This window comes from Arenibacter sp. S6351L (assembly GCF_023016025.1).
In the GTDB taxonomy this organism is placed as follows: domain Bacteria; phylum Bacteroidota; class Bacteroidia; order Flavobacteriales; family Flavobacteriaceae; genus Arenibacter; species Arenibacter algicola_B.
In genome coordinates this window covers 1-57,671 of the sequence record NZ_JALKBB010000021.1, presented here as the reverse complement: position 1 = coordinate 57,671, position 57,671 = coordinate 1, and the positions used below count along the sequence as shown (strand labels likewise).

Below are 57,671 nucleotides of genomic sequence, written 5' to 3'. Positions count from 1 at the left end.
TAAGACAGAAGATCGTTACTATTTTCCAATTTTTCAACACCTAATGCTTTCAAACCTATATCGGGTTTGGCAATCATTGGAAAATTGATTCCGGCCGCCAATGCTTCTTGCAGTATATTTTTTAAGAGCGAATTTTTTTTGACCAATAATGTTTTTGGAATGTATTGGGAAGGGATAATATCGTAGATTTCTTTTTTTGATTCCATGGCCATTCCTCCATTTTTAATGTTTGGATTTACGGCATTAAAGAAAAAAAAGGATCTCGCCTTGATCGCGAAAAAGGCCCATATTGGGAAAATAGGGTAGTATATTGCCCACATGGGCCAATATTCCCAATGTTTTAAACGAAATATTTTTAATTGTAGATAACTCATATCAACTGTTTTGTCATTAAACCGAGGCGCATTAAAATTGAATGTTTCCCTTTGTTCAGTAGGTCCAAATGATTTAAGGAAATTCCATTTTCTTCAAAAACCGCCTGAGTAACGCTAAATGTTCTTAGGGCATTATTTCTATTGATGACGAAGCCATTTTCGTAATCGTCATTACTCTCCATATGAAAATCGATAATCTTGTCTTCATCCAGTTTTTCCGTACCGTTTATAAATTTTGTAAAAAGGGCTTCACGGCCACGAATTACAGGAGGGTCGTACAGTGTGGATGAGGACCAAATGTGATTTTCTTCCATATCCATTTCCTTATAGTGCTTATGGGTACCATCCCAACGAAATTCAATCAATATTTCAGCGTCGAATAGAATAAGGGTAAAGGGTTCTATGTTTTTCAAGGCTATTTCAGATATGCATAAGAAAGGATTTGCATTGCTGATGATGTCCAATAACAATAAACCCCTGCTCCTTGAATAATTGTCTTTAGGGATGTGCTTTTGAAAAGCGCCATTGAGCAAAACAGCGATCATGCCATTTTCTTTAATGGCAAACCAGGTTCCCCCTGCCTTGGGGTCCTTGGGGTATATTATCTTACTGCCATTAATTATTTCTTCCTTGGGCTCAATAGCCGTGGGACGTGAGGTATGTTCATCCCGATTGGAGGTGATTATAAATTTATTGTTTGTCGAAATAAAACTTACTGTGCACATTGTTTTCTGTATTTTAATGTAGAAGGGGCTACCCCAAAAGAATCAGGGAGCTTAATGTCCGTTAAGAGATTGATGCCCACCTTTATTAGGGCCTCATGATGTATGGTATGTTCCAGATTATACATTACTTCCCGAAAATAGTTGGATTCCAATTCTTGTTCGTGTCCATTCAAATCAAAGGATATATTCAATTTTTTATTTGGTTTCTCAAGGCTGATCTGAATTTGCACTAGTTGAAAAGTGGCAAAATGCACATCGGTCTCTATCCTTTTGTCCCTTTGGCGCCTATCATAGGAAACCGATCCGGTCCCATATCCCTGTACAAGGCACTGATATAGTTCAATAATATGTCTTGTGTGCTGTCCAATGGTGGCATTGGATAAGATTGGACACGGTTTGGTGTAAATAGCCTCCGGAAGTTGCGTAAGCACTTCCTTGAACGACTCTAGGGTTTGAAATGAGGAATTGAACATAATTATTAAGTTATAATTGGTTTTAGGTGTTTTTTATAGTACAAAAACAGTAGATATGTTGAAAAGACTAGGTATAGAGCACCAGTGCCATACGATATTATATATTGGAAATGCTGGTAGTTTTGAAAAACATATTTACCGGTAAGAATAAAAATGAGCAATCCCAATGTAGAGCCTAAACCTATTCCGAGAATGTAAAAGGAATACATGCCCCTGTTGTTGTTTAATTTATTTTTGGATACCAATATGCTATTCCAACCCATCCAAAACGGAATGTGCATAGGATTAAGGGCACTCAACAACAATCCCAAAATAAAAGAGGATTTTACCATAGGGATTACATTGATATTGGCCTTTAAATCCAAGGGATGCCCAATAGTACTAAAACTTGAATAGGACATATACATTAAAAGAAGTACGGCCAGTGGCATCAGATATAAAAAAATTCTATTTCCCAGATCCAGGGTTTTTGCTCCCATTAGGGTAAGCCTAACCACAACCAATTCTACAAGAACAACACCAAGGGAGAAGGTAATGGCATTCCAAACATTTTGAAAAGCGGCAATTTGAAAAGCAGTAATATTTAAGGTTCCCAAAGGGAGCGAACCTAAAAAACTGATCAACAGTCCAATCAATGCTATTCTTAAATATTGTTCCATGGTGTTGTTATTGAAAATTATTTTAAGGCTACTGTTTGGCGTATATGGACTTGACGGTAACTTCCACCTCTTTTGCTATGTTGGTAGATGGTTTACCTCCGGAAAAAGTTATACCGTAATCCGCCAAAACTATAGTCATTTTGGAGTCGAGGGTTACCTTTTCGCCTTCTACGGAAATGGTTGCTTTTTCATTTAAGACCTTTGTTTCTCCTTTGATGTCAAGGTTACCGGTTACAGTTGCTGTGTAGGTGCCATCTTTTGAAAAATCAATATCCCCCAGATTCCCTATTTTTCCCGTAAACTTAGCTTTTGGATGTTTTTTCGTATCCAGGAATTTATTGCTGTTAAAATGTTTTTGCATAAGCGCTTTTTCAAATTCGAAGCTCTGCATTGGCACCGAAAAGACGACGTCTCCAGTTGTTTTGTCAAGAGTACTTACTACCTTGTAGTTATTGGCCGTTATGTCCTCTAAAGCGGTATGTGAAAAGAAACTGATATGGCCATCCTTACTCACTAATTTGTCTGCCAACGGCTTAAATGCATACAATGATACAATTGCAAATACTACTGCTATTACTGATACTTTTTTCATTTTTTACTGTTTTTAAATTGTTATTAATCTATTTTGATACTAAATCACATTTTTCCAAAATAACATCTTCATATAGGTCCAGGTCTTCATCAAACCCGGCTCCTGACCTTATTACGCCTTTAACCGTTACAGTTTGGCCAATTTGTAGGTGTTCTGTGTTCTGGTTCGTTTCTGCTGTGAAGGTGCAACTCACTCCTGCCTTGTCCCCACTGTTTTTTAGCAGAATTACTTTTTGATTGTTCAGGTCTTCACTAATGGATACTACTTTTCCGGTAATGGCCAATATTTTGGAGTCCCCTTCTTCCTGCAAGTATTTCGCATTGGCCAAAGCGGCATCGGCCAGGTATTCATTTACAATATCGGTAGACGAAACACTGAAATCTGTTTTAGCTGATTGTACATCGCGTTTGGGCATATTGAACATATAATATGCAACCGCAATGGCTATAACTAGTCCAACCCCTAATGTCAAGGATATAATTTTTATTGTTTTCTTCATGTTGTATTTAATTATTGTGAATGAACAGACGGTCATTAAATTAATCCTGACAAGCATTCCAAATAATTTTAATTTAATCACTGATTCAATACCTAAGATATTGTCCTCAAGTACCTTGGTTAATAAGGAATTTTACAGACTCTGTAAGGGAAAGTATTATTTGGAGTCCAATTGTTTGAGGTATTGGCCGAATAGTTAACCAATATTTTACTTTATACTGCTATGGATAGTTTCATCAATTAATATTTTTAAGATGTCAGATGTTAGCGAAACAAATAAAACAATGGAGAACTGGTTCAATCTCTATTCCGATGCCTTGTTCGGCTGGGCTTATCATAAAACATCTTCAAAAGAAGTAGCAGAAGACTTGGTGCAGGAAACGTTTTTGTCGGCGGTTAAAGGTTTGGAAAACTTCAAGCATAATAGTCAGCCCAAGACATGGCTTTTTGCAATACTGAATAATAAATTAATAGACCATTATCGAAAAAAGGCCAAATCAGCTACCATAACAAATAAGGGTGCAGAATTGAAGTTCATAAACCAAACCAACTCTTTTTTTGATTCCCATGACAATTGGTTACCTTCAGCTAGTGAGGTGGCATGGGAAGAAGAAGTTCATCTTCTGGACGACGAGGAATTTAAAGGAATAATGGAAAATTGTGTAGGCAATTTACCCGATAAGTGGCAGTTGGCCATAGTTTCCAAGTATCTTTCGGATAAAAGTGCGGATCAAATATGTCAGGAAATGAAGGTAACACAGTCCAATTATTGGCAGATCGTGCACCGCGCGAAATTAATGCTTAAAAAATGTATAGACTCCAATTGGATTCGTTAAAACTTTTGGATTAAATAGAATTGCAATGTATATAATCAGAAGAATTTTGGGTAGCGTAACTTTTTCCTGTAAGAGGATTACAGAGTTGGTAGAAACAAAAGAGAGTATGAAATTGCCCTTTTGGGATGGAATTCGATATAAAACCCATTTGGCTGTTTGCAAGGCATGCAGCTCTTATGAAAAGCAATCCAGTATCATAAATAAGGCTCTTGTAAGATTGATATCCACTCCACCAGAAAATTTAAAAGGCCTTGACGATTCAGCTAAACAAAAAATTTGGGATAAGATCAAGCAGCATGGGGAATAGGCTAAATCAAATTTCTCTTGCCAACAATTGATAATTGTCAATATTTTATAGAATTGAATTTTTTTATCAACATTGGTTATAAGCTTTATACTTAAATTTTGTACAATGTAAGCTGGACTAAAAGTCACCCGTGTATTACTTGGTATTTATAATTAAACCAATAATAATCTGTGAAATATGTCCAATGTTCATGATATAAAACCAACCTTATTTTTTATACCGGACATATCGGGCTTTACCAGCTTTATTAATCAGGTAGAAATTGATCACAGTACACATATTATCAAGGAACTGCTTGAAATAATTATTTCAGCAAATGTGTTGGACTTAAAGATATCGGAAATTGAAGGCGATGCCGTTTTTTTTTATCGCGCAGGTAAAGGGCCTACACTTGAAGAACTTATTGGGCAGGCCGAAGAAATGTTCACTAAATTTCATCAGCATTTAAAATTTTACGACCGGGATAGAATCTGCCAGTGTGGTGCATGCTCAACAGCCAATGGGCTTAGCTTGAAATTCGTAAGCCATTTTGGGGAAAGTACCTCTAGAAAGATTGGAACTTATAATAAATTATTTGGTCCGGATGTTACCCTAGTGCATAAATTGCTCAAAAACGATATTCCCTTTAACGATTATTTACTTTTTTCATCAACTATAGATATTCCCAAAGGATTGGGAAAATTGGATTGGTCCACGGTGAAAAAGGGGATTTACACCTACCCCAATATTGGAGAAGTCACCTACAATTACATCCCGCTCTCCCCATTGAAATCCAAACTGAAGGAATTGCCTATCAGGACCGACTTTCTCCGATACGGAAAGCCGGTTTCAGGTTCGAAAATAGTTAATGCTTCGTTGATAAAACTTCATGGGATAGTAACCAACTTTTCTCTTAGGCCAAGATGGATCTTTGGATTACAGCTTATACGCAACAAAAGCGATCATCTTAGTACCGTTGGTTCCAAACACTTATGTGTTTTGCCAATCAATAGTATGGAATTTGTAATTACGGCCCAACATATTAGGGAGGGACTAATAGAATATACCGAACAAAGTAATACTGTTACATGGTTGGCTCCCTTAAATGTACTTTTTGTTATGAAAAGAAAGTCGGCCACTACCTCTACCATTACAATCCATATTCATTATAGAAAGAATTGGCTATCCCGCTATGGTCTGGACTTTCCCCTTAGATGGATGATGAAATTTGTGGTAATGGTATCGCTCTTAAAATTACATAGATATATCAAGGGTATATCTCATGTGAATTCTTGATATGCTAATATGAAGGTTTCAATTTTTAACTGAGTTAGACATTCCAATGTAAATTTAACATAATTTATAAGTGATTGTTTGTCAGGGTTTAAGATTCGTCCGTCTGTTACAGTAAATCCTAAACCGTGCGCACCGTACTTGTACTACTGTTTACCTGTCTTTTTTGCCAACAGTTGGCTTCCCAAACATGTTGTTCGGGCGGGGTTCCGCTGTCCAATAATCTCGGCCTGCCAAATGAAGGTAAGGGAGTATTTTCCATAGGTTTTAATTATGATTATAATAATTTAAACACTCTGAACGCTGGTAGCACAAAACTGGATGATAGTTCCAGACAAAGAATTACCAACTCCATACTTTTTAATTTAGGCTACGCTTTTACCGATAAATTGGCTGTAGAAACACTTTTTACCTGGGTAAACCAATCCAGGACCATATCACAGTTTGGGAACGAGAATTTTACCGAGACTTCTGGAATTGGGGATGCGGTCCTGCTTCTTAAGTATTCCATGCCCGATCTTTTTGGTAATGGAACGCTTGTGAATATTGGAGCGGGAACCAAGGCACCCTTGGGCAGGTCAGACCTTGTTTCCGATCAGGGTATTCAACTTACTGCAGACCTTCAGCCCGGTAGTGGTGCCTGGGACGGAGTAGGGTGGTCCTCTGTATCCAAAAGACTGAACTTTAGACCGTCCGCCTCTTTGTCGGGGAGTTTTACCTATAGATTTACAGGAGTGAACAGTTCGTATCTAAACAATTCATCCACATATGAATTTGGTGATGAGCTTCAGACCAATTTTGGATATACCGACCAATTTTTATTATTCAATACCATTTTTAATCCGGGTTTGATCTTTAAATACAGAAAGGCCTATGCGGATAAGACAGATGATCAAGATATTCCCAACACTGGGGGGGAGTGGGTATTTTTTCGTCCCGAATTGGCGGTTCAGCTAAGTCCCAATCTGGGTATTAATTCCCGGCTGGAGCTGCCCTTGTACAGCTATGTTGAAGGGACACAGTTAACTCCTACTTCCCGTTTCTCAATAGGTGTTTATTTTAACCTGAACCTTAGAAAAAATACGATTAATCCTAAATATAAGCTATGAAAAAATTATTGGTTTGCGCATGTATCGCGCTATTGTATTCCTGCAGCTCTTCCAGTTCAGATGAAGTATTGGGCCCCGGTCAAGAAGGTGTTAACCCACCCGTAGTAAATTTGGAGTGGAGCATTCCTAAAACTGAAGTTTTTGATGGAGGCCCTGGAAAAGATGGTATTCCGGCTTTAGACCATCCAAAATTTACCAATGTTCAAAACATCGATTATCTTAATGATACAGATTTGGTCATCGGCATTAAAAATGGAGAGGAAATTAAGGCCTACCCCCATGCCATCTTGGATTGGCACGAGATTGTCAATGATAATATAAGCAACGTTCTGGTAGCCGTTACCTATTGTCCCTTAACAGGAACAGGTATAGGTTGGAATAGAAGAGTAAAGGGAACGGTAACCACTTTTGGGGTCTCGGGTCTTTTGTACAATACAAATTTAATTCCTTATGATAGGGCTACGGGCAGTAACTGGTCACAAATTTTGAACGAGTCTGTAAATGGCAGTTTAATCGGGGAGAAAATAGATTTGATAAGTCTTTTCGAAACAGATTGGAAAACGTGGAAAAGTCTTTTTCCCAACTCCCAGATATTAAGCTCGGATACGGGATTTTCTCGCACCTATGGCGTATCACCCTATGGTGATTATAACACCAATAATTCCAGATTTTTGTTTCCAGTCGCCAAGGATCCGCGATTACCCGCCAAGGAAAGAGTTCATGCCATTATTGATGATGAGGATGCCAAAACCTACCGCTTTGCTTCTTTTACAGCCAATAACATAATAAGGGATAGTTTTAAGGGCAAAGAATATATAATAGTGGGCAATGTAAATTTTATAGTCTCCTTTCAATTGAATGCAGAAGAGTCTTCATTGAATTTCGAGTATGTATATAATGGTTCGGAATCCTTGATAAAAGATAGTGAAGGTAACGAATGGAACATTTTTGGGGAAGCGATTTCTGGTCCCAAAGCGGGTGGGTTTTTAGAAAGCTCCAGTTCATTTATGGGTTTTTGGTTTTCTATACCGGCCTTCTATAACACGGAAATTTACGGAAATTAAAGTGGAGTTGGATGGGAATATGGACTGATATACTTAGGATTTTTTGTTTAGGCTCCAATCGTATTCCTTATATTTAATTCCTGCATCCGGTGCGATTATCACTGTGGTATATGGCTTTATGTATTGAAGAAGGTCCCCATCTAAAAAATCATTTTTGTACCATTTGAAGATACGGGATAAGTGCAACTCTTTTTTGCCAATGTTGTTATTGTCCGAATTGATAAAACCATGGGCGGCTTCTTCCAACTGGTCGTCCAGTTTTTCTGGCAAATAAGCCTTGTTAAGCAATTTTGGACAGGAGCCCGAGGCACAGTTAATGGCAAAATGAATCCTGGGTTCGTTCATTTTTCGGAGGATACTGTGCTCCAATGCGCCTAGGGAGAGTTCTTTGTTGCCTATTTTTATAAACTCAGTTGTCCAGGCTCCATCAATTTCTTTTATACTCTTTACTGGATAATTCTGGATAATTAGATTTACTGTATGTGCATTATATAGATTAATGTAGTACGCCAATTGTTCTTGTACAGACCATTCATTGTTAGGGAGCTGTTTTGAAAGATATTCCAAGTAATTATTCAATTCGTCTTTTTCATTTATGAAGCCGTCGTAGTCCACTTTACCATCCTCATCCACATATTTATTGAGTAATGAATGCCATTTGGAATGATCAATTTTGATAAAAGAAATTCCGGAAGCATTTGCCAGGTTGCCCTTTACGACTTTAGCGGGCAGTCCCTTTCCATTGAGTCCTGCCATGGATAGCAGCCCGAAGCGATTGTTTAAGTAGATTATTGCTACAAAAAAAAGTATGGCACTGCTAACTAACAATATTTTTTTCATGTTTTATTTTTTCAGAATAAGGTCGCACATGCGTTTGTATTCCCACTACTAGACGAAGAAATAAGTAATCCTGACAATTGCCATAATATTTAAAGGTTTGTTTTTTATTTATGAATTTGTCAGGAAGTTGTTGGGCCACGTCTGTTTAGTAAGCAAAGCCAAGAAGAGTATTACGAATGTCTTAAACTGTATTCCAATCGTTTTTTTTGTTGGTTAGAAAGACCTAGAAGTTTGGGATATCGATATAAACTTCACAAATTATTTCGATATTCCTCTTTTAGGCACAACAAGGTGATTGGTAGTTTTAGTGAATTTTATTCTCTCCAGAAATATGGTCAATAACCTCCTGGGCCAAAATATTTAAAATATTATCCAAGAATATTGTCAGGAAGATTCTTAGGCCCGTCTATTTCTAAAAACACGCTTTTCCGATCGTTGTAATTCTTAAGGCTTCAATATTTGCAGTTTAGGTGCGGTTGTGATTTTTAAGGAACCTGAGATGTATTTCAATTTAAGTATCTTTAAGAAAAGCATAAATATGGATCAAAACCAAGTTATATGAATACTTATATAAAGGGCAGCTACACCAATTTCTTAAAGATCAACACACCTCAAATGATTGAGGTAGACCGATTGATGACCGAAGAATATCATATTGAATTGATCCAGATGATGGAAAATGCTGGCCGTTGTCTTGCCATTCTTGTCAAGGAACGATTTTTGGACGGGGACGTATCGGGAAAGAGTATTGTGGTTCTGGCCGGAACCGGTGGAAATGGGGGAGGAGCCTTGGTAGCGGCAAGACGCTTACACAATTGGGGAGCAAAGGTCAGGGTATTTACCACTGCCCCCTACGAAAGATTTACTCCAATTCCCGCCCATCAATACACTATTTTAAAACGGATGGGTGTATCCATAGAATCGGAAACTGTGATGAACAAGCTTATCAAGCCCGATGCCATTCTTGACGGGATAATTGGATATAGTTTAAAGGGAAATCCTCTTAGTTCGGCTGCTACTATGATACATTGGGCCAATAACCAAAATACTCCTATTGTGGCCTTGGATACACCATCAGGACTGGATCTAAACAGTGGCACACTTTACGAACCTGCCATTCGGGCCTTGGCAACTTTGACTCTGGCTATGCCGAAAATGGGATTGTTTGCAAGTGATGCAAAAAGTGTGGTAGGTGAGTTATATGTTGGAGATATTAGTGTCCCACCTGAACTTTACCAAGAAGAAAGTCTTGGTTTGGAACCAACAAATATCTTTAGATATTCGGACATTATACGGATTAATTGATTTAGCTAATTTTTGTAACAAGCAACAGTTTTAGGAGTCGGTATTACCATTTAAACTTAATTGAAAATTTCAACTACTATAAGGGAATAGGTAAACAAATAATCACATATGAAAAAACCAATAGAAATTGCTCTCCTAGACGATTTAGAAAATAAAAAACCGGTCCACGCATTGGTCAACGATCTTGATCTTGTCATTGTCAAATTTGATGATACTCTTTCAGTACTGTATGGCAGATGCCTCCACCGAGGAGCATTGATGGCCGACGGCCATATAGACGGTGATAACCTCATTTGTGGTGTTCATGGATGGGATTATCGTTATGATACCGGGGTTTCCGAGTACAATAACAAAGAGGTTTTACATAAATTCACCACCAAAACCGATGGTGGAAAGCTGTATGTAGATGAAGCGGAAATTAATGCTTATTTGAGCAAAAATGCGCAGCCCTTCAAGCGGGACGAATATTTGGGGGCTTATGCCGATACGCATCCCGAAGATACAGAACCTTACACAGGTTATATAAAGGAGCTTGCCAAAAACGGCCTAAAAAATTTGGGTCACCATGGGCCTTCCGCATCAATGGGAGTAGATAGAAATACCCTTCCTAAATGGAACGATATCCAATTCTTGCCGGCCCAATTGGCAAGCAGACCCCTGTTGGACGAAGAGAAGGTCGTCACCCGAACGGTCATCGGGCCCAACGCCAAGAAACCCTTGAGTCTCGCTATTCCACTATTCGTAAGCGATATGAGCTTTGGGGCACTTTCCCGTGAAGCAAAAATAGCACTATCGAAGGGGGCTGAACTGGCAGGCACCGGTATTTGTTCTGGGGAAGGCGGTATGCTGCCCGAGGAACAAGCCAATAACAACAACTATTTTTACGAGTTGGCATCGGCACAGTTTGGATTTTCTTGGGATAAATTGGATAATGTACAAGCTTTCCATTTTAAAGGCGGTCAAGGTGCCAAAACGGGCACAGGAGGCCATTTGCCAGGCACTAAAGTAAGTGCGGAAATCGCTGAAGTTAGAGGGTTGAAAGCAGGGGAAACGGCAATTTCTCCAGCTGCCTTTCCCAATTTCCATGGCGTGGAAGATTTTAAAGCTTTTGCTAAAAAGGTGCGGGAGCGAACGGGAGGCATTCCCATAGGATTCAAAATAGCGGCCAGCCATATCGAAAAGGATATCCAGTTCGCCCTTGATGTTGGCGTTGATTATATAATTCTTGATGGTCGTGGTGGCGGAACGGGTTCTGCCCCGACAATTTTACGTGATAATATCAATGTGCCTACGATTCCGGCATTAGCGCGAGCCAGAAAATATTTGGATAAGGTCGGTGCCGACCATGTGACTTTGATTATTACCGGTGGACTTAGGGTCGCCGAGGATTTTGCCAAGGCCCTAATGTTAGGTGCCGACGCTATAGCCGTCTCTAACGCTGCCCTTCAGGCCATTGGCTGTCTGGGGATGCGCGCTTGTGGCAGTAACAATTGTCCGGTCGGCATCGCTACTCAAAAAGAGTCACTTCGCAGTAGGTTAATAATAGATTCTTCTGCGAAGCAATTGCATAATTTCTTTGATGCGACAAATGATCTCATTAAGGTAATCGCTCGGGCATGTGGTCATGACGATATTACAAAGTTCAATTTTGATGACCTATCGACATTCGATTATGATATGCATCGCTTAACCGGAATTAACTATGCGGGTATAACCCCTTAAAAGAAATTATAATGGAAAACATGATGCACTTGGCTGCACAGTACTTGGCCACGGCCGGAATTAGTTTTTTGGAAAAAAAGAAAGATGATAGCCATACCAACTTAGGGTTCGATGCCAATACCGGGTATTTGGAAACCTGGCCCTTAAATGATGACGGATTCAAAATTGCACTGGATTATATACAATTTTCATTGCATTGGATAATCAATGATACCACGCGAATGACCCTTCATCTCGATGGAAAATCGCATCGTGAAATTGTAGAGTGGATGGGTGAGGTCACAAAGACATTGGGCGCGTCTAAAAGCTATAGTTACAAACTTCATTATGAACTGCCCTACGGTTTAATGACAGATAATTTTGTCTTTACAAAACCTCCGCAAGATGACTTGGACAAGATGCTCGGTTACCGAAAAATTGCCCAACTCGCCCTGGAAAGCGTTGCAGATAAAATGGCGCTCAGTACAACTATTCGCGTATGGCCCCATCATTTTGACACAGGAGGCTACGAAATTATTGGCACTAGTGATCCGATAGGAGTTGGTTTTGGAATGGCCATCCCTGACACTATCATAGATGACTATTATCTGTACACCTCCGGTTATAGAGGGCATGACAGTATTGATACCAGTGAGTTTGATGCGATTACTTACGGAGACTGGATGAATGAGGATTTTAAAGGAGCAGTGCTGCCCATGAAAAATGTCGACGAAGCAATGGCTATTACTTTTTTTAATGAAAGTATCAGAAAAATAGTTCAGTAAGAAGATAAAGGCAATAAATTTTTTATGGTAAATGGGTGTATTTACATAGCATTGCCAGAACAGGACCAGTTAAAAATTGATTGGAACAAAAAGGATAACGTTATGGACGAATCACAAAAAGAGACCAAGAAAATAAACAAAGTAATCGACAATCAGCTAATGGAAGAACTTGGTATTGATAAAAATAAGCTCAAGGAACTTAAAAAGAAACTGGCAAAAATAGAACCAAGATCTGAGCGTGGGGCCGAGACACTCTTCCGGTTGGTATCCAAAAATCATTATACTTTGAATACCATGATCGACAGGAAATCACATATTCTAATAACCATAAATGCCTTGATTCTCTCCATAATTATAGGAACCGTAATGCAGCAATTGGACAAGGATCCACATTTAATTTTTCCTACGGTTATGATGCTTCTTACTAATTTAATCTCTATAACTTTTGCGGTTTTGGCCACACGGCCAGAACTCACGCATGGCAATACAAAAATTGCCAATTTATTGTATTTCGGTAATTTTCACGGTATGGAGGAAAAGGAGTATTCCGACCAACTGACCAATTTAATTTATAAAGGGGACGAACTCTATAAATCAATAGCCTTGGATACTTTTTATCTTGGAAAATCCATTGACAGAAAACACAGGCTTTTGCGAAAATCTTTTGATGTTTTTTTAATAGGTATAATCCTTTCGGTTATCGGGTTTATTATTTGCCACTTGTTTTTTGGCGGTATGTTTCAACCATCGTGAATTATTACGAGGATGACTAATTTTTAAAATGCCTTTTAACTTGTCAGTAAGTGGTTTGGATGATATGGAGCTATTGTTGGTAATGCACCGTCAATTTTAAACTGAATTCCCTTTTGTACCTTATAATGAAAAACGAACCTATGTCCTTTAAATATTTTAATCATGGGTAGTTCTTTGTTACGAATTAATAAGTCCAACTGAAACCCGACAATAATACAATTGAAGCGAAGGGGGGGATAAAGGCAATTAATAGAATTCAAGGTAGTGTTTCTGTTGTAAGTGTAGTTTGGCTTATTTACAGTAATATCAATCTAATTACATATCCTAAATTATTCAGCAGCAATATCAACCTTCGCCCAGCAGAACCTCTTTTGTCGATTGTCTTTTAACCAACTCCGTTTTTAATACAATGCTCTCATAAACTATTGGTTCTTTATTTTTCACTTGTTGCATTTCCTTGTAAAGTTGCTTAAAAGCTGCTTTACCCATTTGGTATCCCGGCTGGTCGATGGTTGTTAGGGTAGGGGAAATGACGGATGACATGAACCAATTACTAAAGCCGACTATGGAAATATCTTCTGGAATTTTTACACCTTGTTCGTTGAATTCCGTAATGGCCCCAATAGCAACTAAATCCGTATTAATAAAAATGCCATCAACATCATTATGATCTTTTAACAATTGGCGCGCATTCATTTTTCCTTCTTCAAAGCTATTATCTCCACATTCGCATATATAGACTAGAGATGGGTCGTACGGCATATTATTATCCAATAGGGCTTTTTTGTAACCAAGAAATCTATCAATGGAATTTTGTGGTAAAAGGGCGCCTCTAAAATGTGCAATTCGTTTGCAACCTGTATCTATTAAATGTTGTGTTGCTGCATAAGCTGCTTTTCTATCATCGATGATGACCTTGGAGCATTTAACGATTTTGGCAATCTTATCGAACATTACCAAGGGTTTATCCTGGGCCAGAACATCGGTAAGGTGATTATAATCTGCAGTGCCATTGGCCAAGGATATTAAAATACCATCAACGCGTTGCCTCAATAAGAGTTGAATCTGTTTTTTTTCCAATTCATAGGATTCATTGGACTGAAGAATTATGACCAGATATCCTTTTTTTTCTGCCTGGGCAACAATGCCCTTGATAACGCTGGAAAAAAAATGGTGTACAATTTCTGGAATTATCAGGCCAATGGTCTTGGATTCCTTGGTCCTTAGGTTTACGGCAAAGGCATTGGGCTTATAGTTCAGGGTCTGGGCCAACTCTTTCACCAAGGCCTTGGTTTTTTTACTAATGTCCGGATAGTCCTTTAGGGCTTTTGAAACAGTAGTCACAGAAATATTAAGTTGATCTGCTATTTCTTTTAAGGTAACAGGTTTCATCTTGGGTGTGGATTTATATTAAATATACTAAAAAATAGAAAATCTAAAACGTTTTCGTTCATTTCGAAATCGTTTTCGTTAATCAATTTAATATTTAAAGCCAATTTTAGATATAACTTACACCAAGATTGTTCCAAAACTTACTAAATATTGATGCTCCAAAATCGTTCAAAATCCCTTTGTTAAATAGTCAATTGAGAAACGATTTTTGGTTGGTGGGACAGATGGTGAAAAGATGTAAATAACTAGGTTGGAATACCATCATCTTGATGGACAGGAAGGCCTGGGACGAAATATAGATTTTTTAGGTTGGTTGATTGTTTTTTCGATTGAAATGTAAATAGAGTTGATGTTTAGGTGACTAAGGTCAGCTCTTTTACTTTTTATTCCTTATTTCGTTATGACCTCCATGAAACTAGAGGACTGCTACCCATCTTTATAGGGACGACTTTTAAAAAAAACAAACAAGATTATCAAATGAAATGCATAGCTTTAGTAGGTTCTTTTGATACGATATTTTGGAGATAGGGCATGTATCTTTTGGTCTTTACCTGCCTATTGAAATGGAAGGATAACCTTGAAGAAGGTTCCAATAAACTTTTGACATATTAAGAAAATAATATTCTAACCTCCATCAATATACCTATGTTAAACAAACCTAAGTTAAGTTTCTGGCAAATTTGGAATATGAATTTCGGATTTCTGGGTATTCAGTTCGGATTCGGTCTGCAACAGGCCAACATGAGTCCTATTTATAGATATTTAGGGGCAGATGAGGCGCAAATTCCGTGGTTGTGGCTGGCAGGACCACTTACAGGATTGTTAGTTCAGCCCATCATAGGGGCCATGAGCGATAAAACTTGGACAAAATTGGGACGTCGACGCCCGTATTTCTTAGTGGGTGCTGTTATAGCGAGTATTGCCCTGATTTTTATGCCCTATTCCTCCACGCTTTGGATGGCGGCAGGACTGTTATGGATTCTGGATGCCTCTATGAACATTGCCATGGAACCCTTTAGAGCTTTTATTGCGGACAAATTACCACAGGAACAGCGAACCTTAGGGTTTTCGGTACAGAGTTTTTTTGTTGGCCTAGGACAATTTTCAGCAAATATTATGCCTTGGATACTAGGTTTATTGGGAATCATAACCCTTGGGGCATATGGCGAAATCGTTGAGCTCGAGAATGCCAATGGGATTCCGAATTTTATAAAATATTCCTTCGTATTAGGGGCAATGGTCATGCTGGGTACGGTGTTGTGGACCATTTTTACCACGGACGAATATCCTCCAGAGGATATTGAAAAACTAAAGAGGGAAAAAGGAAGTATTGCCAAAGTTTTTACTGAAATCAAGGAGGCATTTCAGGATATGCCCAAAATAATGAAACAGCTGTGGTGGGTCATGTTCTTTGTTTGGTACGGCCTGCCGTTAATGTGGCAATATCTTTCCCTGGCCATTTCACGCCACGTATTTGGTGCCGCATCACCGGAACATCCGGATTTTGAAAAGGGAGCCTTTTATGGGGGTATAAGTCTGGCCATATTTAGTGTGGCCTGCTTTACAATTTCCTTTGCCATTCCATGGATAGGAAAAAAATTGGGACATAGATTAACGCATGCCGTTTTCTTAATGATAGGGGCCATTGGTTTTATTGCTATGCAAATTGCGACCACGACCACCATGTTTTATATATGTATGTTTATGGTGGGGGTTGCTTGGGCATCCATTATGGCGGTGCCTTATGTTATTCTATCGTATTCGGTTCCCAAGGAGCGTATGGGGGTATACATGGGCATTTTTAACATGTTTATAGTGGTTCCCCAATTTATAAGTATGGCTACCGTACCATTTTTTTATGATTCATTGTTTTTGGGCGATCCAAGAAATGCATTGGCTTTTGTAGGGGTCTGTTTTATCCTGGGTGCCATTTCGTGTTTCTTTATTTCCAAGGATTATGCCAAGGTACAAGTTGATTAAATAGGAGGACGGACAGACGTATTGAATAGTATTGATTGATTTTACCAAGCATTGGGGTTTAAGGCCTAATGTATTACAAGAATAATAAATTGAAAGATAATATGGGAAGCATAGACATTCTATGTATTGGAGAAGTACTTGTAGATTTTATTGGGCACCAAACAGGGGTGAATATCAACGAAACAAGGGATTATCATAGATATTTGGGCGGATCTCCTACCAATGTGGCCATGAATTCTGCTAGATTGGGACTGAAATCGGTTTTGGTAGCCACGGTGGGGAACGATGCTTTTGGGGATTATGTTTTTAAGCGACTTAAAGAAGTAGGGGTCGATACAAAATATATCAAGACTGTAGAGGGCAAGCCTACCAGTGTTATTTTTGTTTCAAGGACCGAGAGTACTCCAGATTTTATTCCTTTTCGGGAAGCCGATTATCGTATTACCGAAAACCAGATCAGCAAGGGTGTCCTTGAAAGCACCACCATATTTCATACTACCTGTTTTGCCCTAAGTAAAGATCCGGCCCAAACCACCATTTTAAAAAAGGCAGAGGAAGCATACAATTTAGGCTGTAAATTGAGCATAGATGTAAATTATGCCAAAAAATTGTGGGACAGTCAGGCAAGGGCGCTAGAAGTGATAAAGGCGTATTGTAAGTTCGATCCTTTGGTAAAGATAAGCGAGGACGATATGTTAAGGCTTTTTGAGAAGAAATTGTCGCATGATGAAATATTTAATTTCTTTCATGAGGCAGGTGTGGGAACCGTATGTCTTACCCTGGGCAGCCTTGGGGTTAAATTATCGCAAAAAGGAAAAGAAATTATTCAATTGCCTGCTATAAAGGTAGATAATGTGATGGATGCCACTGGTGCCGGAGACGCATTCTGGTCAGGGTTTTTGTTCGCCTATATCAAAGAAAAACCTATTGAAAAATGCTTGGAGGTGGCCTTGCAACTCGCAGCCCTAAAACTGCAGAACGTGGGTAGGTTGCCGGACAACATCAATATATTATCCGAACTACTATAAATTTTAATCCATTAACTGAACGGTTAGTATTGAATTCGCAAAAGTAAATGTCCGCAGAAATCAAATCAAATAGCAAAACCATTGATAAAGGTGTCATGATCAATGCCTATCCAGATAGCATTGGAACTAATCTGAACGACCTGATTACGATGTTAAAAATGCCAGAGTTCAAAGATGTGTTCTCTTTGTTCTATGTATTGCCTACTTTTTTTAACAGTGATTTGGATAGAGGGTTTTCCATTATAGATTATGATTTAAATCAGGAATTGGTTTCCGAAGATGATCTAAAGGCATTGGATAAGCTAAATATAAAGCTGAAGTTTGATATTGTTCTAAACCATTTATCGGTAGCCTCTCCTCAGTTCAAAGATTTATTGAAACATGGGGATGACTCAAAATTCAAGGACTTTTTTATAAACTGGAACGAGTTTTGGAAAGGCAATGGCCACATGGATGGGAATGGGGTGATAATCCCAAAGGAAGAGTTTCTCAATAAACTTTTTATGAGGAAATCCGGATTGCCCATTTTAAAAGTGCTTTTCCCCGATGGAACGGAAAGGCCCTATTGGAATACCTTTTATCAGCATGTTGATTATGGGGTAATTACTCCAGACCATTTGGTAAGTTTAAAAGGGTTATCAAGAGGTCAGGGTTCATCAATCTGTGACAAGGTAAATAGGGCTATCGAAATAGGTGAAGATTTTAGCAACCTGGATTTTGGCGACTGCAACCAATTCAAAAGTGAAATCCTGCAAATCGTAAATCGAAATCGCTCCTATTTGGGGCAAATGGATGTCAACGCCAAATCTCCCTTGGTTTGGGATTTTTATGAGGAAACCTTGGAAAAAGTAAAGGGTTTTGGCTGTAAAATTCTAAGGTTGGATGCTTTCGCCTATCTGCATAAGGAGGTGGGGCAATCCAACTTTTTCAATAAGCCGGGTACTTGGGAGTATCTGGATCGCATAAAGCAAATAGCGCAAAAGAACGATTTAATGTTGCTGCCGGAGATTCATGCAGAATACGGACTTCATCTACATGATGAGGTGGCCGCAGAAGGCTATTATATCTACGATTTTTTCCTGCCGGGACTCACCATTCACACCCTGGAGAATGGTACCAACAAGGCACTGTTGGTTTGGGCCAAAGAAATAATAGGGAAAGGCTACAAAACCGTAAACATGTTGGGATGCCATGACGGGATACCTGTTTTGGATCTAAGGGGCAAGGAGGTAAATGGTGTTTATAGCAAAGGTTTGTTGTTGGATAAGGAGATTGAGGATATCATGAACAAGATTATGGAAAGGGGAGGAAGAGTTAAAAATTTGTATGATCCATCAGGGAAAAAGATTTCCTATTATCAGGTAAACGCTACCTTTTTTAGTGCCTTGGGGGAAAATGAACAGAAGCTGTTATTGGCAAGAGCTATACAGCTGTTTATGCCAGGGATTCCACAGGTGTGGTATTTGGATATTTTTGCCGGAAAAAACGATTATGAGGCCGCTGATAAAGGAGGTAGTGGGGGGCATAAGGAAATTAACAGAACAACTTTGTCTTTGCAGGACGTTGAAAATGGACTAAAAAAAGATGTTGTGATCGGTCAATTGGCAATGATGAAGTTGAGAAATACCTTAGAGGCATTTAAGGGTAAGGTAACAATTAATGATTCCCCGGACAGTGAATTGGACATACTGTGGACCAATGGGAAGGAGTACGCGCAGTTAATGGCCAATCTTAAAACCCTTACCTTTACTGTAAAATATACGCTAGATGGTATTACCAAAAAAATGGTATTCTAAACCTGGCAAGTCTTAAAAATTATAAAGCCCTGAAAGCACCTAAAATCCCTGAAAACGAAGAGGAAAGAATAAAGGATTTGAAATCCTATTCTATCCTGGACACCCTTCCGGAGTCCGATTATGACAATATAACCAAGATTGCTGCAGAAATATGCGGAACTCCAATTTCGCTTATTAGTCTTATTGATGATAAGCGGCAGTGGTTTAAATCCCATTACGGTTTGGATGCCTCCGAAACCCCTAAGGAGTATGCCTTTTGTGGCCATGCCATTAATACTCCAAACGATGTGTTTATAGTACAGGACGCCAGAAAGGATGAGCGTTTTCATGATAATCCATTGGTTACAGGTGACCCACATGTTATTTTCTATGCGGGCGTGCCATTGGTAAGTGCGGCCGGACTTCCGTTGGGAACCCTGTGCGTCATAGACAATAAGCCCAATTTATTAAGTCAAAGTCAAATAGGTTCTTTGTCCGCCCTTTCCAACCAGGTGATAAATTTACTGGAACTCCGAAAAAACAAGCAGCAATTGGAAAGGACCATTATGGAACTGGAGGAAAAAAATGAGGACCTGGAACGCTTTGCCCAAGTTGCCGCCCATGACCTTAAAACGCCCTTGATAAATATCTCCAGTTTGGCACAACTTTTCCGGGAACAATATAAGGGCATTCTGGATGCTGATGGTTTGGAAATGTTGGAAATGATCATTGGCTCCTCCGGTAATCTTATAGGGTTAATTGATGGTCTGCTACAATACAGTAAGTCCGAAAGTCTATTACGCGAGGGAAAATCCAATATAGACCTACAAAGGTTGAAAACCGATTTAGAGGGACTTTTTAATTATGATCACCAATTAAAACTAGTTTTAAAATCGGACTTGACACATATAAAAGTGCATAAAACGGCCTTACATCAAATACTTATTAATTTGATTACCAATGCCATTAAATACCATGATAAGGAAATAGTTGAAATTGAATTGGGGATATCGGAATCTGATACCCATTTCCTCTTTTACGTAAAGGACAACGGACCTGGTATTGCAAAAATTCATCAGGATAAAATATTTAATATTTTCGAAAAATTGGCCGCAAAGGATAAATTTGGGGTTCGTGGAAATGGAATAGGCCTGGCAACGGTCAAAAAAATTGTGGAAAAATTAGGGGGAGCTATAAGTGTGGAATCAGCGTTGGGAGAGGGGGCGAAATTTATTTTTTCCCTTGAAAAATAAGTAAAACGATTACCCTTAAAAATTTTAGATTTTACAGATTGATATTCTACTTTGTGAGTTGGGATAATTATAGTTTTGATGCTATCACATTTGATACTTCAATGGCTTTTTTCATGTTGCCCTGGTCGTCGTTGGATACTTTTACGTGAACATGGAACATATACCCTTGGGAAAGGAAGGACAATTGTGACATTCTTGAATCCCAAACGGCCATATCGCCTAAATTGGGAATTTCTTGAGGTTGTTTATACACCTTGGTAGACCTTTTGTACATGTCTTCTGTACACCCTTTTACCATGACAATTAAGACTTCACTTGGCATTGTCAATTTAAGTTCTTGATCGGCAATTTTCCTAACACTAAACACCTGCCCATCTTCCCACTTATAAATACAGGTAGGATACGTCAGAACCTTATCCTCCGTTTCAATGGGGAAGTCTGCTGTAACGAACATGGTTTTTATATCCTCCAAGGAAATAAGTTCGCATGGGGAATCAATGGAGGAGGGTGTTTCTGCTTTTTTATCCTTATCGGCTACGGCGACTTGATTGGTATTGGATTTGTTTTCTTTATTGTTACAGGCCAAAACAAACAATAATGTAATGGCCATTAGGATATTGATTTTAGTATTTTTCATGCTATAGTGATTAGAAAATTTAATATTGTACGGCAGATCTAAAGAAATAAGTGGCATCATTTGGTACGGAAGCAATAGTGGTGTGCTTATGCTTTTTATATCTGGATCTGTCCTCTTCCGGTGCATTTGGAAATTCGTAGGTACCTATGACTTCAGTTTTTACCATATTCCAACCAGGATTAAAATCCAGGTTATAAACAACATTGGTTTCCACCATTATTGGAGTTCCGGTATTGCTTAAATCCCCGCTCCAATTTTCATTGGCCTTTATGGCGCAGGCTTCATCTACATATACCCAAGACAGGATATATCCCTCATCCCCAAAATAGAGATCGCCTGGGGTTAATAGGTTTAGGGTTACTTTTGCAGAATTACCAATCGTTAAGATCCCGATCTGTTGCCCGTCTTGGTACACCAATAAATAAGGGTTGAGCTTAAAGCCAGCTTTTTCATTACTGTATTGATAGGAATCCGGATTATGGATATCAAAAAAATTATTGCTGTTTTTAAAGTGGTTCAAGGGTTGTAACACAGGAATTTTGTCTGTAGGATTCAATTCAATACTCCCATCTACCTTAATAGCCCCAACTTTCACATAATTTATTTTATCATTTCTGGAGTCATATGCATAGTTGAAGACAAGATCTGCAGCTCCCTTGTTCCAATTTTTCAATTTCTTATCCTTATCACTGGCCAAGGTATTTTTCCAATATTTATCTTCACTTTTTGCGGCAGTAGGGATGGGGCTTGTTTTGGTATTGGCTTTCTTGTCCAGTTCCACTTGTTTCTGCTGCTGATCTGCCTGCTTTTGTACGTCTTCAAGGTTAAGGCTCTCCATGATGCTATCGCGCATTTTCAATGCCTTATCTATCATTTTCTGTTGCTCAGGTGTTTGGGCGAAAGACTGGAACCCTATAAACAAAAGGAATATTGGCAAAATATGATATAGTGTTTTCATAGGTTCCCTTTCTTAAAAATATTTTCCGATCCACTTGGTTGTTGGCGGAACTGTTTGTGTTGAAGTAACTTTTATTTTACTAGGCTTCATTATGTTGTCAAAAGCACCTTCTTCGTACATACTGGGAACAGCATGCTCAAGTACACTTTCAATGTTATATTCAATAAAATTAAATCCGGCTTTTAACTGCAGATCGTAGGTGTAAGAGGTTTCAATAGTGTCCTTTTCTGTATTGGATACTGTGGAAGTGCATTCTCCTTGATAATTAAAATCCGATTCTATATAAACCAGTTCAAAATAGGATCCGGTTACGGCGTTATTGGAATAGGTATCTTCCAGCCAAGGGATCAACGCTTCATCTGCAACCAAAAAGATCAGACCCGCATACGGATTATCCTTTGAGCTTAATGAAATGTACCCAGCATTGACGGCTTTACCATTTTTATCTTCTGATAGAATGTCATAACTATTATCACATTTGGAAAATAGGGTAAAGGCCGTGTCCGACATAAAATTCGCTTTTGTTTCATCAGAAATAGAATTTAGATCTTTTGGAAATTTAAAATTCAATTCACCAGAATCGGAAATAGTTCCTATGGTAAGCGGGTTGTCCATGCCGAAGGAAAACAACACCAGATCCATAGCTTTCAAAGGATAATCCTCCACTGTGGGATTGGTTTGGGCCATGCCAGCTTGAAAGGCACAGGCAACTAAAAATAAAACTGATTTTTTCATAATAAATGTGTTTTACCGGTTAGAAAAATAATCTATGAATTCCACTATTAGGGAAGGGCGATAAAAGGACACAGCTCCCAATAAAAAAAGTAGGAACAGTAGTAGTAAGGCACCCATTACGCCATCTTTTCTTCCTGGTTCCAAGGTGGATATCCTGGGGTTTGACGGATTGTAGAAAACATTTACTTGTTTTCCAAGAGTATATTTGGCCATTAATCCTGAAGCTTTCTTTTGTGAAAATTTCTTGAAGGAATTGGCAAAAAAATGGCTCTTTTCCTGAATAGGTGGCGCCATTGAGTTCATAGGTATATAGAAAATCGATTATTTTGGATAGGGGGAAATCGAGTCCCTTCGTAACCACTCCATTAACTTTCGGCCATTGGAGGGATTGTTTTGCCCACCACCAACGGCGAAGGGCCAAAAATAAAAATGGCAGAAGTACCAATTGCAGAACAAGGCCTGCTATTTGAAACTGATTAAGGGATTCAAAGTATTCCATAACTTTAGGTATTATTCATTTTAATTTTTAAAACCATCCAAATTATCAATGCCCATGGCTTTCCAAAGTCCATCGGTGTCCATCCCCTTGCCTTCCAGGGTTACATAAAATCTATTGGCGTAAAGAAACCTAAGGTCGGATTGAAAATCTGCTTTTGTATCTGCATCCCGATCGGTACCAAAGGTTAAAATTCCGTTGCGCTCTACTTTGGAATATCTTATGGTATTGTTGCTTTCTGAAGTTATCTTGTTCAGGTGCAACATTTTTAAGGGTATTATGGCACCAACGGCCTTCTGCCCAGCGGCATCCAAAATTTCCATTCTAATAGTATCATCTCCAAAGCTGCCGGATACAAGTTGCGTATCGGTAATTTCAGGTTCAATTTTGTTCTGTTCTGATGGATCTAAACTTAGATTGCTCAGTTTTTTCGGGAATGCCTCTATTAGTTGGGCATTGGTAAGAGGTGTTTTGGTGCCTAAATCTTTGCGTAGATCATCATATTTTTTATTGATATCGTCATTCTTTCCAATAACTTCATTTATTGCCCCATCCAAAATCTTGGATGCTGATGGGTCTGAGGTTTTTGGGGTTTCTTTACATGAAGCCAAAAGCAAGATGATTGGTATTAGTTTTAGTATATTTTTCATTTTTATATGATTTTAAGATTTATTTTATTCGTTCTGCAATAATTAGTCGTGCCATGGCAATGGTTTTTTGTAATTCAGATTAGCATCAAATTACATCCAATACAATATTTTTAACAACTATACATAACAACTACTCTTCTAGATTATAGAATTCTGCTAATTGGTTGTAGTTGTTTACATCTATACCGTTTTTTTCTAGGGAAGCAAGGATTTCGTTATTACTATTTTTAGAAGTAGCTGTATTATTTCCAGCAATGATTACCAATTTAATATCTAAAACAAATGTAATGACACTAGAGTTTATTATAATCTCATTCTGCGTTATGGCACCAATACTTATTTGAACATCATCTTCAGAGTAGGGCAATGGATACCATATATTTGGAGTACTGGAAGCACGAACATATACTAGTACGGCTCCGTAGTCTAAAATTTCTTGGGTAATAGCATTAACACTTAATGAATTAGAACCAATATTAAGGGAAGTATTTTCTAGTAACACCGTAGTAACATTGGCATTACCGTCAATACCATTTTCGCCATTTTGCCCATCAGCTCCTGATGGTCCTACAGCCCCATCTTCTCCACTACATGAAATTAATAATATGATTACTAGTATTGGAAAGGCATAAATTAATGTATTCTTGAAGTTTTTCATGATTTTTATTTTGGTTCGATTTAATTAATTGAATTAATCTAATTGTTTAAGGTTTTCAAAGTCGATATAGGACCAAAGGTCAATAGCTTTATCTGGACCCTCCAAGCTTACCCTGAACCTGTTGTTGTAGATAAAAGAAATTTGGTTCCTACTGATTTTAGGCTGTAAAAAGGCAATGGTCTCGTAACCGTCTCGTTCCAAATAAATGTATTCGGTTTCTACAGGTCCTTGTAGTCTAAGTTTATAGCTATTGAAAAAGTTTTTTACTATGGCCTTGGACCCGGCACCATCTTCAATGGAAAAGTTGTACTGATTGTCTGCGGGGCCATAGCCCCCGGTAGCCATTTGCCCGCCCCCTGGGTAGGCATATTGATTTGCCATTTTGTGGCCATTTATCATTTTTGGCAAATAGGGTAGAAGTTGCTCGCTACTTAATGGTGTGGTGCTCTTTAAGGCTTTCCAAACATCGTTGTTGCTAGGTTCTTGTTCTTTTATATTCTCTTTAGCCTTGGCCATTTCTACTACAGAAGTAGCGGGTTGACCTAAATCGTCCTTGTTTTCTGCTTTTGGGCCATCTTTACAGGCGCCTAAAAATAGCGCGATCAATAAATAAATTACATTGGTTTTCATGGGCATAGTTGATTATTGTATTAATTTGAAATGTTCTTCCAATACTTTATTGGGTCTTTTGTCCCTGTATATGTATGTTGCCTTAATATATGCCGAGGGGTCGGCATTGTTTTGGCCATAAGGAATGGTATATGATATTTCGAAAGTTCTATTGGCTATACCGTCGTTGTTGTAAACGGTCATTTTAAATGTAGAACGGCCATTACCACTCTCAATGCTTTTAGGTACTTCGTTCCAATGTAACCAAGGCTTGGTGTTTTCTCCTATTTTGGCGAATAGGGTAGTGTTGTCCGTATTGATCTCGATTTTAGGAAAACTCCCGTTAGCGTCAAGGTTGGAAAAATTCATTTGCCCGTTCATGTTCCTTGAAAAAAGTAAGACCGCCAATAGTAGTATAAATTGCATTTGCATGATTTTGTATTTATTGGTTCTTAATATTTCTTTTTGCACTTTCATTTAGTCAGCAGACCTTTCGGCTCTGGGGTGAATACGGGTGTCAGTACTGCCTGTTGTATATTATTTTTTTAGGTATCAATTATTGAAATGAAGGCATTGAGAATATTTGTGCATTGGGGATTGTTATCTCTTGTTCTTCATAATAATAGCGTATGCTGGAAGGTAGCTCCACCAACGATTCCAATCTTTTTTTGTCGTCAAATGTTATGGTAACCCGCCCGTCGGCAATGAACACTGTTTTTTCAGAACCAATACCGCCACTTATTTTTTTAGCCCTTGGTTCATTTTCCAATTTGGCAATGGTAATGTCACCAGCGAATGCCGCTATTTTATGCATTACGGATCCTTTGGTAGGTTCCAAGGCCAGAAAATCCATATTCATTGGTACAACATTGGCAATCATAGCGGCCATTTGGCCCATCTTGGTTTTTATCCAGCCCTGTCCTGGGACATTCATGTAAATAAATCCTTCCTCGTCCGAATAAAGGGTAGCGTTTTCTGCAGGGTGGGTCATTTTAAGGGTGTAGTTATCTGCATCAAAAAACATATTGATGGTCCCGTCCGGCCCCTTCATGACAATTCGCATATCCGAACTACCCGTTGATACATTGATCATTTGATAGCCGTAATTTTCCTCGCTAAAATGAAAAAGGGCTTCCAGTTTTACCGAACTATTTTTTTTAAGGTCTTTCTTTAGATTTACGCCTTTAAAGGTGACCAAGGTTGTTTTTTCATTTTTGCCCCCCTTTACTTCTATATCATCGTTAGGGTCGGTATCGGGAACAAAGGGAATATGGTCCAATACTGCATTGCCATCTACTTTTAACGAGAACGTCATGCCTTTGTCTTCCATTTCTTGTACGGTGTATCCCAAAAATTCCATAGTAAAACTGGCCTCTTCGGGTTCATCGTCTTCCAGAATACCTTCAAAAGGATACACAGTGCCTTCTTGTAGCTCTTTTTTTGTTTTTTCATCTATAAAACTGATAGGTTCTATAATGTGCATGGCATTGCCATGAGTGGCCATTTTTAAGAAATTATACATTTGTTCGGTATCGCCACCCGCTTTCATATATTTAAAAAATGGAATATTATTTTTTAGGGAATCTGGCATGTTCTTAAATGCTGTTGGTGCAGATTCACCATATTGAAGCATTCTATCGTACAAATTGTGAAAGGCCTTATAGGCGTCTAGAGGATGAGTAATATTTTGCCAATAGAAGAGTTGTCCATTTTGCAAAATATTATTAAAAGTGGTTTGCAGGTCGCCCTGTTGGCCTAATTCACAAGCGCTAAATACAAATACCTTATTCTTAACTTTAGAATATGCGTCTGAAAAAAACTTGGGTATAAAATATAATTCGCCGTACTCCAATGAAATACCCCTAACGTTTTTGCTCTTGATTAAATTAATTAATTCTTGTCGATCTTTTTTTTCATATTTAATCCCTGATGCAATGTATGTACGACAATTACTGGAAGGCTTAGTATCTTCTTCTTCCAATTTACAAGTTTTACGGGCATGTGAGCTAAAATGCACCACGTCATAATCGTTAAAGGATAAGTAATCTTCAAACGAAATATGCTGATCATTTTCTGTTTTATTGGCCTTATAGCTAACCCTACCTTTATAATTACGATATTCGGGCAACTTATTAATTGGAATTAAAGGATCATCAGCTACCCCAAATTGCCATGCATAAGGTGCCAATACAATAGCTTTTTTATTTTGCCTATTTTCCCCCCGTTGTGCGCCTACTACATTGGCGGAGTTTTCGTCGGCATTGGTATTGTTCAGAGCCATGATTGGTGGTGTTGCCATACTTGCAGTACCTCCTTTTGTTAGGGGTGAAAATTCCTTGAGCTTATGCAACATTATGGGGCCATTTTTAAGCCTAAAACTTAACAATTCGTCGCCTACACCTATTTCTTGTAGTTCTGGGATTTGCCTAAGTTCCTTTACCAGTTCCTCTATTGGTTTTAGTTGAATGGTATCTAGAATGGCAAAGCCTTTTAGGATTACAGAATCCGGCATTTTGGAGAAATCTTCCAAAACTTCATTAATTGCGCTGGCCTTATCTTTTTTGCTTTCATTGCATGAAAACAAAACCAGCAATAAAGGAAATAGGTATAGGAGGCGCATAGCTTCTGGATTTTCAGTTATAATTAACCATATTTGGTAATAATGAGGATACTCTATGACCTTTTATGGACACTACTTTTTTGGTTAAGGGAATATTCATTTTTTTCTGTTCAGGTGTAAAATCGTAGATTAAAACGCCTGAGAAATCATAACCAGGTGTTGCGTTGACTAGATAGGAATACGAAATTTTAATTTGCCCTGATTTACCCTCACTATCTTTAAAACGACCTTCAAATTCTTTACGATTACTATCTGTTACTTTACCTGTGATGTCTCCATTCGTAAATTTGTTGTTTACCTGAAAGCGGTATTTTCCTAGTACATTGGCAATATTTTTTTGATTAATCTTTAGTTTGCCCAATACATCTGTTTCCCATGTTCCGGTCCAAGGTTTAATTGGGGCAGGTTTATCTTTGTTTGCAAAATCTTTTAAGACCTGTTCTCTTTTGTCTAATTCATCTTTTGCCGCTTGTTCTTCAATTATATTTCCATACAAAGAACTAGGTCTTGTCCCGTTCCAATTATCAGGTTGCCAGTCATCTTTACCTTCAGGCTTATATTCGCCTTCAAATGATTTTTTCCCGGCATGCATAATGAATGTAAATAGCCCCATTTTTCCCATCCCCGTTCTGTCAAAACTATTTACAGTCCTTGTATAGGTGCCGGTTAAATTGCCATTCTCATATTTGCCGTCCAGTTTTCCATTCGGAAAAGTCCCCGTATAAATATCTCCCGACTTTGTAATATTCAACTCTCCTAAAGAGTTTCCTAAAAGTGTTGTGTTCCATTTTCCGGTCCAATCATTGCTTTGGGCTTGTGTAGAAAATGATAATAGGAATAGAATTCCCACTACTGTAAAGGGCATTATTGATTTTTTCATGATATGCATTTATATATTCTTGAACCATTCTATAAATTTCACCCCTAAGAAGGGTACAGGACTTTCTTTGCCATTAAAGGCGTTGATTAATCCCATGATCCACATATAGAGGAGAACAAAAATGCCAAGGATATTTATGATCCATCCCAATATGGGAATCATTCCTATGGCTCCTAAGGCAAGACCCGTACAGGCCAAGCCCAGGGATTGTTTAATATGGTAAGAAGCAAAGGCATCCTTTTTGTCATTGTTCATTACAAAGGCTATAATAAGGCCAATGATGGTGATATAGGATATAATGGCAATGTTCTTGCCTTCGCTTGCCACTACTGTTTTGTTATCTGTTGTTTCCATCTTCTTAGTTTTTAGAATTATTCGTCACAAGCAGTGTTGTTGATCTCTGCTTTCAAGTCACTTATGTCCGCTTTGTAACCTGACAGGTTAGCGGTGGGGACACAGTTTAATATTCCCTCAAGGGCTTTTACGTAGCTCAAACCTTCCGTTTTCAGTTTATTACAATTGGAAACGCTTGGGTCATTGCTATAGGCTATAGAGGCGTTGGAATACGCTTCGGCCTGGGAAAGGTATTTTTCCGACCAATTGGTACAGCCCGCAGGTCCAATACCATCATCTTTACTGCAACCAACAAAACCTATTAGTACTACTAAGCTGCTGGCGATGAACATTATTCTAACTTGACTTTTCATTGTTTTTTTCATGATTTTTTGGATTGGATTATTTTAATTGATTTTTATAAACTCTACTCTTCTATTATTGGCCCTGCCTTTTTCTGTGGTATTGTCATCTACAGCTTCTGTTTCACCCTTGCCTATAAATTGCAATCGGGCTTCACCTATTTCAAACTCTTCAATTAGAATTTGCTTTACAGCTGCAGCTCTACTTTCGGATAGTGTCTGGTTGTAATTTTCTTCCCCTTGATTATCAGTATGTCCTATTATTTGTAGGTTGATATCCTTGTTATCGCGAAGCATATTGGCGATGTCCAAGAGTATTCCGTAAGACTCCTTCTTTACTGTGGATGCGGCAGTATCAAAATAGATTCCTGTAGTGCTGAATTTTCCATTTTTGAGTAATAGGGATCGCAAGTCTTCTGTAGACTCAGCAATTTTGAAGTTGGTAATGCCTACAAAATGGCCTTTTTCTGGTAATACGTCCATTGCCTGGACTATAAAATATTTACCAATATTGGCCTGTATTAAATTGGGGGAATCCACCATTTTTTCCTCGTTCACCCACATGCGTAGCCTTTTTTTGTTCACGGCAATGGAAATATGGACCGTATTGTTTAGATATTCAGGTATTTCCCTGTCAATTTCGTTTCCAATTTTTACGTCCACTTCACCCCCAAAATTAGATACACTTCTTACATTAAAACCATTTGGGGAGAGAAGGATTTCTATCTCTGCCAAAGTGCCCCCGGCACCCATGGAATAGGCCTTTTTGGTTAAGAACGCAAAGTGTATTTTACTAATAGGCTTTCCGGAACCGTATCCATTATTGGATAAATCAAATTCTATGGTATAGTTTTCAGGCAGTTTGTCCTCCATGCTGGGCATGTATCCCGACCTTCTAATAAGGGAGAGCCATTTGCTTTCGGAAACATTGGTATTAACAACTTCTCCAGAGCCTCCCGTTTCCCAATTTGCAGGAAAATCTCCCAAGGCGTCAGGGGCAAAATCATCATAGAACAAAAGCTTATTGCCTGGTATAAAGGTGAAATTACTATACACCCCAAATTCATTTTGTTTTGTTACATTGGTATTGGATTCTGATTTTTTTTGTGTTTGTCCATCATCGCCTTCAACAGAGGCATCGGTATCATTTTGTGTCTTCTGGGACTTGGACTTCTTTTTCTGCTTTGTACCTTTATTACCATCTAAAATGGTGTCCATAGCTTTTTCAGTTTCACGCGTAACTTTTTGTTCAGATTTTCTAAGAACAGCTTCTTCTGCTGCATTTTCTGCCCGTTGCCCTAATTTTTTAAGGAATTGGCCATGGCAATTGTGGGTGCCAATGCAAAAAAGGAATAGAAAAATGGATAAGCTGGCACCTAAGTTTATTATTTTCATATCATACTATATATTAGAAGATTAAAATTTGATCTATTATTCGTTGAATCAAATTTCTAGTATGAATATGTAGAAATGCATATCAAATGTAACATAAGATGATACAGATGTAACTCTTTTTGAGGTTACAATCCTTCGGATTTAGGATGTAGGAGTTTTTCCGAAGGTTTTTCTATAGCATTTTATAAAATATGACGGACTATTGAATCCGGTGGCATAAGCAACTTCAGCTACGGTTAATCCTGGTTTTTCAAGAAGTTTTTGTGCTTGCTTTAATCTTTCCAGACGTATAAATGCGGTAGTGTGGTGTCCGGTTAGGGCAATTAATTTTCTATGCAACTGCATTCGGCTCATTCCGAGAAGTTGGCTGAATTTTTCGACGGAAAAATCAGTATCCTGTATATAATTATTAAGGATATCTTCAACCTTTAATAGGAATTTCTCATCGGTTGAGGTAAAGGCAATATCCTTGGGCTTAAAAACATTCTCTTTGTTGTAATGTGCCCTAAGTTTTTTTCTAGTTGTTAAAATGTTTTCTATTCTTATTTGAAAGGTCTTTGGGTTAAATGGCTTTATCATATATTCTTCTACACCACTTTGCAAGCCTGCAATTTCGTTATCCGGATCGGTTTTTCCGGTTAGCATTATGATCGGGATATGGGAAGTCTTCTCATCGTTCTTTAATTGGTTGCAAAGTTCTATCCCATTTAATTTGGGCATCATAAGATCTGTGATTATAAGATCCGGAATCTTTTTAAGGGCTATTTGTACCCCTTCCCTACCATCTTTGGAGGTAATGATCTTGTATTTGTCCTCCAACAGGGAAGACATAAAATTTAACAGGGATACATTGTCTTCTACCAATAATATTAGAGGCTGGACTTCACTGGATTTTTTGGTGATGGTTCCTGGATCATTTGTTCGGGTAACTACTTCTTCAGGAATTTCATCAACATCATTGATTGGATGGACGGGAATTTCTAAATTGAAGAATATTTTTTTATGATCATTGGAGTATGAAGCGTTGACGGTTCCTTTAAGGTGTTCCACCAATTCCTTGACCAAGGAAAGTCCAATTCCTGTCCCTTCATTGGTATGAGTGGCCTGAAAGAATCTTTCAAATAGTTTATTGGTATCTTTTTCAATAATATTATCTATATCGTTGGATATGTTTATTATTAAATGATCGGTTTGCGCTACCTCGGCCTTAAAGTCTATATTGCCCCCCTCTGCAGTATACTTAATGGCATTGCTCAAAAGATTACCAACAATCTTTTCCATAATATCAGGGTCAAATAGGGTCATGGACATAGGACCCACCTTGTGCGAAAAAACTAGATTGTGGTTTTTAGCTAGATATTCAAAGGGTTCCAGTAGGGACAGGAGAAAGCCTCCCAAATGGATTTTTTCTGGATTCAGCTTTAGGGAACCGGTATCCAATTTATTCAATTCCATCATTTGATTCACTAAATCCAGAAGCCTTTTGGTATTTTTATCTACCAACATCAGGTCCTTTTTTAAATCGGGCTTTAGATCGTTTTCCAGCTGTTTTTTAATGGGCCCTTTAATTAAGGTCAAAGGTGTTCTGAACTCATGGGAAATATTGGAGTATAATTTTGCTTTGAATTCATTTAATTCCTTTAATCTAATGGTTTCTTGACGTTCAAATTTTAATTGCATTTGCATATTCCACCTCCATTTAAAATATCGGTATATTAAATAGATAGTAATAAAAAATAGCAATAGGTAAATTAGAATTGCACTATTGGTCAAGTACCAGGGTTTATTAATTATAAAGCTATAGGAATCCTCCTTATTGTTCCAGACCCCATCGTAATTACTGGATATAACCTTAAAAGTGTAGTTGCCCGGGGGTAAATTGGTATATCTTGCGTTATTCTCGTTACCGGACAAGGTCCAATCGGCATCGTAACCCTCAAGTTTAAATTGATATTGATTTTTAATGGGAAGGGAGTATTGTAAACTGGCAAATGAAAAAGCAACGGTGTTTTCCTTAGATTTGAGCTTTGCATTGGGAATTAGGGGTTTTGGAGTGTTAAAAACTTCAAACTTGGTGATTACCGTTTTTGGAAGTACGGTACTTATTTCAATGTCCGAAGGGTTAAACCAATAATAACCTTCCAACCCTCCAAAATACAAGTTGCCATTTCTCGCCTTAAAATAGGCCCCGGTATTAAATTCTGTGGCAAGTCCGTCATAATTGGTGTAATTGACAATTTTTGGGGTTGAATCCAGTTTTTCCGGTACGTAAAATTTGGTGATGCCCCTATTGGAACTTAACCATAAATTATTTTGTTCATCTGGCAAAGCGGCATAAACCACATCATTGGCCAGCCCTTCTTTTACGGTGTAGTTATAGAATTGCTCATTTACAATATCAAAGGCACACAGGCCATTGCCGTTGGTGCCGATCCATAAGATTCCCTTATTGTCGTAGTACAGGGATTTTATCTGGTTACTGGCCAATGAATTTGCTTTTCCGGGCTCATGTCTATACACTTTAATTTCATTGGTTTTAAGGTTTATCTTGCAAATACCATCGTCCTGGGTACCTACCCATATAAACTGACCGGCTTCCTGGGCAATTGCCCTGATATTGTTGGAAGGAAGTCCGTTGGCGGAATCGTTTTTGTTAAACGTTCTTAGGATACCCTTGTTTTTATTTACCTTAAAAAGTCCACTCTCCCTGGTACCTATCCATTTATCGTTATCGGTGTCATTCTGTATGCACCAAACGGTAACATTTTCAAGATTTTTGAGCTTTGGATATTCAATTATATTCTCCTTTACATCCATAATATGTAGTCCGCCCTCTTGGGTGCCAATCCATAGATCTCCATCATTATCGCTGAGCAAGCTCATAATTCTATTGGATCTAAGCCCTTTTTTATTATCGGTCTGGTAGTTGTGCCATATATTTTTTTTGGGCGAGAACCTGGACAGGCCTTTGCCACTTGTTCCAATCCAAACATTATTTTGCGCATCCAAGGTTATGGATCGTACTACATCAATATTTATATTCTCCGGTGTTTGAAAGTTGATTACGGAGTTGAATTTTTCCAAGAGGGGGTCATAATAATTTAGCCCTGCACCATCGGTTCCAAACCAAATAGTACCTGTATAGTCCTCGTAAATACTTAGGATATCTTTGTACTGAATGGTTTTAGGATTGTGTTTTTCAGGTAAATATTGGTTTAATTGACTTTGTGCAATTTCAATTTTAAAAAGTCCATCGCCATAGGTGCCAATCCACAACTGATTTTTAGTGTCCAGTAACATGCTGAGCACATAAATGGAATTAAGGCTATTTTTTAAATCTTCAATAAAAATATCCGGGCGCTTAAACAAGCTGGCCTTAGATTCCCTGTACCAAACACCTTCCCCAAATGTTCCTACCCATTGATTGTTTTCATGGTCAAAAAGAATAAAGCTATAATTGGAAATGGAATTTTTATTGCTATCGGGATAATGATAACGTATATTTTCTGGCTGTTGAGGGTCTATTTCTATTATATATTTTTCGCAACTAAGCCAGAGATTACCGGAACGGTCTTGGGTGATGGCGTTTATGCCACTTACTTTATCCGGGCCAATTATATGTTCTATTTTTTTGGTTTGGAATGATAGTTTGTAAAGTCCAGTGGAATAACTCCCGAACCAAATGTTTTTTTGTTGGTCTTCAAAGACGGTACTGGCATCTTCAATTCCGTTAAGGGGTTCAAAAGAGTTGTTGTCCTTATTTAATTTGTGTGGTATTTGCGATATGGGAATAATCCATAATTCATCTTTGCTATCAACAAAAACCTTTCCCAATTTACTATATGTTGGGTTGGTAATATCCTTGAAGTACTGCTTGTACTTTTCAAAACTTCTGCCGTCATATTTGTTTAAACCGTCTTGGGTTGCAATCCATAAAAATCCTGTACGGTCTTGGGTTATTGAAATTGCCGAATTTTGAGACAATCCATCTTTTACGGATAATGGACGAAAGGTGACCTGTTTTTGGGATTGAACAGAAAAACAAGAAATAAGTAAGACGTAGTTTACAAAAACTCGTATGTAATTTGGAATCATATGATGATTACGTTATTTCTAGGGATAATTTTTATGTCCAATCGTAATGAAGGTATTAACTTATGAATAATATTTATTAAAATCTACACATGGCATTAAAATATGTAATTGCATTAATAACTATTTTAGGAAAATGATAATGTCCAAGTAACCTATGGGTTGGTATTAATAAGTGATAGAATTAAATCAGGGACATTTAATTATTAGGGATATCTATCCGTCGGATTTGGTGTTGAAACGGACTGTTATTTTTTTTATGAATTAAGTTGCGCAGTAATTAATGATAATTGTATATTTGCAGCCGCTAAAGACAGAACTTGTCATAATTAGTGAATGGTGGCATAGCTCAGCTGGATAGAGCACCTGCCTTCTAAGCAGGCGGTCCTAGGTTCGAATCCTAGTGCCATCACGACAATAAAAACGGGGCTTTCAAGAAATTGAAGGCCCTTTTTGTTTGGCCAAAAATGGTGACAAGGCTCACTTTAGGCTCACTTTTGTATTTTAACATAACTTTAACGTATCAAAAGACATATTGATATCATTTCAGGTCGGTTTTTATCAAAAAGAGGGTGCAATTAAACTGGGGGTTAAAATGGTACAGATATTCGGGTCAATTTTTTGTAGACATATTCTGTAGTTCATTCTCTATGTTGGATAATTTTTCCAGAAGGGATTCCATAGCTTTGGGCAAACTTTCTAATCTTAATATTTTCATGGATATTAGATATAAGTAACGTCTATATTTGAGATAATCTCCTTAACCTATTGATTTTTAGAGTTATTTTTAGAATTTTACCGTACCTAGTCTTTTATTTTCCTACTTTTATTGTATCTTTTTACAGGTTAAATTAAACCTAAATTGAATCTCCCCTTTGTACTATCCTTGGATGCATCTCGTCCAGGGACTACTTACGTTTTTAATATGTTATTGAGTTCGTAAGAATTTTAATTGTAAAAAAAATTCAAGACTAATCGGTCTTCATTTATAAACAGTCCTCCTAGTCTAAAATATCATCTGGTTTTTTAGATTATTTTGGGATATTGTAATTGGAACTCAGATGATTTTTGGAACCACCAATTTTCCTAATTACCGGCAGCTGGATCAAATGGATTGCGGACCAGCTTGTCTGAAAATCATAGCGAAACATTACGGGCAGGAGTATAATTTAGAGTACCTAAGGAAGATTTCGCATCAGCAAAAGGGGGGTGTGTCCATGGCAGGCCTTTCAGAGGCACTGGAGACTATTGGTATCGAAGCTATAGGGATACGATCGGATATGAAGGAGCTGGTTCGGGATGTGCCTTTACCAGTAATAGCGCATTGGGAAAGCAACCATTTTATTGTGGTATACCAAACTTCCAATAAATTCATTTATGTTTCCGACCCGGCTGTGGGACTGATTAAATATTGCCATAAGGAATTCATTGAAAAATGGAGCGGAAAACAGAATGGGAAGGGCGTCCTTTTACTGCTTGAACCCAAAAACACATTTAGTAGTGTTCCAGACCAGGATAATGGTAAAATTGGTTTAACATATCTATATAAGTATCTTCTACCCTTTAAAAATTATATTGGACAATTGTGCCTTGGTCTTTTTCTTGCCTCCATCATCCAATTCTTACTTCCTTTTCTAACTCAGAGTATTGTGGATTATGGTATTGACTATGGAGACATAAGTTTTATACAACTTGTAGTTATTGCCCAAGTTTTTCTTTTTTTGACCCGCTTGGCATCCGAACTTATCCGGGATTGGTTATTACTGCATATGTCCACGCAAATAAATATTTCTATGATTTCGGATTTTTTGGACAAACTGTTGCTTCTCCCCAACTCTTATTTTCATTCTAAGACCACTGGCGATTTTATGCAGCGCATTTATGATCACCAACGCATAGAGGACTTTTTAGGAGGTAGATCACTTTCCATTGCCTTTGACCTCTTTAGCATATTGGTCTTTGGAATTGTGCTTGGGTATTTCAATATGGATGTTTTGATAATTTTCATGGCCGGCACGTTATTATTTATGGGTTGGACATTACTTTTTTTAAAGAGAAAGGCCATTTTGGATCATAAACTTTTCAACATGAATCGTCAAGATCAATCCCTTTTGATACAATTAATAACAGCCGTGAGTGAAATTAAGCTTAATGGGTCCGATCTACGCCGAAAATTGGAATGGAAAAAAGTTCAAGGAAATTTGTACGGTTTAAAGATCAAAGCCCTAAAAATAGATCAAGTTCAATTAAAGGGAGGTTCCCTTCTTAACGAAATGACCAGCATACTGATAATTTTTTGGTCAGCAAAAGCGGTTGTATTCGGAGAAATAACTCTTGGTACTATGTTGGCAATTCAATTCATAGTGGGCAGTCTTTCCATACCTATTTCAAACACATTGGATTTTATTGTGGGATTACAGCGCGCTACCTTATCATTAAAGCGACTCTCCGAGGTCCATTCCCGGAAGTCAGAAGTCCAGACTAATAATAAGACCAATACCATTGGAATCGGAGATATTGCAATAACGAATTTGGAATTTAGATATGGGGAAGAGGCATCACCTAAGATATTGGAAGATATCACCCTGACCATTCCACAAGGAAAAATTACGGCCATAGTGGGTCACAGTGGTTCAGGGAAGACCACCTTAATAAAATTATTGCTCAAACTATATGAGCCTAGAAATGGCAACATAAAAATTGGAAAGGAAAACCTAAAATGGTTGAATACCAAAAAATGGCGGGAGGTCTGTGGAGCAGTACTTCAAAATGGAATCCTATTTAATGATTCTTTGGAGAGGAACATTACAGAATCCAGGGCGAACAAGCCTACTGATCGGAAACGATTGATGGAAGCTATCGCCATGGCGAACCTTACCGAACTGGTTGATAATCTTCCTTTGGGTTATGATACCCATATAGGAGAACAAGGGAGTCTTCTCAGTGGAGGGGAAAAGCAACGCCTACTCATTGCGAGGGCCATTTATAAAAATCCGCACTATCTTTTTTTTGATGAAGCAACTAGTGCCTTGGATGCCGATAATGAAAAGGTAATAACAGATAATTTAAGGTCTTTTTATAAGGGAAAGACGGTTGTTATAGTGGCCCACCGCTTATCTACAGTGCGAAGGGCCGATCAGATATACGTAATGAATAAAGGGAAGGTCGTGGAAAAAGGTAACCACCTTCAACTTGTGGAAGAGAAGGGAATATATTACCAACTAATCATGAATCAATTATAGATATTATGGAAGAAGAAGGTATATATATCTACGAGAAAGAAGCCTACATTAAAAGAGGCCCCAATTGGATGTTCCGTTGGGGAATAGTACTGGTGTTTGGTTTTTTCGTCTTCACCATATTGTTCGCCTCTTTCTTTTCTTATAGCGATTATGTAAAGGCATCTGTTTTGTTGACCACTTTGAATCCTCCGATACACATTAAAGCCACACGGACAGGTAGAATTGCAGAAGTAAATAATAGGGCAGGTGATACGGTTGCCAAAGATGCCGTTTTAGGAGTTTTGGAAAACACTGGAAATGCAAAAGATATAATAGAATTAAAACAGAAACTAACATCGGAGTATCCCTTGGTTTTGAAACTAGAGGACCTAGCGCATCAATTTCCTAGTCATTTAAGGTTGGGCAGTATTGTCCGCCCATTTTATAATAGATTTCTTAATGCTTATCGAAACCTTGTAATATATAGGTCTTTGGACAACGGTGCCTTGGAAGAAAATCAACTTCATCAACAGCGTATTGGACAAACAAATGCCATTAATAATAAAATGGAAGAAATACTTGTTCTTCAACGTGATCTGGAAATAGTCCAAATCGACTTAAACAGATATCAAGACCTTTTCGTTAAGGGTGTGATTTCACAGCGGGACCTGGAAAAAAAGGAAACTGAATATTTGAAAGTTAAACGAGAATTTGGGAATCAGGAACAGCAGTTAAACTACTTGCGTTTGGAGGAGTCCCGTATTCGAAACTCACAAATGCAGTTCGATAACATCAGGCTCAAAAATGAGAATATCTATAGTTCCAAGTTGGAATTGGAACAGGAGGAACTAATTTCTGCCTTAACCGAATGGGAGGATCAGTATTTGTTGAAAAGCCCTATCTCAGGGCGTGTATCTTTTTTCGAAGTTTGGGGAAATCATCAAAATATAAAGGAGGGCCAGATTGTTTTTACGGTAGTGCCTATGGATGGGGATAGGTTATTGGGTAAGTGTAAGGTGCCAATCCGCAATTCAGGAAAAATTAAGCCAGGGCAACACGTCATTATAAAATTGGAAAATTATCCTTATCGAGAATGGGGCACAATAAACGGTGAGGTGGAGATAATTTCTGAAGTTCCAAGAACCGGTGACAACGAGGGATATGTGGTTTATGTAAAGGTCAATAACCTTGTGACCACCTATGGCAAAACCTTGCAATTTAAGCAGGATATGATTGGTAGCGTTGAAATCATATTAGAAGAGGTTACATTGTTACAACGCATTTTTTATCAGTTTAAAAACCTTTGGACAAATACCTGATGATGAACCGTAGTCCAAATAAATATCTCATTCCATGCTCGGACATTTTGATCTGGATGGTGATGTTATGTACCATCGTTAAGGTCTGTTTTTCCCATGAAGTAAAATTACCCCAGGATTCCATAATACTAAATGCCGATTATTCCATTGACCATAATTATGAAAGAATCATGGACCTGGAGGATGATGCTTATGAAAATAATGATATTCAAAGGCTTCGAAGATTAACAGAGGTTCATATCCTTAAAGCTAAAATGGAATCCAATATGCTGGAATTGGCCAATGGCTATTATTATAGAACAATTATTGAAGAACCAGAGCTTGCCATTTCCTATTCGGATTCCATTATTAAAATGACCGAGAATAGTGAACATCCAGAATATCCAACCTTTGGTTATATTCTTAAGGCAATTATTTTATATGATAATGGAGATTATAATTTAGCTCTACAGAATTATATAACTGCTTATAATCTTGCTGTGGAAAAAATGAATTTGGAAGATCAAATTACCTGTTCCATGGCTATTGCCGCTATTCGCAATTTAAATGGTCAGCCACATGCGGCAGCGGATATTTATACTAGGTCGCTTAAACTATTGAGAAAAGACGATAATTATAAGATTAATCATTCTAGTGACTATATGATTTTGATGTACAACCTTACCCTAGCTCATCTTAGGTTGTCACAATTAGACTCTGCAAGACATTACTACGATGCAGGTTTACGTAAAGCGATATTGATGAACGATTCTATGGAGTACCGGGATTTTGTCATGGTTGGTGCCCAATTGGATTATTATGAAAGAAAATTTCAAAATTCTAGGGACACATTGCTGAGATATACCCATCTTTTGGATGGAAATAAAAAGGCAATGAAACTGTATTATTTGGGCAAGATAGCTCAGCAAACGGGAGATAATGCATTGTCCATAAGATACTTTCAGCAAATTGATTCCATAGTAACGGTTACAAATAAGCCTTTTGATAAAATTAAGGATGTGTACCAACAGCTGGTGATGCATTATAGTTTAAATGGTGATCAGCATCGTGAAATCGCGGCCATAGAAAAACTAATTTATTTTGATAGTCTAATGACAAACGAGCAAAAGGGAATAATTCAACAGGCAACACTTGCTTATGACCTTCCGTTTTTAAAACAGCAAAAGAAGAATGCAGAGGATAAGTTAAAGGCCAAAAGTATGTTGATTTTGGTATTGGGAATTATAGCATTTCTTGGCCTGGTGACCGGAGTATACTTTTACGTACGGGCAAGAAACACGAAGATAAAGGTCAAGAGACTTTTGGAAGGTACGAATAGGCCAAAATCAAGTGACCGAAGGTTAGTTCAACATCCTACCTCAGTTCCGAAAGAAATTAGAGATGACCTTTTGGAGAAACTAGAGGCCTTCGAACAATCGGAAATTTATTTGAGCAAAGATCTTGATATGTCCCAATTGGCACAGCAAATGGACACCAATACCACTTATTTATCAGTGATTATCAATCATTATAAAGAGATGAGCTTTCCCAATTATTTGAAAGATCTAAAAATTACAGATGCCATAGAAAGGCTCTCGAAGGATCCTGAACTTTTGAAATATAATTATCAAGGATTGGCCGATATCTTTGGGTTTAAAACAGGAGAATCTTTCTCTAAGGCATTTTATGCCAAGACTGGGGTGTACCCTTCGAAGTTATTAAAGGAGCTAAAAAATAGAGAAGATAGACGTCATTTATAAATGGGAGGTTAAGTTTCTTGTCGTTTTTTAGATCAAGGGCTATCTTGGGATTACCTACTAATGTATTAACTATTAAAATTAGAAATCATGAGAAAAAAAATGGAAGACTTCAAAAAAAGAGCATTAAAGAATTTGACAAAAATTAAAGGTGGTGGAGATGATGGGCCTATAGATACTGATAAAATTAAAAGGCCCAAAAGGGGACACAGAGATTAAGGCTTTATTTTACTATAAATTGAGCGACCGCTTCGTCCGGTCTTAGATTTCTATGTATAAAAATCAAAAAAACAATGATAAGGCACATCTTATTGTATTCTGGTCTTTTTTGCTTTATTGCTTCCTGTAACAATTGGCAGGCAACGGATTCTTGGAATTATCCAGAAATTACCGCAATTCCTAAATCGCAAAAGCTTTTTGGTATGACAGTGGTGGATAATTACCACAATTTAACGGATTTGCAGGATACTCAAGTTCAAAAATGGTTGAAGGATCAGGATTCCTTGGCGGAATCCTATTTTTTAAATAATCATCTATTAAAACAATTTCAAGAACGCTTTCAAGAATTGGAAGGAAGAGCAAGAGGCAATATTAGTTTGATACGGAATGATGAAAATGGGAATTACTTTTATTTACGATATGACGAATCAATAGCTGCTGATATATTATATTATAAGGACAGGCTGTCTGATAAGGAAATTAAACTTTTTGACTCCAGTACTTATCCTGGTAAAAGTAAAAATATAATCTATTTACAACCATCTTATGATGGAAGTAAAATAGCATTAGGATTTAATCCAAATGAGGACTTCACCACTACCATTCTCATTTATGATTTGCAAGCTAAAAAAATTCTAAGTGACCAAATAACACATATTAATCCCGATTTTGGAGGAGTACAGTGGTTACCCGATAGTTCAGGGATAATATATCTTTACTTTCCCTATGTAGAACAGGCAAGCGCTAAGTACAAGAGAGAATCTTTTTCTGTTATTCATTTTCTTGGGGATAATCCTCAGAAACGAACTCCCATCTTCGGAGATGATAGTTCCTTGGGAATAGAACCGGATTATTTTCCAAAAGTAAAGGTAGGCTCTAGTTTGGATTCTTACATAATAGGATATGCTGCAAAATCGGGTATGTTTTATGATAGTTTTATTGCCAAATTAAGTGATGTGATGAAAGGAAATCCGAGGTGGAAGCCTTTCTTCAAGACCTCAGATAAGGTTTATTATAATCAGGGGGAAATAAGAGGTCAACACTTTATATATCGAAGATCAACTCCAGACGGAAACCAACTTTGTCAAGTAAATATTGATAACCCTAATTTTGATGCTCCCTTAATTCTCGATAGTGGAAGTCGGGAAGAGCCTATAACCCAATTTGAAATTACAAAAGAAAATATCTATTATATTCGAGAAAAATTTGGTGTTGAGATTTCTATTTTTCGCATTGATAATTTACAAAATACCGTTCAGCTAAAACCTCCATTTACACCTGGTTATGCCACTTTTTTTGGAGAATCCGTTGCTCACGACCATATTGGTTTAGGAATGGATGGTTGGACGTCAAACTACATTCGGTATAATATAGATTTGCAAGGAAAATTTAGTGATGAAGGACTTTTGGAGTCTGCCCACTTTCCAGAATTCCAGGACATGGTCTCTAAACAAATTATGGTCACTTCCCATGATGGGGTCGAAGTTCCTCTTTCCTTAGTCTATAAGAAAGATTTGCCTCTTGATTCCAATAACGAAGTATTTATGTACGTGTACGGCGCTTATGGAGAAAGTATGAGTCCCTTCTTTTCACCTACGTATCTGGATTGGGTAAAACAAGGGGGAATTCTAGCCTTCCCGCATGTTCGTGGTGGAGGAGAAAAGGGAGAAGAATGGCACACTCAGGGAATGAAAACCTTAAAATATAATTCTTGGAAGGATCTTATCGCTTGCACCCAATCCTTGATTAAAATGGGATATACCCGAAAAGGCTTGGTCTCTCTTTATACCAATAGCGCTGGTGGTATTACGGCAGGTATGGCGGTCAATGAATGTCCTGAATTATATTCATCCTTTATAGCCGAAGTGCCGCGATTGCATCCGTTTGGACTTGAATCCTCTACGATGTCCAGCAGTACCAGTTATATTGAGTATGGTACAGTAAAGGATAGCTTGGAATGCCTTGGGCTTGTACGAATGGACCCATACTTAAATTTAAGTGCCAATAGATATTATCCCGCCACTTTAATTATGCCAAGCAATAATGATGATAGGATACCCTTGTGGGATAGCGGTAAATATATTGCCAAGCTTCAAAAATACAATCAAGCCATAACTCCAATATTGATGGATATCGATTATGATTCTGGACATGAGAATGCCCTAAGTTATGATGCTTCCATAGACTTGAATGCACGCATTTTTAGTTTTGCAAAGGCTAATATGCGACATCGATAAATACAGGAAATATTTTTATAGTCCAATAGCTTATTACCTTAAGCTTTATTATTCTACAATTTCAGGACTTTCAACATTTATATTTATTTCATTAAAATCACGGACTATCGTTTTTTACTTACCCTTGATTTATAAATAGCAACTTCGCTTTTATAAATGACGATCTCCACGACTTTTTTCTATGTTCTTTTTTTAAGATATTGAGATTGTCATGAAGCGATAGTAGGATTTGATTTTGTTTGATGCCATTGTTTAACTCATGACGTAAGAATGAAATTTAATGGATTGGATAAGGTCACAGACGGAAATAGAATCGGAACTACTCCAGATTGAACAGTCGTTCTTTAACCCATTGGTGTCCTATGATAAAATTATCGCTTTTTGCCAAAATACTTTGGAGGAATACAGAAGCAAGGTAATTAAAAATGGATTCCCTGATGAAGCTTCTGAAATTCAGTTTTTTAAAAAGGAAAAACCATTCGTTTATGGTCTTCTTCTGCAATATATTCATCAACTTACTTTCGAATTGGATGTGCCTAATATCACCTATGGCAGGGATGATGATTTTGTCAATGAAAAAATGCAGGAAGTAACCGCCTTTCTCTCTAGTCATAAGGATATAGTTCTATACCTTGAACTGGAAAGTAAAGCATTCGATTCTCAATTTTTCTTAAGAAAGAATAGGGGGCTAGTTACTTACCCTGGTCATCATAATTATAGTTTTGATTCCCAATTTTGCACTTCACATGACGGATTGATTGCCCAAATATTAGGATATCAGGGCTTTCAGCAATATCTCCAAAATAAATTAGACATGTCCGTACCTAATAGGTCTGATTCAAAATTGTCTTTTCCTCAAATCCAGTGGACAGGTTCCAAGGTAGCTCTTACAGAACTTGGTTTTGCTCTCTATCACAGTGGTGCCATTAACCATGGAAACGCCAGCTTAAAAATGGTGATGCGTTTATTGGAACAGGTTACCGCCACAGATTTAGGTGACTATCACCATACTTCTATTCGTTTAAGAAATCGCTCGAACCCCACAAAATTTGTAGATAAGCTCAAGCATTCACTATTGAATTGGATGGCCGATCTGGACAGTTGACAAAATGCCAGTTAAAGAGCAATTGGCTATTTATAAGAACTCCTTTGCAAACTTAAAGCTATGGGCTAAAATCAACCTATTTTACAATAATTTTCCACTCTATTTACCCAATTATTTTTTTTGCCAACTGACCTGCACTTGGCTAAATAATCTGTAACTCCTTTTCAATTTTGTATAGACATTGAAACTAACGCCTTTGCATAGGTTCTTTAATAAATTAGGAACGAATGCCAGTAAATATACTTACTACCGAAGATTTAAAGGAATTCAAGAAAGAACTCCTCGAGGAGATACGGGAAATATTGAACGAGGATAAGGCCCAGGTCATTAAAAAGGAGTGGCTTAAAAGCAGTCAGGTTATGGATATACTTAATATCAGTCCTGGAACATTACAGAGATTTCGGCAGAACGGCACTTTGTCTTTTACAAAAATAGGAGGGCTCATTTTTTACGAGGCCGGGCAAATAGAAAAGATTCTAACAGATAACCATGTTAAAAATACAAAACGGAAAAGATGAATTATATAAGGCACCTCAATACGGTATTTCAACAATTTTCAAAAGATTCAAGGTTAAATCCCACACATGTGAGCTTGTATATGGCCTTGTTTCAATATTGGAACATCAATCGATTTCCTGAGGAATTTTACATTAATCGCGAAGAGGTAATGGCAATGGCGAAAATTGGGTCCAAGGCAACATATCACCGTTGCCTCAGAAGACTTGACGAATGGAAATACCTTCAGTATATGCCATCCCACAATCCATTCAAGGGCAGTAAAATCAGGCTGCTCAAATTCTGTACAACTAATGGTACGACCACAGGGACAAGTAATGAACAGGTAGTGGAACAAGCATTAGTACCTAATATAAACTATAATAAACAGATAAAAACAGAAAATAAACGCTCTAAAGAGCGCCAGCCAAAAAATGAAGATGTTGTTATTAAATTTTTTAAAAAAAATAAATGGCCGATAATGGAGGGTCCCAAATTCTACAATCACTATCAAGGTGTGGGATGGAAGGTAGGTAGAAAATCAACAATTGAGGACTGGAAGGCCATGGCGAAAAAATGGATGCTAAGGGCCATGGAATCAGATCAAGAGGGTGCATTTTTAGGTAGATCGAACAAAAAACATAAAACGGATTTCTTGGATATCACAATAAACAAAAATTATGAGGAACCCTTGTGATAAAAAGGAAAATCTGCGCCCACATATTTTGGTGGAAGGTGGCATTGAATACTGCCTGGGAAGCTTTGATGGAAAGCATATTGATTACGACTTTTCCAAAGTGCTCACTTATCTGGATGCCAAGGGCAGGTCGCTATTCGGGAAAAGTTTTAAGGTTAGAGGAGAGGACAAGGGCACTTTCCTGAAGTTATGTAGTTATATGGTTAAGGATATCGAGAATTGTAGGAAAATGGAAATAGATACAAACAAAGGTATATTGTTGACTGGTCCTGTGGGATGTGGCAAGACAAGCATGATGCGATTGATACGGCATCTTGTCCCCCATAAAAGGACCTATGAAATTATTCCTGCCCGTAACATCACCTTTGCTTTTAATCATATTGGATATAAGATTATCGAAGATTATGGTAATGGCCGCTTCTATTGTATTGACGATCTGGGAGTAGAACCTTTGGGTAGATATTTTGGCGACGATTGCAATGTAATGGGGGAGGTGTTGGTCTCCAGGCACGAACTCTTCCAAAAAACTAAGATTCTTACCCATATAACCACAAACCTAAATGCCGAAGAATTAGAACAACGCTATGGAAAACGCTTACGTAGCCGTATGCGCCAAATGTTCAATCTGATTTCTTTTGACAAGAACACTAAAGATAAACGAATTTAAAAACAACAAATATGAAAATAGCAACCTTGAATATTGAAAATCTCTTTCATCGTGACAAAAGCTTGATAAGAAACAGCCTGAGCAAATGTGTGACCAATTGGATTTCGGAACTTGATTCCCTAATGCCAAGAATGCAAAAAAGTGTAAATGATATTGAACGTATTCGGGAACTTACCTTTTTATTGGGATTTGAAAAAATAGATAACCACCCTTATGGGGTACTTAGAAAAAGACAGGGGGAACTATTTTTAAAACAAAGAGGCTTTACCAATGAAAATAGGGCTTCGTTGCTTACCGATTGGAACGGATGGATAGCCCTACATTCAGTGGCAATCGATCATAAAGCAATCCTAAATAAGGCGCGGTTGATCGCGGAAATAAACCCGGATATTTTAATACTACAGGAGATTGAGGACAAGGCATCATTAATGGATTTCAATAGTACGTTCTTAAGGGAATATGATATCTCTCCCTACGATCAGGTCTTGGTCCTGGAAGGGAATGATGCCCGTGGATTAAGCATGGGAATATTGACCAAAAACGGTTATCGATTGGATGCCGTAAAAAGTCATGGATTGGATTTTGTGGATAGGGCAGATCCCATTTTTGATATTGATTGCCAAGAATATACTATAACCACACCTGAAGGGGAAACGGTTTATATCCTTTCCAGTCAGTTTTCATCGGACAACGAATCAAAAAGAAAAATACAAGCCAGGAAGGTTGCCTCCATCTATGACAAAATGAAAGCAGAAGGAAAGGAATTGATTCTCGTCTGTGGCACCCTGAACGATGTGTCGTATAGTGACTGTCTTTCTCCGCTCCTTCGGGAAACCGATCTGGAAGATGTGTCCAGAAATACAAGGTGTAGGGCGGACAAGGACAAGGGCAAAGATGCAGGATATTTCAGAATGGGTGCCTATCGTACGGGAGTTAACATTAAACAGAAGGACTATATGTTACTTTCCTTTGAGATGATCCAAAAGCTTATTGCTTGTGGACTTAATCGCAAGGGGATGTGGCCGGAGAGAAATTCAAAATGGGAAGTATATCCTACTTTAAAAAATAAGGTGCATGCCGCTAGTTCCCATCCCTTGATATGGGGAGAGTTCGATAATGCTAAATGGCAATCAAGAACATACTTTCCCATATTGGAATAAATATTGGTAATTCTATTTAAGGGTGCCGACTCTTCGGCACATTGCTCCTACATTACATTTCGGGCAATAAGCCTCACGCCCATCTTGGACACGAGCCATTGTTTTATGGGTCCCAGCCTCTCCCCATCCATAAAAAAATGGCTCAAGTCCGCTTTGCCCACTTCATTCAAAAAATTAATCGTTGTAAAACTGAACAAAGGCGCTGCATATGAGGGTAAGAACTGATCGGAATCTTTAAAGTTCATTTTGTACCGTTTCATAGGTTCTGTTTTCTTTTCATTGGATGTTCTATACTTACCTCTTCCTCAGCCCCTCTAACCTTTTTTCTATAGCGAAATAACAACATTCGGTCTTGTTCGACGGCATAAACCAGGCTCCTTCGCCTGCGCTCTGGGCAGGCTCCACTCGCTCTTATTTATACGTCTTGCCAAGTTCGAATGTTGTGCACTGTATAGCATCAAAAAAGGTAACAGTGAGAGCACTATGGGAAGTAAGTCTAAAACAGGAAATCATGAAAGCGTATCCAAATCCTAAAAATGAAACCGTACAAAAAAATCAAAAAAAGGAAAACGCTCGAGATATAAAAAGTAAATCATTTTTAAATCAATTATTAACCGTCTGCAACAATGTGGACATAAATATTTTCAATTATGAGCAAATTAAGAAACCATGTACAGTTGATAGGGAACATCGGGGATGTTCCAGCGATTACGAATCTTGAAAGTGGTAAAAAGGTGGCACGTTTTCAACTGGCAACCAATGAGCATTACAAAAATGCCAATGGAGAGAAGGTCCAAAGTACCGACTGGCACACCGTTGTAGCTTGGGGGAAAACTGCCGAGATCGTGGAGAAGTACGCCGGAAAGGGCAAAGAAGTGGGTATAACAGGTAAACTAAAAAGCCGGACTTATATCGCGGACGATGGTAATACGCGCTATGTTACCGAAGTGGTAGCAGATGAGATCTTGCTGCTGGGAAACAAGTCATAGCAGATTCAAGAAAACAAAAGAGGGCGTTCCCGAAATTAAACGCCCTCTAAATCTTATCATTATTAACTATAAATCTATCAATAATGAACTGCAAAACTAAGGAAATAAGGGAAGGGTTACAACATTTTAACGGTTCTGAAATGCTATTTCAAATACCCCTATTGAAGACTAGGTTTACCAATGGGATAAAATACCTTGCCAATGAAGCCGAATGTTTTTGGCTAGTTACGGATGCCTCCGTAATCGCCAAAAGTTTGATGAACAAAAGTCGATTTATTACAATCGATTTCAGAAGATTTTCAGAGGAAGAAAAAGAGGTGATGGGATACGAAGCCAGCATTGATTACAGTGACGGCAATGGCAACATCTTCGAAAGCCATAAATATCATATTACAGATTTTCCGTTGGACGAACTCAGGTTGTTCTTTGTGGACAATACCTTGATGTTGCCCAGCGAATATTAAAAATAAAAGAGGGCGCACTGACCATAGTACCGCCCTCTTTTCATTATTAACCTTAAATAAGACAACAATGAAAAGCGAAGTTAACGAAATTAAGATCAGTTATTGCGACAAATTAGGGACTTTCGACTCTGCATCCCTTTGCGATTCCATGCATGTTGCCAAACTATTGTATGAAACCTGGAACAAGGACACTATAGGGTTACAGGAGACCTTTAAAGTTCTTCTGTTGAACAACTCCAATAGGGTCAAAGGAACCTATCAGGTATCTACTGGAGGAATTACGGGCACTTTGGTGGATTTACGGATACTCTTTGCCGTAATCCTAAAAACCTTATCTACGGCCGTAATTTTGGTCCATAACCATCCGTCAGGAACTTTGAAACCGAGTAGGGCGGATACGGATTTGACCGAGAAGATAAAAAATGCCGCCGTTCTTTTCGATATAAAGGTTTTGGATCATTTGATACTTGTACCCAATGGGAAATATTTCAGTTTTTCAGATCAAGGAATATTGTAAGCTGAACAGAATTGATTATGAAAAATTATCAAGGAGGAATCATTTAAAAAACGCTATACCTATAAATTTATATTTAAAGTTTAAGAATATTTAATCCAAAAGTAAAAGGGTAGCTAATAGCTGCCCTTTCTTTTTTTACGGGATTCGAAGCGTTTTTAAACATTAGTTGATAATTCCTCAAAAATCCCTCTTCAAAACTCTTAAAATTTTTCAAGAAGAATTCAGAAAAACAGGACAACACTAAATTGGGAGGAAGTCTGAAAATTTGACCCTGCGGGGAAAAAGGAATAGCAAGAGGACAACGCGCGCTGCGACGTTGTGGAGGTTGATTTGTTTTTAAACAATTGATTATCAGTTGTTTAAATTGTAAAATTAAATTTTAAACCTGTTGAAAAAGAAGCGTAATAGGATAGAGGCCTTGGGAAGTCCCACTATAGCTGGGCAGCATTGTCCCAGTAAATATGAAAGTCATGAAAGTACAATTTGCACGTATCAATTTTCTGCTGGAAACTGTGAACCGGTTTCGGATTTTTTCAAAAAAATATGAAAAAACACATAGTGATGTTCTGGAAGGCATGATGGATTTTTTTGAGAAATATCAGTTATCCCCCTTTCAAGATTTTGGTCCCAATTTGTGGGACATGGAGGCCAATATCAAAAGGCGTATCAATTCTATGATCGGGATTATAAAGGATATAGAAAAGCATCAGACCAAACCCACAACTGCCATGCTGGAACTTCTATTTGAACACTCGCCCAGAAAGAAGTCACGACAGGCACCATTGTTAATGGAAGGTCAGGAGGACAACCCTGAAAGGGATGCTTTTTTTCAAAAGATAGAGGAAGCTATTGTCCTAAAAAGACAGCACACCAATCTTCAACGCGACCTAAACCAAAAGAAGTCGGAAATGATGGCTTTGGTCAAAAAGATACACGTGGTGAAAAGCAATTTTGGCAAATCCAAACTGCAATTGGATATGACCACTGAAGAGTTCGAACAACTGAAATTGAAAATAAAAGAAGAATAGCGTTATGTATATCAGTATCACCAAACAACATTTGGACACGACCTTTTCCCAGAGCTCGTCGGATTTTGTCGACTATTTGGAGAAGGAGAACAAGGGAAAAGGATTGGATCAGCAAGAACAGTTCTTTGATCAGAACCATGACCGTATCTCCCCAGAGCAGGTAGTCAAGGAGATTGACGGCAATACCGCTAAATTGAAAAAGCAGGAACCCAAGTTCTATTCTATTACCATCAGTCCCAGTCAAAGAGAACTTAATCACATCAACAATGACCCAAAACTTTTAAAGGAATATGTGAGAGAGGTCATGAAGGACTACGCGGCTTCTTTCCATCGTGATAATCCTGTGTCCGTAGACAGTATCAAATACTATGCGAAGCTGGAGTATGAACGCGCCTTTAAAGGGTTTGATAGACAGGTGAAAGACAATCAGGTGTACAGGGCACAGATTGTAAAACTTGAAAATGAAATCCGTAAAGTGGAAAGGGGCGAGATTGCCGGCAATGTCAAAACTATGCAAAATGAAATCGCTATGCTCAATGCTCAAATCCCACATCGTATCGATGGCAAGGTCGTTGTGCAGGGGATGAAAAAGCCAGGACTACAAACCCATGTCCATATCATTGTGAGTAGAAAGGATGTTTCCAATAGATTTAGTCTTTCTCCAGGGAGCAAATACATGGAATCAGAGTCCAAACTTAACGGCAAAATGGTCAAACGTGGGTTTAGGAGAGATCAGTTTTATGACAATGCGGAAAAGCGGTTTGATATCCTATTTAAATACAAACGAAATTTTGTGGAGTCGTACCAAGCCCGTAAGACCTATATCCATGACCCTAAAATTTATTTCGCCCATCTCTTGGGACTTCCGACCAATGAACGTAGTGCTGCCTTTAAACTTATGGGTACTACCGGGGTACAAATTCCCAAACTTAATATTCCCACCAATAAGGTGGAAGCAGCCCTTCAGGCCATTAAACAATTTAAAAAGGTAATAGACGTGGCCAAAACCTCCAGTTCCATAGGTATTTAAGAATGCCAGGAATTATTAGATGTTTCTAAATAATCCAAGATGAAAATTACGGTTTTACTTTCTGTATTTATCTATGTGGCGGCCATGGCTTTGCAATATCTGTCCTTTAAGAAAAACAAGTATCCATTTGCTATCAACTTTATATTGTTGCTTGTTCTAGGAGGCGGATTACTATCCTTATTTGGGTGGCCAGTTTTTATCAAAATAGTATTGTTTTGGTTAATACCTTTTCAGGTGACAAACTTGGGAATATTTATATACTTCAATTATAATTTTGGAACTGCCATAGAACCCAAAAGATATAAGGTGAAGTTCGATTTATTGAACGGTAGCCTGGTCCTGAAAAACATTAGGCGTGGGGCTTCTATAATTGGGTCGGCGGGAAGTGGCAAAACGGAAAGCGTGGTCTATAATTTTTTGAAACACTTCAACAAGCATCAATTTGCAGGGGTCATCCATGATTACAAGGATTTTGAGATTACAGAAATGGCCTATCCCTTATTTAACAACACCGAAATACCGTTTCATATTATTTCCTTTGATGATATTCATCAACGAGTGAACCCCATTGCACCGCGCTATATGGAGGACGAAGAAAGTGTTAATGAGGTTTCTAGAGTGCTTTTGGAGAACCTTTTGGAGCAACGCGAGACTATTGCCATGGGTTCCTCAAAGTTCTTTAACGATGCTGTGGAAGGACTATTGGGCGGTCTTATTTGGAAACTGAAGACCAGCCATGGGGAATATTGTACTCTTCCACACTTAATTGCCACCTACCAATATTTGGATACAGAAAATTTGATACAGTTTTTGAGTTCCGACTTTACTTCCAAGGCTATGGCGGATGCCTTTATTTCAGGAAAGGATTCTGAACGCCAAACAGCAGGGGTAATGAGCACGCTGGCCAACGCTCTTAAAAAGATAAGTACCCAACGCATATTTATGGCACTGTCCGCCGATGAAGTACCTTTGGATATAAATAATCCCGAACATCCGTCAGTAGTTTCCATAGTGAACAATCCTAAATTCGAGACGGCCTATTCCCCAGTGATTGCTACTATTATACATACTATTACCAAGCAAATGAGCAACCGTGGCCGCCAACGTTCCTTCGTTTTGATTGAAGAAGCGCCTACCATACGATTGCTTAATATGCATAGAATTCCAGCGACTCTAAGAAGTTATGACGTTGCCACCATCTATGTGCTACAGGATAAAATTCAAAATGATATGATGTATGGGGACAAAGCCAGCCGGGCCATTTTAAGTAATCTATCCTACCAGTTTTTTGGAAAGGCAAATGATCCCGATACCGCCAGATATTACGAACGTTTTTTTGAACTCGTAAAACGGCCGACGAAGAGTGTTAGTAAAGGGCAGAATACGTTAAAATTTGATACCAGGATAACCAAAGGGGAGAGGGAGGTAAGCAAGATCCGGGCGGATGAATTTTTTAGATTGAAGGAAGGAGAGTTTATTGCCTTCGCAGATGGCAAGGATAAAAAAGTAAGATTTCCAAAACCCAATATTGTCAAAGGGCTTCCCAAACCTAAGTACCTTATCGGGGATGGTCTGATAAGGGAAAACTTTGAGCGGATCCATATGGACGTTCGGAAATTTCTACCATTAAAGCTAAAACAGCCTTAATTTGTTGATAACTAATGGCTTTGGGGTTAAATCCGTTTTAATAAAAGCTTCGAGTTTTGTAATTTAATAGGTCAACAATAAAGCGGAAACCATGTATTTTAATAAGGCCATCTGCGATATATACATCGGTACTGGAGCCGGTAAAAAATTGATGGAAGAAATCGAGAATTCAAAACGATCGGTAAAAATTGTATCGCCATATCTTTCTCCCTTTTTGGTCAAGAAATTGCTCGATCTGCATTATAGGGGTGTTGAGGTGCAACTGATAACTATGGATACCATAGAGGATTTTTACGGGGATAGACAAAAGAATATCCACCAACTTATTATTCAGGACAGAAGTATTAATATAGATGCAAAGACCCTTCGATTAAAATGGATCAACATAAAACGATGGCTTTACTTTTTTTTGATGGTAATGATTCTTCTGCTAGGTGTAATTGTATATAGTATGCAGGATCGCATGGTTTTATGGGGAGGTATTCCTTTGCTTCTGGTTTGGCTCTTGATTCGGCATTACACATCGAAAATTAGGAACGCCAAAATCTACAGATATTCCTACAGACAGTTATTTCCATTCAAGGTATTTATAACTCCTGAAAGTAACTCCTATTCGCATCCTTTTGTTCACGGAAAAATGTACTTGATCGATGATGGGATTGCGTATTTGGGCTCCTTGAATTTTACTGGTAATGGAACCAAGAATAACTATGAAACCAGGATTCGCATTACTGGCAAAAATGCAATTAACGAATTGGAGGGTGAATTTGAAGCTTTATTTCAGAACATGGACTATCCGGAAAGGGAATTGGTAGAGTGGGGGAGGGAATTGTATGGGGAGGTGGAGAGTTGAGTAATATTAAACAATAATTTAACTACATTCCTACTATACTATAATTAGCTTGAATCTCGTAAAAATGAAAGGTATGCTGGATTTTTATGACTGGATGTGTATAGGGCTTATTTGGCACCACAATTTGTTTAATTTTTTCAACTAAAACTTTCGGTTTGTGGTGTAATGGAACACAAACTAAAAGTATTATTGGTAAAGAAGTGTAATGTGAGTGAAATACGATTACTCTGTCTAGCTTTCAAATGATTATGAAACTCTGTAAACTTTTTATTGTTAAAGTTCTGTATATTTATCGTTAGAATTTTTTCAATGCCAAAAAATACATTAACCGATGCGCCTGGACAAATGCTTGGATACCTTTTTCAAATTGAAAGAGCAGTATTTTGGTTAAGTGAATTAAAGACTGGTGGTTTTGTTGGAATTGAATGTGGAGATGATATTGTTGTCAAAAAAAATGTAAATGGAGAAAATGAAATTTACGAACAGGACAAAAGTAGTATCTCAAGTAAACTTCCTTTTGCCGATTTAAGTAGTGATTTGTGGAAAACTTTAGGAATTTGGTTAGATAAAATTAAAGAGAGTTCTATTGATATTAAAGATTGTCATTTTTTTATGGTCTCAAATAGAAAAATCCCTACTGGTCGACTAGTTTGGAAATTTTCAAATGCGAAGGATGAAGCAGAACTCGACAACTGCATATTATTATTAAAAGAAATTGGAGCTAAACATACAGGCAATATGAAGCCTCTCATAACCAAAGTATTAGCTTACAAGGACGAAGAACTAAAAGAACTAATAAAAAAAATAAAAGTTTTTGATAACACTTCTTCAAAGCATCCAATGTTTAAAGAGGGTATTAGGAATAATATGAAAATTGGGAAGGAAGTCCCTTTTGATAACATTTATCAAAATTTTATTGGTTGGGCCTTTCAAAAGATCGTCGACAGTTGGAATAGTAATAATGAAGCTTGGCTCGAAGTTGATTCGTTTATATCTCTATCTAATCGACTTATTGCCCAATATTCTAGTCGGCCATTTATCGAAAAGACAATTGAAAATTTACCTGTTTCTGGCAGTGATGTAAAAAGACATAAAGTTGAAAATTTCGTTAAGCAATTAGAACAAATCGATGCAGATGAGGATGAAAAAATTATGGCTATTAATGATTATTTAAGAGCTTCATCAGAAAAAACAAGATTTGCAAAAGAGGCAAACATTACAATTCAAGATTGGAAACAATTTGAAGGTAATCTTATCGATAGATGGGATATGATATTTAAACCTACTTGTAAACTTTCTGGATATTCATCAGATGATAAAAAAGGTTATGAAATATATTACAAAACAATAAATCATAAAGAAAAGCTTTGTGGAATAGATACCGAGCAAAATTACACGACTAGAGGTGCTTACCACAGGCTAGCTAACAAAATTATAATCGGATGGCATCCACTATGGAAAAAATTATTTACTTAAGTGAAATTGAAGAATATGATGTAATGCATAATAATGTACTTGGTGCGCATAGTTTATGGGAGTTTGTTAAGTTTTATTCTAGTTATCATTCTGCTAAAAATAATCCGGACTTACTATTATTAATGCCTGTTTTACCCATTGTATTTAGTAAAACTTCTTGTGAATTAATTTGTAGAAGAAATTTTAACTCAGGTAGTTTGATTAATACCTTAATAGAGGATAAGGGAATATTTATAGGGCTTCAAAAAAGAATGGAAGATATGTCAGATATCACTTTTAATTCTCTTAGGGTAGCATTTGCGGCCAATCTACTTTCTATAAACAACAATGATTTTAAAATAGGCTCTCTTTCTCAGACAAATCCAAGCTTGCAATTACCTCAAGACTATAATAATATCATTTTAGCATCCAGAAGGCTTGGAGCTTGGTTTGCCAAATATGAAATTAGCCAATTAACAAATTATTTAAATATTACATTTTAAAATGAATTTTAGAATTTCCAAAATAATATTATGGCCAAAGAATGAATCTTTACCAATAAGAGAAATTGAATTTAAAACAAATAAAATCAATGTAATTACAGGTGATAGTGAAAGAGGTAAATCTGCTTTGATTACAATAGTAGATTATTGTTTAGCAAGTAGTAAGTGTCAAATACCTACTGGATTGATTAGGAATAAAACCAGTTGGTTTGGTATTTTAATAGCATTAGGTAATAGTGAGTTATTATTGGCTAGGAAGGAACCTGGTGAAAACCAGTCTTCCGGAGATATGGTTATGTTAGAAAGTCTTAAAATAGACAAAATACCCGCGACAATAAAGGATAAGACCCATAATTATACCCAAGTTAAATACAGGTTAGATGAATTAGCGCAATTATCTAATTTAGGTTTTGAACCAGATTCAGATTCAGGTTTTAAAACTAGACCAAGTTTTAGAGATATGGTTTCCTTTGTTTTTCAACCCCAATATATTATTGCTAACCCTAGAACTTTATTATATCGGTCAGATACCTATGAACATAGAGAAAAACTCAAAACTATTTTTCCTTATATTCTTGGAGCTATTGATAATAAGATTTTAAAAGCACAAGAAGAAATAAAAGAACTTACGAAGGAACAAACTATTTTAGAAAAAGAAATAGAGAATAATCAAAAACTCGCTGAAAAATGGGATTCTCAAATTAAGACTTATTATTTAAGAGCTAAAGAATTTGGTTTATTAAACCAAGCGCCATACCCAAGTGATACTTGGAGTACAGTTAGTTATATGCGACATTTAAGAACAATACCTATGCGAATCGCCAAAGATGGTCTGCCGCAAATTGAAATAGGAACAACTAACAATATCACTACAAAGATTAATCAATTAAAGGATGATGAAATAAGTATTTCGCAGGAAATAGAATATTTAAGAACTCGTCAAATTCTAGTGAAAAAAGTACAATCTAGTAATGTTGAATATAGTCAAGCTGCTCTTGACCAATATGGAAGAACAGTAAGTGTTGATTGGTTTTCTAAAAAAATAGATAATGATGTTTGTCCATTTTGTAGAACATCGTCTAATGAGACTGTAGCCTTCCCTAAAAATAGGACAGTATAAAATTCGAATTTATTAATTTTAAATTTTAACTGTCACATGAAGAAAAGCAAGTTTAGCGAAAGC

Annotated in this window: 56 protein-coding genes and 1 tRNA gene (1 of these 57 running past the window's edge); 34 read left to right on the top strand and 23 right to left on the bottom strand. The window is 37.6% G+C overall.

Translation table 11 applies throughout. From position 1 onward, the window contains the following. The 6 genes in view from MWU82_RS16375 to MWU82_RS16350 are tightly spaced (at most 28 nt apart) and all read right to left on the bottom strand, a layout consistent with a single transcriptional unit that may run on beyond the window. Positions 1-374 carry the start of a D-alanine--D-alanine ligase gene (locus MWU82_RS16375; RefSeq protein ID WP_247097206.1) on the bottom strand. The gene continues 670 nt to the left of window position 1, outside the view, so 374 of the gene's 1,044 nt are visible here — the first part of the coding sequence; it begins with the start codon at positions 372-374; its stop codon lies off the left edge, out of view. After that, positions 371-1,099 (bottom strand): NRDE family protein, encoded by a 729-nt coding sequence (locus tag MWU82_RS16370; RefSeq protein WP_247097205.1) that lies wholly within the window; start codon positions 1,097-1,099, stop codon positions 371-373. Before MWU82_RS16370 ends, MWU82_RS16375 begins: the two co-directional genes overlap by 4 nt. Continuing rightward, entirely contained in the window at positions 1,087-1,572 is a 486-nt protein-coding gene (locus tag MWU82_RS16365) for a DinB family protein (protein ID WP_215946705.1), read from the bottom strand. The genes MWU82_RS16370 and MWU82_RS16365 overlap by 13 nt, the downstream gene beginning before the upstream one ends. Positions 1,573-1,577: 5 nt before the next feature. Then, a complete protein-coding gene (locus tag MWU82_RS16360) occupies positions 1,578-2,231 on the bottom strand; it encodes a LysE family transporter (RefSeq protein ID WP_247097204.1) in 654 nt (217 codons plus the stop codon). A 28-nt stretch (positions 2,232-2,259) separates the two neighbouring features. Next, positions 2,260-2,823, bottom strand: a complete 564-nt coding sequence (locus MWU82_RS16355; protein ID WP_215946707.1) for a YceI family protein — start codon at positions 2,821-2,823, stop codon at positions 2,260-2,262. Positions 2,824-2,851: 28 nt separating this feature from the next. Beyond that, positions 2,852-3,322, bottom strand: a complete 471-nt coding sequence (locus tag MWU82_RS16350; protein WP_247097203.1) for an OB-fold putative lipoprotein — start codon at positions 3,320-3,322, stop codon at positions 2,852-2,854. A gap of 253 nt (positions 3,323-3,575) precedes the next feature. On the opposite strand from MWU82_RS16350, the gene MWU82_RS16345 reads away from it, so the two are divergent. The 5 genes from MWU82_RS16345 to MWU82_RS16325 all read left to right on the top strand — a co-directional run bounded on the left by MWU82_RS16345 (position 3,576) and on the right by MWU82_RS16325 (position 7,909). Beyond that, entirely contained in the window at positions 3,576-4,157 is a 582-nt protein-coding gene (locus tag MWU82_RS16345) for a sigma-70 family RNA polymerase sigma factor (RefSeq protein WP_247097202.1), read from the top strand. A gap of 25 nt (positions 4,158-4,182) precedes the next feature. Then, positions 4,183-4,464, top strand: a complete 282-nt coding sequence (locus tag MWU82_RS16340; protein ID WP_247097201.1) for a hypothetical protein — start codon at positions 4,183-4,185, stop codon at positions 4,462-4,464. A 177-nt stretch (positions 4,465-4,641) separates the two neighbouring features. After that, positions 4,642-5,739: a DUF2652 domain-containing protein gene (locus tag MWU82_RS16335; protein WP_247097200.1), complete on the top strand. Its 1,098-nt coding sequence runs from the start codon at positions 4,642-4,644 to the stop codon at positions 5,737-5,739. Between the two features lie 125 nt (positions 5,740-5,864). Beyond that, positions 5,865-6,845 (top strand): transporter, encoded by a 981-nt coding sequence (locus MWU82_RS16330; protein ID WP_247097199.1) that lies wholly within the window; start codon positions 5,865-5,867, stop codon positions 6,843-6,845. Beyond that, positions 6,842-7,909, top strand: coding sequence for a DUF3179 domain-containing protein (locus MWU82_RS16325; RefSeq protein ID WP_247097198.1), 1,068 nt, complete (start codon positions 6,842-6,844; stop codon positions 7,907-7,909). The genes MWU82_RS16330 and MWU82_RS16325 overlap by 4 nt, the downstream gene beginning before the upstream one ends. A 33-nt stretch (positions 7,910-7,942) precedes the next feature. Here the strand turns inward: MWU82_RS16325 and MWU82_RS16320 are convergent, their stop codons facing one another. Next, entirely contained in the window at positions 7,943-8,749 is an 807-nt protein-coding gene (locus MWU82_RS16320; RefSeq protein WP_247097197.1) for a DUF547 domain-containing protein, read from the bottom strand. A gap of 558 nt (positions 8,750-9,307) precedes the next feature. Between MWU82_RS16320 and MWU82_RS16315 the strand changes: the two genes are divergently transcribed. From MWU82_RS16315 to MWU82_RS16300, 4 genes are all read left to right on the top strand, one after another. Further along, on the top strand, positions 9,308-10,054 hold the full coding sequence (locus tag MWU82_RS16315; protein ID WP_247097196.1) for an NAD(P)H-hydrate epimerase: 747 nt from the start codon (positions 9,308-9,310) through the stop codon (positions 10,052-10,054). Positions 10,055-10,162: 108 nt separating this feature from the next. After that, on the top strand, positions 10,163-11,776 hold the full coding sequence (locus MWU82_RS16310; RefSeq protein WP_247097195.1) for a glutamate synthase-related protein: 1,614 nt from the start codon (positions 10,163-10,165) through the stop codon (positions 11,774-11,776). An 11-nt stretch (positions 11,777-11,787) separates the two neighbouring features. Next, the gene (locus tag MWU82_RS16305) at positions 11,788-12,540 is read left to right on the top strand and encodes a hypothetical protein (RefSeq protein WP_247097194.1); all 753 of its coding nucleotides are present in this window, start codon (positions 11,788-11,790) and stop codon (positions 12,538-12,540) included. Between the two features lie 24 nt (positions 12,541-12,564). Further along, a complete protein-coding gene (locus MWU82_RS16300) occupies positions 12,565-13,293 on the top strand; it encodes a Pycsar system effector family protein (protein ID WP_247097193.1) in 729 nt (242 codons plus the stop codon). 345 nt (positions 13,294-13,638) lie between these two features. Here the strand turns inward: MWU82_RS16300 and MWU82_RS16295 are convergent, their stop codons facing one another. After that, positions 13,639-14,685: a LacI family DNA-binding transcriptional regulator gene (locus MWU82_RS16295; protein WP_247097192.1), complete on the bottom strand. Its 1,047-nt coding sequence runs from the start codon at positions 14,683-14,685 to the stop codon at positions 13,639-13,641. A gap of 687 nt (positions 14,686-15,372) precedes the next feature. On the opposite strand from MWU82_RS16295, the gene MWU82_RS16290 reads away from it, so the two are divergent. From MWU82_RS16290 to MWU82_RS16275, 4 genes are all read left to right on the top strand, one after another. Then, on the top strand, positions 15,373-16,665 hold the full coding sequence (locus MWU82_RS16290; protein ID WP_215946716.1) for an MFS transporter: 1,293 nt from the start codon (positions 15,373-15,375) through the stop codon (positions 16,663-16,665). 101 nt (positions 16,666-16,766) lie between these two features. Then, positions 16,767-17,693 carry a carbohydrate kinase gene (locus tag MWU82_RS16285; protein WP_215946717.1) on the top strand — a complete coding sequence of 309 codons (927 nt, stop codon included), beginning with the start codon at positions 16,767-16,769 and terminating at the stop codon, positions 17,691-17,693. A 47-nt stretch (positions 17,694-17,740) separates the two neighbouring features. Continuing rightward, positions 17,741-19,489: a glycosidase gene (locus MWU82_RS16280; RefSeq protein ID WP_247097191.1), complete on the top strand. Its 1,749-nt coding sequence runs from the start codon at positions 17,741-17,743 to the stop codon at positions 19,487-19,489. Positions 19,490-19,566: 77 nt separating this feature from the next. After that, positions 19,567-20,721, top strand: coding sequence for an ATP-binding protein (locus tag MWU82_RS16275; RefSeq protein WP_247097190.1), 1,155 nt, complete (start codon positions 19,567-19,569; stop codon positions 20,719-20,721). A gap of 67 nt (positions 20,722-20,788) precedes the next feature. On the opposite strand, the gene MWU82_RS16270 is transcribed toward MWU82_RS16275, so the two are convergent. From MWU82_RS16270 to MWU82_RS16205, 14 genes are all read right to left on the bottom strand, one after another. Further along, positions 20,789-21,358, bottom strand: coding sequence for a hypothetical protein (locus MWU82_RS16270; protein ID WP_247097189.1), 570 nt, complete (start codon positions 21,356-21,358; stop codon positions 20,789-20,791). Between the two features lie 19 nt (positions 21,359-21,377). Further along, positions 21,378-22,316, bottom strand: coding sequence for a hypothetical protein (locus MWU82_RS16265; RefSeq protein WP_247097188.1), 939 nt, complete (start codon positions 22,314-22,316; stop codon positions 21,378-21,380). Between the two features lie 12 nt (positions 22,317-22,328). Continuing rightward, entirely contained in the window at positions 22,329-23,051 is a 723-nt protein-coding gene (locus MWU82_RS16260; protein ID WP_247097187.1) for a hypothetical protein, read from the bottom strand. Positions 23,052-23,063: 12 nt separating this feature from the next. Next, positions 23,064-23,354 carry a DUF3592 domain-containing protein gene (locus MWU82_RS16255; RefSeq protein ID WP_247097186.1) on the bottom strand — a complete coding sequence of 97 codons (291 nt, stop codon included), beginning with the start codon at positions 23,352-23,354 and terminating at the stop codon, positions 23,064-23,066. 216 nt (positions 23,355-23,570) lie between these two features. Beyond that, positions 23,571-24,197, bottom strand: a complete 627-nt coding sequence (locus tag MWU82_RS16250; protein WP_247097185.1) for a hypothetical protein — start codon at positions 24,195-24,197, stop codon at positions 23,571-23,573. A gap of 130 nt (positions 24,198-24,327) precedes the next feature. Next, positions 24,328-24,855 carry a hypothetical protein gene (locus MWU82_RS16245; RefSeq protein WP_247097184.1) on the bottom strand — a complete coding sequence of 176 codons (528 nt, stop codon included), beginning with the start codon at positions 24,853-24,855 and terminating at the stop codon, positions 24,328-24,330. A gap of 33 nt (positions 24,856-24,888) precedes the next feature. Then, complete coding sequence (locus MWU82_RS16240; RefSeq protein WP_247097183.1) at positions 24,889-25,485, bottom strand: hypothetical protein; 597 nt, start codon at positions 25,483-25,485, stop codon at positions 24,889-24,891. Positions 25,486-25,497: 12 nt separating this feature from the next. Next, on the bottom strand, positions 25,498-25,890 hold the full coding sequence (locus MWU82_RS16235) for a hypothetical protein (protein WP_146613500.1): 393 nt from the start codon (positions 25,888-25,890) through the stop codon (positions 25,498-25,500). A 130-nt stretch (positions 25,891-26,020) separates the two neighbouring features. Further along, complete coding sequence (locus MWU82_RS16230) at positions 26,021-28,084, bottom strand: hypothetical protein (RefSeq protein WP_247097182.1); 2,064 nt, start codon at positions 28,082-28,084, stop codon at positions 26,021-26,023. Between the two features lie 13 nt (positions 28,085-28,097). After that, the gene (locus MWU82_RS16225) at positions 28,098-28,964 is read right to left on the bottom strand and encodes a hypothetical protein (RefSeq protein WP_247097181.1); all 867 of its coding nucleotides are present in this window, start codon (positions 28,962-28,964) and stop codon (positions 28,098-28,100) included. Between the two features lie 9 nt (positions 28,965-28,973). After that, positions 28,974-29,318: a hypothetical protein gene (locus tag MWU82_RS16220; RefSeq protein ID WP_215946728.1), complete on the bottom strand. Its 345-nt coding sequence runs from the start codon at positions 29,316-29,318 to the stop codon at positions 28,974-28,976. A 17-nt stretch (positions 29,319-29,335) separates the two neighbouring features. Then, positions 29,336-29,683 carry a hypothetical protein gene (locus tag MWU82_RS16215; protein ID WP_215946729.1) on the bottom strand — a complete coding sequence of 116 codons (348 nt, stop codon included), beginning with the start codon at positions 29,681-29,683 and terminating at the stop codon, positions 29,336-29,338. A 21-nt stretch (positions 29,684-29,704) separates the two neighbouring features. After that, complete coding sequence (locus MWU82_RS16210) at positions 29,705-31,054, bottom strand: OmpA family protein (protein ID WP_215946730.1); 1,350 nt, start codon at positions 31,052-31,054, stop codon at positions 29,705-29,707. A gap of 141 nt (positions 31,055-31,195) precedes the next feature. Then, positions 31,196-35,149 (bottom strand): two-component regulator propeller domain-containing protein, encoded by a 3,954-nt coding sequence (locus MWU82_RS16205; RefSeq protein ID WP_247097180.1) that lies wholly within the window; start codon positions 35,147-35,149, stop codon positions 31,196-31,198. A gap of 335 nt (positions 35,150-35,484) precedes the next feature. Between MWU82_RS16205 and MWU82_RS16200 the strand changes: the two genes are divergently transcribed. From MWU82_RS16200 to MWU82_RS16155, 11 genes are all read left to right on the top strand, one after another. Beyond that, positions 35,485-35,558, top strand: a tRNA-Arg gene (locus MWU82_RS16200). A gap of 649 nt (positions 35,559-36,207) precedes the next feature. Then, positions 36,208-38,388 carry a peptidase domain-containing ABC transporter gene (locus MWU82_RS16195; protein ID WP_247097179.1) on the top strand — a complete coding sequence of 727 codons (2,181 nt, stop codon included), beginning with the start codon at positions 36,208-36,210 and terminating at the stop codon, positions 38,386-38,388. Between the two features lie 5 nt (positions 38,389-38,393). Then, positions 38,394-39,686 carry an HlyD family efflux transporter periplasmic adaptor subunit gene (locus MWU82_RS16190; protein ID WP_247097178.1) on the top strand — a complete coding sequence of 431 codons (1,293 nt, stop codon included), beginning with the start codon at positions 38,394-38,396 and terminating at the stop codon, positions 39,684-39,686. Beyond that, positions 39,671-41,425 (top strand): AraC family transcriptional regulator, encoded by a 1,755-nt coding sequence (locus MWU82_RS16185; RefSeq protein WP_247097177.1) that lies wholly within the window; start codon positions 39,671-39,673, stop codon positions 41,423-41,425. The genes MWU82_RS16190 and MWU82_RS16185 overlap by 16 nt, the downstream gene beginning before the upstream one ends. An 87-nt stretch (positions 41,426-41,512) precedes the next feature. Beyond that, complete coding sequence (locus MWU82_RS24305; RefSeq protein ID WP_281502446.1) at positions 41,513-41,641, top strand: hypothetical protein; 129 nt, start codon at positions 41,513-41,515, stop codon at positions 41,639-41,641. Positions 41,642-41,715: 74 nt separating this feature from the next. After that, positions 41,716-43,878: a prolyl oligopeptidase family serine peptidase gene (locus MWU82_RS16180; RefSeq protein ID WP_247097176.1), complete on the top strand. Its 2,163-nt coding sequence runs from the start codon at positions 41,716-41,718 to the stop codon at positions 43,876-43,878. Between the two features lie 280 nt (positions 43,879-44,158). Next, complete coding sequence (locus tag MWU82_RS16175) at positions 44,159-44,983, top strand: RteC domain-containing protein (RefSeq protein ID WP_247097175.1); 825 nt, start codon at positions 44,159-44,161, stop codon at positions 44,981-44,983. Between the two features lie 227 nt (positions 44,984-45,210). Further along, positions 45,211-45,501, top strand: coding sequence for a helix-turn-helix domain-containing protein (locus MWU82_RS16170; protein WP_247097174.1), 291 nt, complete (start codon positions 45,211-45,213; stop codon positions 45,499-45,501). Next, a complete protein-coding gene (locus tag MWU82_RS16165; RefSeq protein ID WP_247097173.1) occupies positions 45,498-46,175 on the top strand; it encodes a hypothetical protein in 678 nt (225 codons plus the stop codon). The genes MWU82_RS16170 and MWU82_RS16165 overlap by 4 nt, the downstream gene beginning before the upstream one ends. After that, a complete protein-coding gene (locus MWU82_RS16160; RefSeq protein ID WP_247097172.1) occupies positions 46,159-46,842 on the top strand; it encodes an ATPase in 684 nt (227 codons plus the stop codon). The genes MWU82_RS16165 and MWU82_RS16160 overlap by 17 nt, the downstream gene beginning before the upstream one ends. Before the next feature lie 11 nt (positions 46,843-46,853). Then, positions 46,854-48,002 carry a hypothetical protein gene (locus MWU82_RS16155; protein WP_247097171.1) on the top strand — a complete coding sequence of 383 codons (1,149 nt, stop codon included), beginning with the start codon at positions 46,854-46,856 and terminating at the stop codon, positions 48,000-48,002. Between the two features lie 47 nt (positions 48,003-48,049). On the opposite strand, the gene MWU82_RS16150 is transcribed toward MWU82_RS16155, so the two are convergent. Then, on the bottom strand, positions 48,050-48,262 hold the full coding sequence (locus MWU82_RS16150; protein ID WP_247097170.1) for a hypothetical protein: 213 nt from the start codon (positions 48,260-48,262) through the stop codon (positions 48,050-48,052). A 390-nt stretch (positions 48,263-48,652) separates the two neighbouring features. On the opposite strand from MWU82_RS16150, the gene ssb reads away from it, so the two are divergent. From ssb to MWU82_RS16100, 10 genes are all read left to right on the top strand, one after another. Continuing rightward, entirely contained in the window at positions 48,653-48,991 is a 339-nt protein-coding gene (ssb, locus tag MWU82_RS16145; protein WP_247097169.1) for a single-stranded DNA-binding protein, read from the top strand. An 83-nt stretch (positions 48,992-49,074) separates the two neighbouring features. After that, entirely contained in the window at positions 49,075-49,455 is a 381-nt protein-coding gene (locus MWU82_RS16140) for a DUF6876 family protein (RefSeq protein ID WP_247097168.1), read from the top strand. 67 nt (positions 49,456-49,522) lie between these two features. Further along, entirely contained in the window at positions 49,523-49,972 is a 450-nt protein-coding gene (locus tag MWU82_RS16135) for a JAB domain-containing protein (RefSeq protein ID WP_247097167.1), read from the top strand. Between the two features lie 470 nt (positions 49,973-50,442). After that, positions 50,443-51,000: a BfmA/BtgA family mobilization protein gene (locus tag MWU82_RS16130; protein ID WP_247097166.1), complete on the top strand. Its 558-nt coding sequence runs from the start codon at positions 50,443-50,445 to the stop codon at positions 50,998-51,000. A 4-nt stretch (positions 51,001-51,004) separates the two neighbouring features. Then, positions 51,005-52,030 carry a MobB family relaxase gene (gene mobB, locus MWU82_RS16125; protein WP_247097165.1) on the top strand — a complete coding sequence of 342 codons (1,026 nt, stop codon included), beginning with the start codon at positions 51,005-51,007 and terminating at the stop codon, positions 52,028-52,030. 39 nt (positions 52,031-52,069) lie between these two features. After that, complete coding sequence (locus MWU82_RS16120) at positions 52,070-53,677, top strand: type IV secretion system DNA-binding domain-containing protein (RefSeq protein WP_247097164.1); 1,608 nt, start codon at positions 52,070-52,072, stop codon at positions 53,675-53,677. A 91-nt stretch (positions 53,678-53,768) separates the two neighbouring features. After that, the gene (locus MWU82_RS16115) at positions 53,769-54,530 is read left to right on the top strand and encodes a phospholipase D-like domain-containing protein (RefSeq protein ID WP_247097163.1); all 762 of its coding nucleotides are present in this window, start codon (positions 53,769-53,771) and stop codon (positions 54,528-54,530) included. 309 nt (positions 54,531-54,839) lie between these two features. Further along, on the top strand, positions 54,840-56,006 hold the full coding sequence (locus MWU82_RS16110; protein ID WP_247097162.1) for an ABC-three component system protein: 1,167 nt from the start codon (positions 54,840-54,842) through the stop codon (positions 56,004-56,006). Beyond that, positions 55,973-56,488: a three component ABC system middle component gene (locus tag MWU82_RS16105; RefSeq protein WP_247097161.1), complete on the top strand. Its 516-nt coding sequence runs from the start codon at positions 55,973-55,975 to the stop codon at positions 56,486-56,488. The genes MWU82_RS16110 and MWU82_RS16105 overlap by 34 nt, the downstream gene beginning before the upstream one ends. 1 nt (position 56,489) lies before the next feature. Next, positions 56,490-57,608, top strand: a complete 1,119-nt coding sequence (locus tag MWU82_RS16100; protein WP_247097160.1) for a hypothetical protein — start codon at positions 56,490-56,492, stop codon at positions 57,606-57,608. The last annotated feature ends 63 nt before the right edge of the window (positions 57,609-57,671 follow it).

Coding starts and splice junctions, on each gene's coding strand:
- MWU82_RS16370 (WP_247097205.1), bottom strand. CDS start 1,099: ATGTGCACAGTAAGTTTTATTTCGACAAACAATAAATTTATAATCACC.
- MWU82_RS16365 (WP_215946705.1), bottom strand. CDS start 1,572: ATGTTCAATTCCTCATTTCAAACCCTAGAGTCGTTCAAGGAAGTGCTT.
- MWU82_RS16360 (WP_247097204.1), bottom strand. CDS start 2,231: ATGGAACAATATTTAAGAATAGCATTGATTGGACTGTTGATCAGTTTT.
- MWU82_RS16355 (WP_215946707.1), bottom strand. CDS start 2,823: ATGAAAAAAGTATCAGTAATAGCAGTAGTATTTGCAATTGTATCATTG.
- MWU82_RS16350 (WP_247097203.1), bottom strand. CDS start 3,322: ATGAAGAAAACAATAAAAATTATATCCTTGACATTAGGGGTTGGACTA.
- MWU82_RS16345 (WP_247097202.1), top strand. CDS start 3,576: ATGTCAGATGTTAGCGAAACAAATAAAACAATGGAGAACTGGTTCAAT.
- MWU82_RS16340 (WP_247097201.1), top strand. CDS start 4,183: ATGTATATAATCAGAAGAATTTTGGGTAGCGTAACTTTTTCCTGTAAG.
- MWU82_RS16335 (WP_247097200.1), top strand. CDS start 4,642: ATGTCCAATGTTCATGATATAAAACCAACCTTATTTTTTATACCGGAC.
- MWU82_RS16325 (WP_247097198.1), top strand. CDS start 6,842: ATGAAAAAATTATTGGTTTGCGCATGTATCGCGCTATTGTATTCCTGC.
- MWU82_RS16320 (WP_247097197.1), bottom strand. CDS start 8,749: ATGAAAAAAATATTGTTAGTTAGCAGTGCCATACTTTTTTTTGTAGCA.
- MWU82_RS16315 (WP_247097196.1), top strand. CDS start 9,308: ATGAATACTTATATAAAGGGCAGCTACACCAATTTCTTAAAGATCAAC.
- MWU82_RS16310 (WP_247097195.1), top strand. CDS start 10,163: ATGAAAAAACCAATAGAAATTGCTCTCCTAGACGATTTAGAAAATAAA.
- MWU82_RS16305 (WP_247097194.1), top strand. CDS start 11,788: ATGGAAAACATGATGCACTTGGCTGCACAGTACTTGGCCACGGCCGGA.
- MWU82_RS16300 (WP_247097193.1), top strand. CDS start 12,565: ATGGTAAATGGGTGTATTTACATAGCATTGCCAGAACAGGACCAGTTA.
- MWU82_RS16295 (WP_247097192.1), bottom strand. CDS start 14,685: ATGAAACCTGTTACCTTAAAAGAAATAGCAGATCAACTTAATATTTCT.
- MWU82_RS16290 (WP_215946716.1), top strand. CDS start 15,373: ATGAATTTCGGATTTCTGGGTATTCAGTTCGGATTCGGTCTGCAACAG.
- MWU82_RS16285 (WP_215946717.1), top strand. CDS start 16,767: ATGGGAAGCATAGACATTCTATGTATTGGAGAAGTACTTGTAGATTTT.
- MWU82_RS16280 (WP_247097191.1), top strand. CDS start 17,741: ATGTCCGCAGAAATCAAATCAAATAGCAAAACCATTGATAAAGGTGTC.
- MWU82_RS16270 (WP_247097189.1), bottom strand. CDS start 21,358: ATGAAAAATACTAAAATCAATATCCTAATGGCCATTACATTATTGTTT.
- MWU82_RS16265 (WP_247097188.1), bottom strand. CDS start 22,316: ATGAAAACACTATATCATATTTTGCCAATATTCCTTTTGTTTATAGGG.
- MWU82_RS16260 (WP_247097187.1), bottom strand. CDS start 23,051: ATGAAAAAATCAGTTTTATTTTTAGTTGCCTGTGCCTTTCAAGCTGGC.
- MWU82_RS16255 (WP_247097186.1), bottom strand. CDS start 23,354: ATGAACTCAATGGCGCCACCTATTCAGGAAAAGAGCCATTTTTTTGCC.
- MWU82_RS16250 (WP_247097185.1), bottom strand. CDS start 24,197: ATGAAAAATATACTAAAACTAATACCAATCATCTTGCTTTTGGCTTCA.
- MWU82_RS16245 (WP_247097184.1), bottom strand. CDS start 24,855: ATGAAAAACTTCAAGAATACATTAATTTATGCCTTTCCAATACTAGTA.
- MWU82_RS16240 (WP_247097183.1), bottom strand. CDS start 25,485: ATGAAAACCAATGTAATTTATTTATTGATCGCGCTATTTTTAGGCGCC.
- MWU82_RS16235 (WP_146613500.1), bottom strand. CDS start 25,890: ATGCAATTTATACTACTATTGGCGGTCTTACTTTTTTCAAGGAACATG.
- MWU82_RS16230 (WP_247097182.1), bottom strand. CDS start 28,084: ATGCGCCTCCTATACCTATTTCCTTTATTGCTGGTTTTGTTTTCATGC.
- MWU82_RS16225 (WP_247097181.1), bottom strand. CDS start 28,964: ATGAAAAAATCAATAATGCCCTTTACAGTAGTGGGAATTCTATTCCTA.
- MWU82_RS16220 (WP_215946728.1), bottom strand. CDS start 29,318: ATGGAAACAACAGATAACAAAACAGTAGTGGCAAGCGAAGGCAAGAAC.
- MWU82_RS16215 (WP_215946729.1), bottom strand. CDS start 29,683: ATGAAAAAAACAATGAAAAGTCAAGTTAGAATAATGTTCATCGCCAGC.
- MWU82_RS16210 (WP_215946730.1), bottom strand. CDS start 31,054: ATGAAAATAATAAACTTAGGTGCCAGCTTATCCATTTTTCTATTCCTT.
- MWU82_RS16205 (WP_247097180.1), bottom strand. CDS start 35,149: ATGATTCCAAATTACATACGAGTTTTTGTAAACTACGTCTTACTTATT.
- MWU82_RS16195 (WP_247097179.1), top strand. CDS start 36,208: ATGATTTTTGGAACCACCAATTTTCCTAATTACCGGCAGCTGGATCAA.
- MWU82_RS16190 (WP_247097178.1), top strand. CDS start 38,394: ATGGAAGAAGAAGGTATATATATCTACGAGAAAGAAGCCTACATTAAA.
- MWU82_RS24305 (WP_281502446.1), top strand. CDS start 41,513: ATGAGAAAAAAAATGGAAGACTTCAAAAAAAGAGCATTAAAGAATTTG.
- MWU82_RS16180 (WP_247097176.1), top strand. CDS start 41,716: ATGATAAGGCACATCTTATTGTATTCTGGTCTTTTTTGCTTTATTGCT.
- MWU82_RS16175 (WP_247097175.1), top strand. CDS start 44,159: ATGGATTGGATAAGGTCACAGACGGAAATAGAATCGGAACTACTCCAG.
- MWU82_RS16170 (WP_247097174.1), top strand. CDS start 45,211: ATGCCAGTAAATATACTTACTACCGAAGATTTAAAGGAATTCAAGAAA.
- MWU82_RS16165 (WP_247097173.1), top strand. CDS start 45,498: ATGAATTATATAAGGCACCTCAATACGGTATTTCAACAATTTTCAAAA.
- MWU82_RS16160 (WP_247097172.1), top strand. CDS start 46,159: ATGAGGAACCCTTGTGATAAAAAGGAAAATCTGCGCCCACATATTTTG.
- MWU82_RS16155 (WP_247097171.1), top strand. CDS start 46,854: ATGAAAATAGCAACCTTGAATATTGAAAATCTCTTTCATCGTGACAAA.
- MWU82_RS16150 (WP_247097170.1), bottom strand. CDS start 48,262: ATGAAACGGTACAAAATGAACTTTAAAGATTCCGATCAGTTCTTACCC.
- ssb (WP_247097169.1), top strand. CDS start 48,653: ATGAGCAAATTAAGAAACCATGTACAGTTGATAGGGAACATCGGGGAT.
- MWU82_RS16140 (WP_247097168.1), top strand. CDS start 49,075: ATGAACTGCAAAACTAAGGAAATAAGGGAAGGGTTACAACATTTTAAC.
- MWU82_RS16135 (WP_247097167.1), top strand. CDS start 49,523: ATGAAAAGCGAAGTTAACGAAATTAAGATCAGTTATTGCGACAAATTA.
- MWU82_RS16130 (WP_247097166.1), top strand. CDS start 50,443: ATGAAAGTACAATTTGCACGTATCAATTTTCTGCTGGAAACTGTGAAC.
- mobB (WP_247097165.1), top strand. CDS start 51,005: ATGTATATCAGTATCACCAAACAACATTTGGACACGACCTTTTCCCAG.
- MWU82_RS16120 (WP_247097164.1), top strand. CDS start 52,070: ATGAAAATTACGGTTTTACTTTCTGTATTTATCTATGTGGCGGCCATG.
- MWU82_RS16115 (WP_247097163.1), top strand. CDS start 53,769: ATGTATTTTAATAAGGCCATCTGCGATATATACATCGGTACTGGAGCC.
- MWU82_RS16110 (WP_247097162.1), top strand. CDS start 54,840: ATGCCAAAAAATACATTAACCGATGCGCCTGGACAAATGCTTGGATAC.
- MWU82_RS16105 (WP_247097161.1), top strand. CDS start 55,973: ATGGCATCCACTATGGAAAAAATTATTTACTTAAGTGAAATTGAAGAA.
- MWU82_RS16100 (WP_247097160.1), top strand. CDS start 56,490: ATGAATTTTAGAATTTCCAAAATAATATTATGGCCAAAGAATGAATCT.